Source organism: Lentilactobacillus kisonensis DSM 19906 = JCM 15041, assembly GCF_001434135.1.
Taxonomy (GTDB): Bacteria; Bacillota; Bacilli; order Lactobacillales; family Lactobacillaceae; genus Lentilactobacillus; species Lentilactobacillus kisonensis.
The window spans coordinates 57,672-115,342 of record NZ_AZEB01000006.1; the positions used below are offsets into that span (position 1 = coordinate 57,672).

Consider the following 57,671-nt stretch of genomic DNA (forward strand, 5'->3'; position numbering starts at 1 on the left):
GAATTTTCTGGATAAATTCGATAAAGGCGGTTTCTTCGATTCGGGATTTGAATGGGTCGTCAAACATTAAACTCCCCTTAATTGTCGACAGGGGCTTATCAAGCCAGCTCTGAAGATGAGTAGATAAGGTCGAAATGGTTTGGCCAATTTGGTCATCAGGGTCACTATCGCTCACGCTGATAAGTTCAGAATTACTTTTGGTGATCTGATGATTCTTATTGGAAACGTTGAATGAGATTTTACCAATGAATTCACCGCGGGAGCCGGGTTGGATGATTGGAACGTTAAATAAACGACTGGCAATCTTTCGATGTTGGTGACCAGAGATAAAAGCATCAATGCCGTCAACGTGCTGGAGAATATCATAGCCCCGGTTTTCACCCGGATTAATATCGTTCCAATTACCGGTATGGTCACGTTCAAAGCCGCCGTGATAGACGACGACAACAATATCAGCTTTTTTGCGTAATTCGGGAATGTAGCGTTTGCACGCATCGAGTTCTGAAATGAGATTAAAATCGTTGAGATCGTTGACGTTTTTCCACTTTTTTGTACTGGTCGTCGTGAGTCCCAAAAAGCCAACCTTAATGCCAGCCACATCAGTAATTGTATAGGGATCGGCAAGCAAAGGCTCATTGTCGTTGTTGACGATGTTTGCACAAACAAACTGGCGATTTGAATGCTGCATCACGAAGTTCAAATAGTTTAAGCCATAATCAAATTCATGATTACCAATTGTCCCAATTTGATAACCGACTTGATTATAAGCAGAGATAAAAGATTCCTGATCTTTTTGATCGGCCATTTTGGCGACATAGTAGGCCATAGGCGATCCTTCAAGAAAGTCACCATTGTCAATTATGATTGTTTTTTCATCGGGATGTTTCTGAATGTATGTGTTAATGGCCGTGCAATCTCGTTGTAATCCAAAGGGCTTGTCAGAGCCAGAATCAACGTAATTAGTTGGTTCAATAAACCCATGAGTATCACTGGTCGTAAGTAGTGTTATTTTCATTTTTTCACCTACAAAATCAAGTATAACGTCAAGTATAGTCAATTGGTTAAGGGTTTTCAATGTTAGAGTGCGAAAACGAGCGGTTAACTATCGGTATGTAAGTCTCCTCAGTGAGAAATTCCCGGGTTTGGAATTTCTCACTGAGGTGCTTACATGCAGATTGTTGCTCATCTGAGCACGTTTTAAAACAGAGTGCGAAACCAAGCGGTTAGAGACTGGAGCCTAAGTTTTCTCCGTCGAAAATCCCGGGCTTGGATTTTTGGCGGAGAAGGCTTAGGCTCCAGTCTCTGCTTGGTGTAGCACGTTTTCGTTATGTTGCCTGGGGAATAGCGCCTCAAAGAAAAATTTTTCAGTTAGGTGCAGATTGTTACCTATTTGAACACGTTTTAAAACAGCCTGCAAAATCAAGCGAATAGAGACAGAGACTGGGCCCCAGGTTTCTTTGCCGGGAATCCTAGGCCTAGTTTTTCCTCACGCCGTTTTCATATCTGATTGCATGAAGACCATCTGATCAGTTGAGATGCTTTGGTTGAGTTGATCGGAAATGTTACGTGAGATTTTCTCGGCTTTAAAGGAATCGGCAACGTACGTATATTCATACTGAAAGGCTTGTACTAATAGGTGCTCTCTTCGAGCATTGGCCTCATCAGAATTATCAAAGCGCAAATGCCGGAAGTTGTAGCCATTGCGGACAAAGTTGACGGAAGTGGTGTTTGTTTCACTTTCATTGCTGTCCAAATAATTGTTCACCCTTTTAAATGAAGTATCTTCAATCATCAGGCTCATCTGGCGGATTTGTTTGCTCTTTTCCACCATCTGATTAAATTTAGCCGATCCTTGTCCCCGTTGCCGTTGTTGATTGTATTGTTGAATCCTTCTGGCAGCTTCTTTTTTGGAGACCGTTCGCTTTTTAAACCGGTGGGTCTGCAGTCGGAACAAATATTGCAGTCGTTTCCAGAAACCTGATCCCCGGCCGGAAGTTGCAACGATGCGGCGGGAAAAGATATTTGCAAATTGTTGGGAAATTTGTCCCTGACTCAATGCATCAACGACTACCTGGGCTTCAATTTCTTTTGTTCGGTTCATGATTTCCCGGATTTCTTTACGGTTAGTTGCCGGGTTATTTTTTTGGCTATTCAACATATCAATAATATAGTTGCGATCTACCAAAGAGATGGTTGCATCGTTTTTGACCTTTGAAATGGCGTAGTTAACCATTTGACCTTGGTATTTCTTAAACGTGTCTTGATCCTGATCTTTCTTTTTGGGAAGCAGGATTGGTAGGACGATCGTTGGGACTAATAGGCTTAACAGGATCACGACGGTCGCAACAAAGATAAGTTGATTTCGATACGGGAAACTTTTGCCAAACGCGGTGAAGGGAAGCGAAAGTGCCATTGATAGGGTGATAGTGCCATGAACGCCGCCAACCGCGGTTAATAGTGCTTCTTTTAACGTTGCGTCTCGGTGATGATTAGTTTGAACCAGGTTGAACTTCACCCAGAAGAAACGCAGGAGTGCCATGAACAAATAAATAGCTGCGCCAAAACCAACTAGCTCCAAGATGAATATGTCGGAGTACGGCATGATCTGGTTAATAACGGTTGGCAAAGTGACGCCCAATAACACAAACACAATCCCATTTAATAAGTTGGCAATAATCTGCCAAGTTGCGTTGGTAACTAATCGGACGTTGGTGGATGTCAATTTGAGCTGACTCTGGTTGACACCATGCATGATTCCAGCCGAAACGACCGCCAAGATACCAGAGCAACCTAACATCTCGGAGATTAGATAGATTGCAAACGGCGTCATGATACTAAAAGGAACGATCACACTGGTAGTATCCATCGACTGGTTTACTAGAAAGGTTCGCAGCTTAACAAATAAGATGCCAGCAATCAAGCCAACTAGAATGCCACCAAAAAAGCTAACGATGAATTTAGTCAGCCCCGCTGTTAAGGAAAAATTACCCGTGAAAAATGCGGTTACCGCCAGGTTGAAGATCACAATGCCAGAAGCATCGTTAAAGAGCGATTCACTTTCCAAAATATCGTGGACGTTGGCAGGAACCTGAATGCTTTGGGTAATTGATTTAAGGGCGACGGAATCGGTTGGCGTGACGATGGCTGCTAACGCGAAGCACAGCGCTAGAGGGATTGCTGGCATCAAGACGTGAGCCAAGCCACCAATCGCAACCGAGGTTGAGATTGCTAAGTAGACCGCCATGGAAAAAATATGACCGATTGATCGGCGGAATTGATTGGAATCGGTATTTTGCCCATCATTAAACATTAGCGGCGCAATAATTCCAAGCATAAATATCTCTGGAAATAATGAAAAATGATTAAAAATTGGCAACAGTGAGAGAACCAAACCACAACCAATTTGGTAAAAGGTCAGAGGAACTTTTGGAAAAATGGGGTAAATCATATTTGAGATAATAGCGGCAACAATGAGTAGGGCCACAGAATAGAAGACTTCCAAATTAACACCTCAATATACAAGATTATAATAATGATTCCATTATAATGTAACGGGAGAAAAAATGGGCTAAAAATTTTTCACAAAATACTGATAAAAAGTAAGTAAGGGTGTTGACAAAAGGTGTCGTTATGTTAATATGGTTGTTGAAGGATGTTGTTTCAGTTTCACGGTTTCTGTATAGAACGGGGGGATTGCAATGCTAAATTTATACGTTGCGCAAAGTAGTGCTTCAAGTCGGAAGGCCCGCGCATGGTTGAAGAGTCATGACATCGATTTTAAGGAAAGAAATATTAATTCTAACCCGCTGGATGCTGATGAAGTTAAGCAGATCTTACGCTTGACTGAGAATGGCAGTGAAGACATCATTTCTACTAGGTCTAACATCTACAAGAAGTTGAACTTAGATATCGACAATTTATCGGTATCACAGTTAGTTGATCTGGTAGTCAAATATCCTGATTTAATCAAACGACCAATTATTTTTGACGATCATCGTCTAGAGGTTGGCTTTAACGAAGAAGAAATTAGAAGGTTCTTACCACGCAGTGTTCGGGAAGCTGAACTGCGGAAGTTAGAATCGCAAATCAGTTAGTTAATTTAATTACTAAACAGTTATACGGATAAATAAGTTGGTTCGAGCAAAATGACGCTCGAACCGCTTTTTTTGTTTGTGAAAAACGCCGAAAATCATTCGAACAAGTGAATCATTCGCCTTACGGATAACTTATTTAATAATTCCATTTATCCGTAACAATTTCAAAGGAATTTTATTTGAATTCAATGCATCGACTAGCCTACTTGCTCGGCTGTTGTATTCTGCCAATAACTTGCGTAAAATTAATTTTGACAATGTAAAGGAGAGAATACAATTGATTAAAATGGTAGCGCTAGATTTAGATGGCACCTTATTAACAAGTGATAAAACAATTTCGAAGACTAACGAAGCAGTATTAAAACGAATTCATGAAGCAGGCATCAAGGTGGTCCTTTGTACCGGCCGGCCGATTAACGCGATTTGGCGCTTTATTGAACAATTAGGCTTAACAGAAGCTGGTGACTATACAATCACCTTTAATGGGGCATTGGTTGTTCATAATAACGACAAGCAGGAATTGGCTAAGAGTGGGATGAAGAAGGCTGCCCTGGTTCCCCTTCACAATTTTGTTGAGGCACAACAGGCACCGCTTGATGTGTTGGACTTTCAGCAAGTCTACCCATTAACTGATCTAAAGCCCTCGATGTACAAGCAGCAGTTTAAGGGCAATATTGACTTTGTACCCAAGTCCTTTGATGAATTGGCCGTCAGTGACGCTTATTCGAAAGCGGTTGTCTGTGACCAGCCTGAACTACTTGATCAGTATCAGGCTAACATTGACGAACAGTTGAAGCGAGATTATCACATTGTCCGCTCCCAACCGCAAATCATGGAATTTCTGGCGCCTCAAATGGATAAGGTAGTCGGGCTAAAAGCCTTATTAGACCATTTTGACATGGACTTTTCGAATCTGATGGCGTTTGGGGATGCTGAGAATGATTTGGGGATGATTACTCATGCTAAAATTGGCGTGGTCATGGAAAACGGTCAAGAACCAGTCAAGCAAGCCGGTGACGTGGTGACTGGTAATAATGACGAAGATGGCGTGGCACAGTATGTGAGGGAGTATTTTAAAGGGTAAGTGAGCGAAGCAAAGCGGTTAGAAAGCGGAGCCTAAGTTGCTCCTGCCGAAAGCCATGGGTTTGGGCTTTTGGCAGGAGTAGCTTAGGTGCAGCTTTCTGCTTTGCGGAGCGGTCCTAGTCTATATGAGATAGGACGACAACGAGGTTGCCAAGAATTATTAATCTCTGGGCTTGGAATTTTTGCTGGTGCTTACGCGCAGCTTTCTGCTTTGCGGAGGCTCTTTCCATGATTCAGCGATTATTGATGCTTCATTCAAGCAACAATTGTTTGCTTTTCAAAGCACGGTCAAGAACATATCAAAGTGATTGTTCTTTTTATTACTTTGTAAATCAAGACATCGCTAATTTATGGAAAGAGCCTTTGCGAGCTGTCCTAATCTATATGAAATAGGACGACAACGGGGCGGCCAAGGAGTCGGGAATCCCCGATTTTTAGTGATTACGCTTAATGTATAGCTCCCTGCATTACGCAGTTGTCCTATTCTATGGATCAATTGAACGAATACCACGAGACTTTTTCACGGGTGTTTCCAATATTAAGGAAGCGTTCAATTTCGTTAAATGCTTTAAATTGTGATAGTTTAATATCAAAGTGAGGTTGGTAGTATGAAGAAATTTTGGGGTATCTTATTAACCATTACGATACTTGCTGTAGTGGGGATGTCGAAAGTCGCTGTGTCCGCAAAGGCTTCATGGATAACGGGAACGAAGACCCTATGGACGCTGGTCGACTCAAATGGTGATGTGAATCAACCAAGTTTGTATTCAACAAATATCACGCCTGGTAAGAATGCATATATTTGGAATTATCGTCATACGAAGCGAATTCATAATTTGAAAAATTATCCAAATACGACGTGGTATGCCGTTCGAGGAATTTCAAAGAATCGCCATTTTTACTATCGAATCGGTAATTACAATAAGACGATTAAGGGATTGGTTTGGTCTGGCTACGTCAAAAAATACGTACAAAAAGCACCACGCGAATTTAAGACAGCTGCTCAATTCACGCATTACATTCAAACAGATCCTTCTCAGAAATTAACTCGAGCTGTTTTGAAGAAATTTCCAAATGTTCCAGTGAGTTTTGCGCTATCAAAATATGCGGGGCAGCGGTTTGATCTGTTTCCGACTAGCATTGATGGGTTTACGGATATTGTGCCAATCAGCACGCTAAAATTACCAGCGGCGGATTTTACTGCTATCCCAAATTATTATTCATCTGTTTACACGAAATCGTTTAGCCAGCAACTTCAGTGGTACTGGGCGCTAACACTTGGTCAACCGGTTGGACCACGAGCTGATAAAGTAGTGGAAGCAATGCAATTCAATGGGATCGATCCGGCTCAATTTGATGATGCAACCGCTAATTGGAAAATTGGGGTTAATTTAAATGATGGGAGTTCGTTTTCAACCTTCATTTTGGCAAAGCAGACAGATTAATTAGGGTGATTGATAGCGCAACTTAAGACACAAGCAAGTCATTAAAAGTTTAAAATGGGGGACATTTTTTGTTTAAAGCAGATCGAATTCGAGCGATGAGTGATGGGATGTTCGCAATCCTGATTACCATCTTAGTGTTGGATTTCAAGCTACCAGAATATCGAGTCGGCCACTTATTAGCCGCTATTTTGCAACAATGGCCGATTTTGCTGGCATACGTGGTTTCATTTGCTTATATTGGAACGTTATGGTTATTTCACCATGATTTTTTCAGTACCATTAGCCAGATTACACCGGCACTCAATATCATTAACTTGCTAGTGCTGTTTAGCATTACCTTAATCAATTATGCAACCAGCTTGATTTCAGCGACGCTTTCCACGCTAAACGTGGCGGACTTGCGGACGGCAATCATTATTTACGATATTTGTGCGCTATTAATCAGTTTCACGTTTGAATTGATGTATCGTTATGTGTATCGACATCCGGAATTGAAGGAACATCAACGGAATGCTAATGAAGAAGCATATTTCATTAAGAGTGATCCAATTATTAGCGTGGGCATCTATTTTGCCTCAATTATCATTTCCTTCTTCTCAGTAATTATCGGTGGCGCTTTCTTGCTTGCAGGCATTATTTGGCACGCAACAGCGTATGTTCGCCTGAGTAACAAAGTTCGGCGAAGGGCATAGGTATTTGAATATGGTAGCTCAAGGTAAACTTGTTTCTGGATAGTTGACAATTCGAATATAATATTTTGGTAAGCAAAAGCTCCCGGTAATGGCCGAAAATGGTCATTGCTGGGAGCTTTATTGTTGGGCAGTTAATTTGGTCCTGGTTGATACTTTGATTTGAGATGAATGAAAGTCGCAAATTGAGGTCTATTAGGTTACTGCTCGCTGAATATCCGGATAAGCACCTCTGACAAAAATCTCCAAGGACCAAGGATTAATAGTTCTTGGCAACATAGATTAGGACAGCTGCACAAAGCAGAAAGCGGAGTCTAAGTTACTCCTGCCAAAAGCCGAAACCCATGGCTTTTGGCAGGAGTAACTTAGACTCCGCTTTCTAACCGCTTTGCTCCGCTCACTGTTTTTTAAATAACTTCGTCAAATGATCCATGAATGATTTCAAATAAGCATCGACATCAGCGTTGACGGCTACTTTGACATTTGTATTTGGATCATCTAAGCGAGCTGGGTCACCAGTCGTTCGGCCGTAATACTTCTCGTCAGTCGTGACATACATATTCAATCCAATCGTCTGGACAAAGTCAGGATTGATTGCAACCCCAACCGCAAATGGATCGTGCAATGCACAGCCATGTAAGTCTGGACTGGTTACCTCATAAGCCTTAATGTAGTAATCCACGATATCCGCAAATGCTTCGCCGGACTTGGTGTGTAGATCACGCCACTGCTGGGTTTCTTTTTTAGTTAATAAGGTTCTTAAGGTGACATCCAAGCCAACTTGGGTGAGGGGAACTTTTCTAAAGACGTTGTTAGCAGCAGAAGCGTCTTGTTGAATATTGGCCTCGGCGACGTTTGTAACGTTACCAGGAACGGTCACGGCGCCGCCCATAATTGTGACGTTGCCGATTTTGGTGGCAATTTCCGGCGCTTTTTTGATTGCTGCGTCCAAATTGGTTAATGGGCCAGTTGGTACTAAGATAAGATCTTTACCGTATTTTTTTACGGCATCGATGAAGAAGTCGATTGCATCCCCGGTTTCTGGTTGGCGTTTCGGATCGGGTAATTGCACTTCACCAATCCCATTTTCGCCGTGGATTTGCGCGCTAACCGGCATTCTGTCGAAATGATCGGATTCTGATGAATGAGCTAATCCTTGGTAGACGGGTACGTCAGTTGCTCCTAGAAGTTCCAAAATTTTAAGGGAGTTTTGAACACCATCTTCAACGTAAACATTACCATATGAACCAATAATCCCAATTAGATCAACGTCAGGATCAGCAACAGCGTAAGCAATTGCCATTGCGTCATCGATACCAGTATCAAGGTCAAGAATCATTTTTTTCTGGGCCATTAAAACTACCTCCGTTCGTGTATTAACAAGGATGAAAACCCTTTACCTAATCATACTCGAATTTTAACCAGAACTCAATTGCCCTTCAAATCTTGAAACCGATTAATTTGTAAGTTACGCTTAATAGTATCAATCATAGGAGTGCGTTATGAAAAAAATTGGAAGAAACTTTTTTTCATTAGTTTGGACGGGTGTCCGTCGGAATTATGATAATTTGGATGATAATATTGCCAAGCATTTGGGCGAAACGGATGCCGATAATCCAGTGGAAATTCATCTGTCGCGAATGTTTTCGGAAGTCTTTAAACGTCACAGCAAGGACGAGGCGGACCGGCTGTTCATTGTCGGTACTAGGAGCACGACGCCAAGCTTGCGGAAGGTTTCCAGCCGGCCCGTTAAGCCGTGGTTCTTTTCACGGGTGTTTACCGTTTTAGCGGTTAGCTTTATCATGTTAATCCTGTTGCTATTTCTCTTCAAAAGTAACAAGGCAATTCCCGGGTTAATTTTTATCGGTTCGTTAGCTGTGCCATTCTCATTGTTAATGATGTTTTTTGAAATCAACGTCTACCAAAATATTTCAGTTTTGCAATTATTGACGACCTTTTTGGTGGGAGGGATTTTATCACTACTGGTGACGATGACTTTTTATATGATGCTGCCAATTCGCAGTGAGGTTAGTATTGAATCCGCGCTAATTGTCGGAATTACTGAAGAATTAGCAAAGTGTGTCGTGATTATCTTTTTTATTAATCTGTATAAATTGAACTACATTTTTAATGGTGTTTTAATTGGGGCTGCGATTGGCGCTGGCTTTTCGGTCTTTGAAAGTTCCGGTTATGTGAGTGAATACGGATTAGCGACCATTTTTACCAGAAGTTTTCAGGCAATTGGCACCCATACTATCTGGGCGGCAATTATCGGTGGGGCAATTATCCTGGGTAAGCAGCGTAAACATCCGTTTACCATCCGGGACTTCTTTACGAAGCCACGATTCTTCGTGTTTTTTTTAATTGCGGTTTGTTTGCACACTTTTTGGGACTGGGATATTCCCTATACCGGAATTGAGATATCATTGTTACAGGAATTCGTTGATGTCATTATTGGTTGGTTTTTGATTTTTGTCATGATTGATGCGGGCTTACGAGAGGTTAAAACGCTTCAGGGCCAACAAATTGTCATTCATCGGACAAAAAGAAAGCCGCTTGTTAAAAAGGGTTAGGAGGAATTTCATGGCAACAAAAGAGGCAGTTTACGATATAACAATTATTGGCGGCGGCCCGGCCGGGATGTTCGCTGGTTTTTACGCGGGGCTGCGGGATGCCAAAACGCAGATTATTGAAAGCTTGTCCGAATTAGGTGGACAGGTGAGTGCATTGTATCCAGAAAAGACAATATTAGACGTTGGGGGCTATCCAAACATCAAGGCTAAAAACTTGGTCACGGAGTTGGAAAAGCAGCTTAGAGGCACTGATACGGCCATTAAGCTCAATCAAACGGTTACCGATATCGATAAAGTAGCCGAGGGCTACCAAGTGACAACTAACAAGGGAACAACACTGACCAAAGCGATCATTATTGCAACGGGGGTTGGCGCGTTTAACCCTCGTAAACTGGCCGTTGATAACGGTGATCAATTTGAAGGTAAACAGTTATTTTATAGTGTTAAGGATTTAGAACATTTCCGTGACCGGGACGTGTTAGTTGCTGGTGGTGGTGATGCGGCAATTGATGAAGCATTACTACTTAATTCAGTTGCCAAGAAGGTCTATTTGCTACACCGCCGTGATAAATTTCGGGCGATGGAGCATAGCGTCACTCAACTTATTCAGTCGTCAATTGAGTTGGTCACTCCGTACTTAATTCAAGGGTTAACCCAGCAGGCTGACGGTAAGGTTAAGGTGTCTGCTAAGAAAATGAAGACTGAGGATATTAAGAATCTGGTGGTTGACGATATCGTGGTTAACTATGGTTTCATTGCCCAGGATGATGCGTTAAATGGTTGGACGGTTCACCCAGAGACAGACCGTGGCACAATCAAGGTAGCCAGCAATGCGTTAACGAGTATTGACAATGTTTTTGCAATCGGCGATGTGTCGAAGTATGAAGGCAAACAGCCACTAATTGCAACGGCATTTGGTGAGGCACCGATTGCGGTGAATGCGGTAATGAAAAGTATTTACCCAGAAAGACGAGGACCGGTGCATAGTACGTCATTAAAGAAGTGAGCGGAGCAAAGCGGTTAGAAACTGGAACATAAGTCTCCTATAACAGAAATTCCCGGGTTTGGAATTTTTGTTATAGGTGCTTATGTGGAAGTTTCTGCTTTGAGGAGCTGTCCTAAAGAAAGTGAGCGGAGCAAAGCGGTTAGGGATCGGAGTGTAAGTCTCCGCTACTGGAAATCCCTGGTTCTGGGATTTTTAGTAGCGGTGCTTACGCGCAGATCCCTGCTTTGCGCAGCTATCCTAGAAATGCTCACAGTCCGCCAACCCACACATAACTAATAATTGCAACCACCGAACTAAGGGAGGTAACTATGTTTGAACACGGTGCCATCGAAGTACATGATGCCCATCAAAATAATTTAAAACACGTCGATTTAAAAATACCGAAGTACCAAATTACCGTTTTTGCGGGTTTGTCTGGTTCTGGTAAGTCATCGCTTGTCTTTGACACGATCGCAGCCGCATCTCGCCGGGAACTCAACGAAACGTTTCCGAGCTTTACCCAGCAATACTTACCAAAGTATGGTCAGCCCCAGGTTGGCCGGATTGAACACTTACCAGTTGCAATTGTCATTGAACAGAAACGAATCGGCAAAAATGCCCGCTCAACGTTGGCAACTTATACGGGAATTTATTCTCTAATTAGATTATTATTTTCGCGGGCAGGTAAGCCGTTTGTCGGGTATTCCGATACGTTTTCATTTAACTTGCCACAAGGGATGTGCCCAACCTGTCAGGGGCTGGGTTACGTGGACGATATTGATGCAAATGCATTGATTGATCCCAGCAAGTCCTTGAATCAGGGGGCGATCACGTTTGTCAGCTTTGGCCCCAATACTTGGCGATGGCGTCGTTACGCTAATAGCGGCCTCTTTGATAACGATAAGCCGCTTAAAGATTATACTGATCATGAAATGGATATGCTGCTAAACGCGCCGCAGCAGCAGTTGAAGGGCGCTCCCAGTGAGTGGCCACATACGGCATTATATGAGGGCGTTATCCCACGGATTCGTCGGTCAATCATTGGCAAAAAAGAAGCTGAACATCACAAAGAGGCCCTTGCCAAAATTGTGACCCGAAAGCCATGTCCAGACTGTCACGGAACCCGATTGCGACCTGAAGTATTGACATGTAAAATTGATAATACCAATATCGCGGATGTCTTGGCGATGGATCTCGTTCACGCATTAAAATTCCTGCAAGAAATTAACGTACCGCTAGTGGCTGATGTGATTCGTGAAGTGGCCACTAAGATTCAATCATTGATTGATATTGGCCTTGGTTATTTGACGCTTGACCGGAGTACGGAGACGCTTTCTGGTGGGGAGACTCAGCGAATCAAGATTGCGAAGTTTTTGACTAGTGCCTTGGTCGACATGGTTTATATCCTGGATGAACCTAGTGTGGGCCTTCATCCCCATGATATTCAGCTCATTAAAAATGCCTTGATTAATTTAAAGAAGAAGGGCAATACGATTCTGGTAGTGGAGCACAACCCAGAACTCATTCCAATTGCTGATTACGTGGTTGAAATTGGTCCTAAGGCTGGTAAGGGTGGCGGTCAAGTGACGTTTACCGGCACCTATGATCAGCTGCTTCACTCGCATACGATGACGGGTCAGTATTTAAAACGGCCGTTGCGTTATCGAACGCCTCGGCAATTTAGTGAGTCAATTTCCCTTCAGCACGTTAAGACTCATAATTTAAAGAATGTGAACGTTGATATTCCATTAGGAGTCGAAACGGTGATTTCAGGCGTGGCTGGTTCTGGTAAAAGTTCACTGGTTGATGCATTGCGGCCACGGCTCAAAGAACCATTTATTGATTTGTCCCAGGGCGCGATTGGCACCAATATTCGCTCGACACCGGTTACTTATCTCGATATTTTGGATGACATTCGAAAGCTGTTTGCCAAAGCAAGTGGTGCTTCTACTAGCCTGTTCAGCTACAATGGCAAGGGTGCCTGTCCCCGATGCAAGGGTAAAGGAGTAACAATCACTAACATGGCGTTCATGGATCCGGTTGTTCAAGAATGTGAAATGTGTCATGGCAAGCGGTATAACGATGAGGCGCTCAGCCATTTGTATCATGGTAAAACGATTAGTGATGTTCTTAATATGCCGATTGAAACGGCAATTACGTTCTTTAAGGAAACGTCGGAAATTTATCGAAAGCTCGTTAATATGCAGCGAGTTGGGCTTGATTACCTGACGTTGGGGCAGCCACTGACTACGTTATCTGGTGGTGAACTGCAACGGCTTAAACTGGCAGTTCAATTAAACAAGACCGGAACGATCTACTTGCTGGATGAACCAACAGCTGGACTGCATATGAAGGATGTTGCGAAGTTGATTAAGCTGTTTGATGAGTTAGTAGCGGCTGGCAATACGTTGATCATTGTTGAGCACAACCTTGAAGTAATTAGTAAAGCTGATTGGCTAATTGACGTTGGCCCCGATGCCGGCATTTATGGAGGGCAGATTTTGTATGCGGGGGTGCCCGAACAAGCACAAGCGCAGCCGGAATCCAGAACTGGTGTGGCTTTAAAAGCATACAATGATAGCCGGCGTCACAGCGAGTGAGATAAAATGTTCATTACAATTGAAAATGCAATCTAACTGTTTGTTAGGGCAATAAGTAGATCCCGTAAAGTCAGCGCATGCAATGCTGATTTTACGGGATCTATTTCGTTTTTTTATTTGAGAACTTTTGATTTGAGGTTTGCTGCTTTTGATGGTGATGGCTTAAAGTAATCGCCTTACTTGCTTTGTGTAACTGTTCAGAAAAGTCCTCGGTTACCCAATCCACTATAGCGTTTGTTGGTCACAAAATCCCATCAAATCAAGGGTACTTGTTGGCTGGATGGGCATCATAAAGGCGGTTATTTTTTCTTTGAATGGGTCTTTGAACTGGTTGGTTGTTTGGTTGGCAAGGCCTTTAGCTCTTTTTGAAGTTGGGTTACCTGTTTGGATAACTGGGCCACTTGATGTGAAAGGTGTTTTAGCGTTTGAGTTTGTTCGTCTTGCTTGTCTTCATTGGTGAAGAAATCGGTGATTGTTGAGGTTAATAAACCAAGGAAGCCGATTCCACCAAGCATCAAGATTGATGCAACGATCTTACCGCCGCTAGTTTTGGGTGTGACGTCGCCATAGCCAACGGTGGTTGCGGTGGTGATTGCCCACCAAAGTGAATTTTCAAGTGAATCGTGTTCAAAGGAGGCAAATATGAGGGAACTAAAGATTAAAATAACGAGACTAATTGATAATAGGTAAATAAAGCCGGTATCGTATAGAAAACGGTGAAGGGCTTTGGTGAACTTTCCGGATAAGCCAAACTTCCACAGGAGGTTGTAGTACCTCACAATTGAGTACAACCGGGCGATCCGGAATAAGACGAAGATGGGGTGAGACGGGATCAGGGCAATGAGATCAAATAGGTTAGAAATCAAGAAGTCCTTTTTTGACTTTGCCCTGAAAAAGCGTATGAGGTAATCTGCGAGGAAAAATATCCAAATTAACATGAAGATCAGGCGGTAGGGGCCATTATGCAGGGTGATTGTACCACTGACTGCAAGAATCGCCAGCACGAGGGAAGCCAGTGCTAACACTGCCACCAGGATGTTATAGAGGAGAATATCCAGTTTTTGAATACCACGTTTCACGTGTCTCAGGCCCCCTGTTTAGCGGCTGCTATCATTATTAGTTGCGTCTGGATTGGTAATCTTAATCCGGTTGGTATCACTAGACTTGTGGTGAATTTCGGGCGCATCGGTTACATAGTCACGAGAGGTTGATTTATCGCCGTTCTTTGAGAATAGACTGGTCGATTTCTTGCCACGCTTTTCTTCAAGTCGCTTCTCTTTTTGATAGCCGTCAGCGTAATTGTACTTGCGAGGGTCGATACTTTCAAAGCCCTTGGGATGGTAGAAGCGCAGTAGGTTTTTCTCATTGAGTGAATCAGAAAGCGATAGTTCAGTTTGAACGCGATCCTTGTTTTTCTTAACCTGAGCTGCTTGGCGCTTGGTGAGCTTCATTAACTGACCAGTTTTGTTTGAGTAAATGTCGCCACTGATTGATGTGAAAGTTGGGCTAACCCAATCCTGATTTCTGAAGGCAACGACTTGATCATGCTGCTTAGAGAAAATATCGGTGCCAAATTGAACGTAGCGCTTGGTACTAATTCCTAATAAATGCATTAGGGTTGGCAAAACGTCAATTTCGCCAGCATATTTGTTAGAAACGTAGCCGTGCTTTTCCCCGGGAATATTAATAATTAATGGCACCCGTTGTAGCTGGGCGTTGTCAAAATCATCCCAGTCATCTGGGTTCCGATGAATTGCTTTAGCCAGGTTTTTGTTTTCGGAGTCGGAAATGCCGTAGTGATCGCCATAAAGGAGAATCACTGATTTCTTTAATAGCCCAGTTTTACGAAGGTAATTATAGAATTCATGAACGGATTGATCAAGATAGTGCGCAGTTAGGAAGTAGTTATCAACCACGTCATCACCCGTATTGGTTGTCTTAAAGTTGGTATCTTCCTTATCTAGGTCAAATGGAAAGTGGTTGGTAACCGTTAAATACTTGACGTAGAACGGTTGTTGTAAGTTTTGCAGGTATTTAACCGAATCTCTAAATAGCAACTTATCCTTCAAACCATATCCTAATGACCGGTCACCGGAAGTGTCGTAATAACTGGCGTCGAAGAAGTATTGATAGCCCATGTTCTTATAAACATTGTTGCGGTTCCAAAAACTGGCAATATTGCCATGGAAGACAGCGCTGGAGTAACCGCGGCGTTGCTTCAAGATTGCTGGGGCTGCTTGGAACGTATTGTCACTGCCAAGTTGGGCAAACAGCGAACCTTGTGGTAACCCATAAGTGCTAGTTTCGAGCATATTTTCAGCATCGGACGTTTTGCCTTGGCCGACCTGATGGAAAAAGTTTTTAAACGCATACGACGAATGGCTTCGATACAGCTTATTAAGGAACGGCGTCACTTCCTTGCCATTGACTTTCTGGCCAATTAAAAATTGTTGAAAGCTTTCCAAGTGAATAATAATGACGTTTTTACCCTTAGCAATTCCATAATATTTTTTGTTAGGTTTGGCGTAGTGGGCCTTAGTAAATTTAAGCACGTCATCTAATTCGGATTTTGTGGCGGTTGCTCGTAAGTCGTTATTGTGTTGTGACTTCATGCCATCATAGACGGTAAAGGCATCAAGGCCGAGGTACTTAACGATGTAGGTTCGATCAAAGGTTCTGGTTAACAGCTGCGGTCGGTCCATTTCACCTAACGACAGGTTAATTGTAAAGAGCAGCAGGCAAAATGAAGTGACGGCAAGGCCAATCCGCCGGTTGAGTGGGCGTTGGTCAATCTTGATTTTTTTGAAGACTAGCAGAAGGATGATAACAACGAGATCAAGCCAATAAAAAATATCGTGGATATTGGTGAGGGCTAGTGAACTGCCACTTAGCCCCTGATTGACTTTGGAATAACCGGTCATGGTGCTGACCGTCATAAAGTCAGTGAACTCACGAAAGTAAATGACGTTTAAGTAAAGCAACACGGTGTTCAGGATGGAAATGAGCAGGGCGATGGGATAAAAAAAGCGCGCCCGTTTAAAGTACAGGGCAATTCCAATTAGTAGGCCGGTTGTGGCGATGGGATTAATCAAGACGATTAGAAATTGAAAGGGGTTGGTGATCCCTAATTTGAAGTCAGCGAAATAAGCCAACATGGTCTTGAGCCAGAAACAAATGACTAATAGAACGAGAAATCCTTTACGGGTGCTGCTTTTCTCAAGAATCTGATTAACGAATTTCAAAACTTCTGCTCCTTAATGTTATTGCTTGCTTTATCTTATCAAATAATTTCGGGGAATTAACTAAATAATTAGGATTTTGCCTAAATCTTAAAATGATTTGTTGTAACTTGAATCAAATTTCTTGTTATACTTGAGCTATTAAGGATAAAGGAAGTGTCATGATGAGTAAGTTCACGCTTTATATGGTTCGTCATGGGCAGACGTACTTCAATATTTACAATAAGCTTCAGGGGTGGAGTAATTCGCCACTGACTGATAAGGGAATTCAAAATGCGGTTGATACAGCTGAGAAGCTTAAAAACACGAAATTTGCAGCTGCTTACTGCAGTGATACGACTCGTGCGGAAGAAACGGCTGGCATTATTTTGAAACACAATCTTGTTTCTAATGTCAAGGCACCGGTTACGGCTAAATTTTTTCGGGAAGAGTTCTACGGTTACTTTGAGGGTAACGATATGAACCAAGCCTGGTATTTAGCTGGCGCGCCTCATGGTTTGCCAACTTTTAAGGACATCGTTGAAAAATATTCAATTGGCAAGGCAAAGGATTATCTTAAGGATGCTGATCCCTTCCACCAAGCAGAGAATAATGCGGAATATTGGCAACGATTGGACCAAGGATTTGATTTAATTAAAGCAAACAAAGCGATTCATGATGGCGATAATGTCTTATTAATCAGTCATGGTAACACGTTATTAAGTGTTGTAGAACGATACGGGGAAGGAAAATACGACGTTACTGAGCGGCCAGCCAATGGAAGTTTAACAAAGTTGGTATTTGATGGTGATAACGTCAAGGTTACGGCGTATAATGAAAAGTAGGCGAGAAGGTTGGTGGTTTTTGACATCATCCGGTTTAAGATTCTCGTTTTATTTTTTTGATTGAATCATTGTACGAAGCTTTATTTTGAGGGTCACCCAACCCGCTCACCACATATATTTATAAGTATTTTGCAAAACTAATTCACTAGGTAGGTACATTTTGGACGTTAAAGAAACAGATCAACTTGATAAAACATATAACAATGCCCGACTGATTCGGCGCCATGTATTTGTGGCCGAACAGGGTATCGATGAACATGATGAATTTGATGGAACTGATTCTCAAGCGGTGCACTTTGTGGCTTATGTAAATAGTAAACCGGTGGCAACCGCACGAACAACGGTAACTGATGAGGGAGTTCATATCCAACGGGTGGCAACCGAAAAAAAGTTCCGGCATAGTGGTTATGCCAAACAATTACTACGGTACATCTTGAATGATGATCGATTCTCAAAAGCTTCCCGTTTTTATTTGGGGGCTCAAGAGACGGCAGTTGGCTTTTATAAGACCTTGGGATTTCATACCTATGGCGAACCATTTATGGAAGTCGGTATTAAGCATTGGCAGATGTCAAAATCTGTCTAGAGGTTATGAGCTAATTGTAACCGAAATGCTTATTATCAGCTGGCAGATCATGATTCAAATTTTCAGATCGAAAGGGCGGGACAAAATTAATTGTCTCGCTCTTTTTTGAGCTATATGTGACGATCCATCGGTGGCGGACGTCTTCTAGGGGCACAAGTAAGATAGCTAGCTCATTTGGCGCCAAAGAAAGTGAAGCGTCATCGCCGAAGCAAAGGATAAAAGCCAAGTACCAACGTACACGGTGATGATTCCAAGAACGTCATGTTGGGCTGTTAGTTGCTTCCCAAATGATAGCCAGAGAAGTTGCTGCCAAAAAACGTTTGAAAGGAAGGCCTTGTAAGCAAAGGTTGCCAGATAGTGAACCAGTCGCGTTACTGGCAGGTGGCGATTGAGTTGGTAGGTACCCAGAGTGGCGATCAGTAGAATAATTGCAATATCGTAGATTGCCATGGATGGTTTGTAATAGATAGCGTTGGTTAAGCTGACCGGCCTTGTAAATTGGAACAGTTCGGTATTGATCCAATAATAACTGGCAACTGCGATCACCAAAATTAGTAGCCACCAACGTTGTCCGAACTTATCCAAAAAATGCTGGTACTGCCAAGCAAGTGTGCCACCGACCCCGTAGATGATAAAGCTGAAAAAGAAACGGTCAAGCAGGTACCAAGTGTTCATAAAGGGACCATGAAAAACAAGGATATCATAGAGAAGTAGCCAGCCAAAGTAAAGGATGGTCGTTATCAATAGGACAATAAATCCGCGATAAGTGTTAGTATCACACCACCGGCTTAGCCACCAAAAAAGGGGCATTAAGATAATGAACTGGAGCATCATCGTGTTGTACCAAAGGTGGGGTGCCGCATTACCATTGATAAATTGCCAGAGGAAGCCGCCGATGCTGTGATAGCGTGTCACCTGCTGTACCCAAGGCATTACCAATAAATAGATGCTTGTCCACCAAATTGTTGGGACAAATAAGGCGTGCCATTGGGTTGTGAGGTATTGGTGATAAGTTGGGGTGGGGTGAGCTGTCGTCCTCAGTGTTGTGTATAAAATACCAAAGATGAACGCCGGCGCTGTAAATTTCACTAAGTTGTACGTCATACCAATTCCGACTTGGATTGTGGCGGGTGGCTTGGGGATGCTAGTTAGGGTGGTATTCAAAATGGTTTGTAACATAACCGCGGTGCAGGCAAATAATTTAAGGTAATCGCCAATGTCTGCGGTGCGTGGACTTGTCTTGATTGCTGTAGATTGCATCGTTTATCTCACTTCTGGCGTCTAAATTTTGAATATTAAAAAAGAACCGGAAATTAACTCCCGGTTCTTCAAAGTCTATGTTTATGATAGTTATTGAATTGTTGGGTTACTGCTAACTACTAATCGAGGTCAGCTACATGAGCTGAACCAACGTAATCCCACCAAGGGGCTTTGACAGCTTCAGTAATCACACCACGGTTTTGAGCATCGATCATTTTGCCATTACCGATGTACAAACCAACGTGAGAAATTGCTGATGCGTTCCAACCAAAGAATACGAGGTCACCCTTTTGAAGATTACTGTATGAAACTTTTTGGCCAGCGTTATATTGTGCTTGAGCAGTTCGGGGAATGGTAATGTTAGCACCCTTCTTGTAAACGTAGCTGGTAAAGCCTGAACAATCAAATGCTGAAGGACCAGTGGCACCATATGAGTAAGGCTTACCAAGGTTCTGCTTAGCAACTGAATAAACTTGTGAGTAAGAAGCATCCGTATCAGCCTTTGATGCTGACGCGGTACTAAACCCAGCTGTTAATAATGCAAAAAATGCAACTAAACTTAAAATGATTTGTTTATGTAATTTCATATCTCTTCAACAACTCCTATCAATGTACAGTGAATACTTTAACAATAGTTTGTTGCAATCGTGTAACAAACTATTTGCAATGCAGTTAAAAGAGATTAACGGAATGAAACATTTGGGGTTGTTGCTGGAATTATCAGTTATAAATCCTGTTATGGTGCCCTTTTCGAGTCAGACACAAAAAAACATCCGTAATATAACGGATGTTTACTTTATAGAAAGGTGAGCATGATCCATCGTGCAAATGATCGCATGATGGCCTCACTAATCATAATAATGCTAAATTTTTCACTTGTTTTTTAACATATTCTTTTTACTTGGTAACGTAACGGAGAGCTTCCCGAGGGATGAAACGATCAACGGCAGAACGAAGTAATAAACGCAAACCGTATAAATAACGATCAAGGCAATTTCGATTAAGGCATAAGAAGCACCAAAGGTTAAGGCAATCGCTAACGCCACCACCACTAACAGAATATACCTGACGATCTTACCGTAGCTTGCCATGGTTGGTCGAATCCAATCTAGCAGCGAGAGCTCGGTGTACCTAAAGGAAAGTCCAAGTGCAATGATTTGCCAAGCAGCAATTGCTGTTAGGGCAGATACCGCAATCAATGGGACTTGCCAATCAAATTGGGTTACGTTGGCAACAAATTGCATCGTCATATAAGTAAGCTGGAAACCAGTAATCGCGGACATGATAAACGCAATTGTCCAATATAGTGGTTGTAGAATTGCACGGCTGACGATGAATACTGCTAAGAGGACGCCAATGATGACGATTGCCAGCAATGACGCAAAGTGATGACCTAACTTCGACTGGTTAATTGACTGAGTCACGGGTTCGCCAGTAATTGCAACTTTTGCGTGTGAAAGCGGGGTCCCTCGTAATTGCAAATTAATTTGGTTTTCAAGCCGATTAACCTGCTTAGTGTTTGATTGACTCGAAGGGGCGTCCTTCATGACGACTTGAAGCGTGGTAATTTTTTTGTTGGCACTTGTATAATTTAACATCGTTTGTAAGAAATCTGTATCGGCAAGCTGTGCCTTGGTAATGTAATAAATATTAGCAGCACCAGATTGCTGTAAACCACTTAAGTAATCATAAATACCATTTAGTTGATCAGTTGAGGAATGAACTTGACCACTGACCTTCTTCAGTTGTTTTTGAACCTGATTAATCTGTTGACTGTAATTTTGAAGATTGTTGTAACTATTTTGACCATAGGTTTGAATCACCTGACCTTCAGCGCTTAATTGACTAAGACCTGATGAAACGGCTTGGAGCGACTGATTTAGTTGATTGATTTTTGATTGGTAGGCCCGAACCTTACGTGAAGCATTCCTACGAACCGAGATACCGGAATTAGCACCTGCCTGGCTGACTTGAGCTGCTAAGTTCCGACTGTCACTGATAATCTGGTTACTTTTTTTGACCAGCGTTGACATGTCCTTAACCTGTTGTTTAAGTGACGACAAGTTAAGGTTGCTGTTACTGGCTTGAATACCGCTAGAGGCCTGAGACAATTGACCAGTTGCTTCCTTGGCATTTAGGCCGATGGACTGGAGTTGATTCGAAACGTAATACTTCTCAATTGGCATGCCACCTGGCTGTGTTAGTGAGTAAACGGCACTGACGCCTTGGGTGTGTTGGAGTTTATTGGTTAGGGCGTCGATATGCTGTAAGTATTTTTCGTTATCTAACGGCTTGTCATTCTTGAGATAAATGGTGATGGGGGTTGGCTTGCCTTCAGAGAAATGGGCTTGGAGCAGATGGGCCCCTTTAACTGCTTGATTTGTTTGGGTTAAATTGGTCATTGGTGAAAACGTGAGACTACTATGGTAGAAGTAGATAAATGGTAAGGTGATGTAGAGTACCACAAGGAAGCTCGCAATTGGCTGCCAGAGTGAGAAGTCAGTTGCCCGGGACCAGAAGTGAGATTTCATGGATGATAGTGGCGCGTTTGACGGCCAGAACAGACTTTCACCTAGAGCCGCCATAAAGACTGCGTTCAGTGTAATGGTTGCCAGCATCAAAACGAGGTAGCCAACGCCAAGTGTCCAGAGTGCCTGAATTTGGTCGTAATTAACAAATCCACAAGCAAAGAAGATGATTGCTAGGGCACCGCCGACAATGGTAATGGGAAATCTTAAGTCCGCAATTGTTTGCTTAGTAGCGTACATTCCCTCGCGTTGAAGGGCTAAAATACTACGGAACTTTCGGTAAATGTAGATATTCCAAATTGTTCCGACGATTAACGTGGCAATGCCAATTTCAAGTGGGACGTACTGAGAAAATGGTAAATGGAAGATTTTTGATAAATTTAATGAACCACTGTAAGACGTGACAAATGCCGAGAAGAGCGTAATGAACGAAATTAGGGCCGCAAAGACTGATCGAAAATAGATCCCGACGATTAAAAGCGACACAATAAATAAGGCCACTAAGACAAGCTGGGTGACTTGCGAATTCTTCTGGTTATTAACGTCACGAATAATTTCGGGGCTGGTTACGTAAGAATTAAGCCCGCTCACCTTTACTTGACTCAACAATTCGTTTGTCAAAACGCGCAGGGTGTTGCCCTTGGCGTCAATGTCTAAAGTAACCATTTGGGTTGAGCCATCCTTTGACAGCATTTGGTTTTTGCCAGCAACGTTTGTGCTGGGCGTGACGATTTTTTTGATACTATAATAGGACTTGTGCTGTTTCAGTTTGTTAATGGCGGTATCGATTTTTGTCTGCTGAGCATCGGAAATCTTTCCCTTGGCATTTTCATAGACAACGTTCACTGAAGTTGTGTTCCCAAGCTGATAGCCCCACTGTTGACGAAGGTGGTTCGCTTTAGCAGGTTGAGAACTCGCACTAAAGCTAGGCTGGCTGTATGATTGAAGAGTATTTGTAATATTTGGTGCGGAAATAATTGCAATAAAAACGATAATCAGCCATACTAACAGCGTAAATAGCCGATTTTTGTGTAGTTTTAGAATTGTGTCTTTCATGAAGTCGTCCCCTAAATATGTATGTGTGAAAAGGCTCATATAGTAAGAGTTTACCATTTTATAACGCCGAGCGCGATACGTTTTCAGGCAATTCATGATAGAAACTCATAATATTTTTTGAAATAGGTGACATTATTTTTAGAAGTGGAGGGGAAGCCATTGTGTACAAGTGTTTTTCAAATTGGGCAGGTTGATGGTGCTCATGTTATTGCAAGAACGATGGACTGGCCCCGGCTTGGCGCCCGGCCGCTTTTTTGTCCACGGAATTTTGAGTGGCATTCGGTTTATGATGACCATCGGTATGTGTCTAAGTACGCGTTGATGGGATCGGGGAGTGCGCATGACAAGGAAATTGATGTTTCAGATGGTGTTAACGAACATGGTTTAGCGGTCCAGAAGCTCACGTTCACTAATGGCAGTAAACTCGTTGAGGAGCCAGAAGATGGGAAAGTTCATTTAGCCCCGTTCGAGTTATCATTTTATTTGTTATCAACTTATCGGTCTGTTCAAGAAATCATTGATCATATTGACCAAATCGAATTGATGGCTGATAAACATAGTCTGAGAAAGTATGGTCATTCTGAATTACATTTTGTGGCTTGCGACCGGACTGGGCGAATCATCGTCGTGGAACCAGTGACTTCGCCAATTGAAATCATTGAAAACCCCTTGGGCATTTTAACTAACAGTAATCATTTTGACCGTCAGATTGCTCGCTTAGATAAGTATTTGGACTTTACACCGGCCTTTTTGAGGCACACCGTTCCGCTAAATACGCCACGGGTAACAACTGGCAATGTTTCAGGAAAGGCAATCCCACCTGGTTCGTACTCACCAAGTTCGCGGTTTATCCGCGCTGCTTATCTTAAGGAAAGAATTGATTTACCTAATAATGAAGCAGAAGCAGTAGATAATTGCTGGCATATTTTGGATTCGGTCAACGTCCCTAAAAGCACGGCCCATCAGCCGACCTATTCGGTATATCGAGCAGCTGTGTGTTGTGAAAGCCGCCATTATTACTATCAGCCATATCACGCCAAATCAGTTGTGCGAATTACCCTAACGGATGATTTAATTCGCAAAAACCAGTTGAAATTTTTTGATGTTGAGGATACAATTCAGTTCGCTGATACAGAGTGAATGGGGATGAGCCACCTCGTAATTGGTAGAAATTAGTTAAATGGAGAATTGCATTGCAGAAAAAAAGTTGGCACGTCATTTTTATAATTTTGATCACGACTATAGTGATTGGAACCGGAATTGTGGTTCGAAATGCGATAAATCAACGATCACAGTCGACTCGAAACATTCCAACACTTACGGAAAAACCAGCTCAGCAGTTTTCTAAGAAGCAAAAGAATCACTTTATTGATCAAATCGCAACGCCAGCCATGCAGTTGTACCAAAAGAACCGCGAAATCCTGCCGAGTGTCGTGATTGCACAGGCCATTTTGGAATCTCAATTTGGCACCTCATTGTTGTATAAGACTGCCAATAACCTGTTTGGCGTAAAGGGAACGTATCAAGGCCAGTCAGTCACGTTTTATACCAGAGAAGTGGAAAACGGGAAGTCAATTAAGGTACAGGCACAGTTCAGAAAGTATCCGAGTCTAAGAGCGGCTTTGATTGATCATAATCAATTGGTAGCGAGAAAATTTATCAAGCATAAAAATATCATGAGTTATCGCACGTCAACGAGCCTGTTACAAGAAAACGGCTACGCAACGGATCCCCATTACGCTAGCAAATTAGATCATTTAATTGTAAAATATCATTTGAGCCAATATGATTTGAGGGCGATAAATGAGTAAGAGTGCGAAACCAAGCGGTTAGAGACTGGAGCCTAAGCCTTCTCCGCCAGAAATCCCGGGCTTGGATTTTTGGCGGAGAAGGCTTAGGTGCAAGTCTCTGCTTGGCTTCGCACGTTTCCACTATGCTGCCTAGAACTATGGGATTTTTGTTAGAGGTGCTTATGTGGAAGTTTCTGCTTTGCGGAGCGGTCCTAGTCCAGGCGAGATAAAATAACCATCACCTTAAAATGACCATTTTGGCACAAGAGCCCAAAGCCTACTTTATGTTATACAAGTCAGTTATGCACTACAAAAAATCAATTAATCATACATAATCATAATCGGAGGAATGCTAAATTGTTGGATTGGGTTTCGAATCTGTACGGCCCGTTTTTTGATGCACATAATTGGTCAACCGTCATTACCAGTGGGGACGATTGGTTGATTATTCTGTCGCTGGTAACAATTGAATGTTTGCTATCAGTTGATAATGCCGTTGTCCTCGCTGCTCAGACGCAAGCGCTTCCAACAAAAGTTCAACGTGAAAAATCATTATTTTATGGCCTGTGGGGCGCCTACCTTTTTCGTTTCCTGATTATTGGTGTTGGAACGTTTATGATTCATTTTTGGGAAATCAAGGTCGTTGGTTCCCTTTATTTATTTTATCTGGTATATACATTTTTCCGAAAGACCAGGGTTGTCCGGACACACAAATTAGCTAGCAAATCTAAAACTGGGCTATCGCTATTTTGGTCGGTTGTTTTACAAATTGAATTCATGGATGTTGTTTTTTCGATTGATTCAGTATTGGCATCGTTGGCAATTTCGTCTAACCCAGTTATTGTGTTGATTGGGGGGATGATCGGAATCTTGGCAATGCGTGGCGTGGCTGAGGTCATTATGAAGTTGATGGCGATTATTCCAGAACTGCAGCCAATGGCTTATATTTTAATTGGGATTATTGCGCTTAAGCTATTTTTATCGATCCCGATTATTGGAATTGAAATTCCGGCAGCGCTGTTTGGTGTTATTGTAATTTTAGCGGTTATTGTGACATTGGTTATTCACTATGTACGGAAAGGGCGGCAAAAAGAACATGAGCGTTCAAATAACTCCTGAAAATCTAGAAGCTGAAACAAATAATTTGATTACCGTTATTGATTTTTGGGCACCTTGGTGTGGCCCTTGCAAAATATTAGATCCAATTCTTGCAGACTTAGAAAAGACGTATGGTGACCGGATTAAGTTTGCTAAAATGAACGTTGATGGTCATCAGGAAATTGCTGAAAAGTACCACGTGTTAAGCGTTCCCAGCTTAGTTGTTTTCAAAAATGGCAAAGCAGCAGAAAAGGTCACTGGTGTTTACCCTAAAGAAAAGCTGGCGGCTTACTTTGATAAAAAAATAGCCGAGGTTCAAGCTATCTAAAGGGTTTGACCCCTTGTTGGGCAGCTTGCTTGGCTAATTTGTTGTTTAAGATGTCTAATCCCTGCAATGGAAAATTGAATAGTGGGGCGATGAAGTTTGCCTTTTGGGGATCTGGAACGACTTGGCTTTCCTTTAAATTGGGAAGTAGTTTAGCTAAATCTGTTTGGGTTAGCTGTAATTGGCGGGCGTAGTAGATAACTTTTTGGAAAACTAAATTTTTAAACCACAGGTAATAAATAATCCCCGCAACTGCCACGTACCAAAATACGGTCCAGGTAATGCCGATTTTTGCCGGTGATAAAAAGCCGGTGAAGAATGTCAAAATCACGAAGAGACAATATGTTAAGATACTAATAATGGTCAATTTGGATTTGGTAGCCATAGTTTGCCAACTTTCTAATTGGAATTTAGATGATCGTTCAGCTACAATTATACCAATAACCATACAAAAGATAGATAGTGAGATGAAATTTTGAAATTTTCAGTAGAGACAATTAATCGAAACGATTATGCGGCTATTCGCGGAATTATTGCCGATAGTTACAAGAATGATGCGCCTAACACTGATGGTGACGAGGTGGATATGGTTGATCGGCTCCGGTCGTACACAAAGTATCAATCTAATTTCGAAATCGTAGCAAAGGGATCGGACCACCGAATCGTTGGTCATGCGTTAATGATTCCCGTTCAGGTAAGCTCTTCTCGTCATTCATTTGACGTTGCTTCAATTGTTGAAATTAGTGTTGGGTCTCATTATCAAAATCAAGGAATTGGTCAGGCGATGGTGAGTGAATTGGAGAATCGGGCGCAGTTAGCAGGATATCCAGCGGTCAGCGCAATTGATAATTCTGATTTTTTCTATAAGAATAACTACGTTGCTGCTGATAACTTTGATATTTTTTCAACGCTATCAATTGATATGAATGCCAACTTAATTAAACCGTTAACGGATGGTAGCCTCTTCAATAAGGGTGGTAAGATTTACTATCCAGAAGAATTTTTTGGGGTTCGAAATACTGAGGTTTAATATTCTCAGTTAAATTATTGGGTTTGGATAATGTGGTTAAATAGCAAAACTATCTGGGTGTCAGAAAGTCGGTGGCTGATGCGAACCGATCAGGATGATTTTGTGAAATACTTGAAAGTTAATTTCCGGATAACACTAGAACCGATATCATCTGGTGAGAAGTCTTTTTGACTTGAAATTGGGTGGTACCACGGTAAAGCGTCCCTGTCGTAATTGTAATTGCGGCGGGGGCTTTTTTTGTGCAGTGAGCGGAACAAAGCGGTTAGAAAGCGGAGCCTAAGTGACTCCGTTCAGAAATCCTGGGCTTGGATTTTTGAACGGAGTGGCTTAGGTGCAGCTTTCTGCTTTGAGGAGCGGTCCTAATCAATGTAAAAAGAGAACAATCACTAAATAACTTCTACAATTGTGTTCCAGAAGGTTCTTACATGAAGCTTTTTTGCTTTGTAGTGCAATCCCAATTTATATGGTCATGCAGCACGTTTCACCATATTGCCAACAATCGGAAATCCCTTTTTTGGGGGGAAAAAAATAGGGTAGCTCATGAGCAAATTGCTGGTTTTCTACTAAGATGCCAGGAACAAAGCACCAGATTCCACGTAGAAGATAATACTTACCAAAAAAATAAAGGAGAATCAATCATGAATTCAGATCAGGGTAGAAATAGAATTGGCTTAACTGAGGGCATTATCGTGTTGTTGGTGATGCTGTTCGTAATGGGGATTAGTGTGATTAAGTTGCAAATTTCCCCAGAAATGCCAATTCTCTTTGTTATTTTATTATTAATCGCATGGGCAAAGGCGCGTGGCTTTTCATGGGATTCGATTAATCAGGGGATTATCAATGGCATTACAACTGGCATTATTCCAATGTTTATCTTTATTTTAATTGGAGCGTTAATTAGTTCCTGGATTGCGGCTGGCGTCATTCCTTCATTGATGGTGTTTGGATTCCATATGATTAGTGCAACGTGGTTTTTACCATCGGTTTTTCTAGTTTGTACAATTGTGGGAACCGCGATTGGGAGTGCTTTTACCGTTATTTCGACGATTGGCATTGCTTTTTTAGGAATGGGGCTCACATTGGGGATTAACCCAGCGATGATTGCCGGGGCAGTAATCTCTGGTGCCATTTTTGGGGATAAAACGTCGCCGTTATCCGATTCAACGAACCTGGCATCAGCGGTTGTTGGGGCCGATTTATTTAGCCATATTCGTAACTTAATGTGGTCGACTATTCCCGCCCTGCTCACGTCACTAATTGTCTTTTTCTTTATTGGCCGCTCAAACGCTCATCTAAATGCATCGTCAATTGACCAAACGATTCAGGTTTTAAGTCGTCATTTTAGCATCACTGCCTGGGCGTTTCTTCCTATTGTCTTAATGTTTTTGTGTGCCTGGCGAAAAATTCCGGCAATTCCAACGTTGTTTATTAACATCGTGGTTGCCGTGGGGATGATCTATGTTGACAAGCCAACAACTAAGATTCAATCAATCGTGGATATTCTAACAAATGGCTTTGTGTCTCGAACCGGTAACAAGGGCGTCGATAATTTATTGACCCGTGGGGGAATCATGAGCATGATGGCAACCATCGCTTTGATTATTTCTGCCCTAGCACTAGGGGGATTATTAATGGAATTTGGGGTGATTGACGCGGTAATGCAGCCGCTATCGAAGAAGTTGCGGTCAAATGGGTCATTAATTGTGGCAGTGATATTGAGTGGGATTGGCGTTAATCTTTTTGTGGGCGAACAATATCTGTCGGTTATTTTACCTGGGAATGCGTTTAAATCAACATTCAGCAAGGCTGGATTAGCACCAGTTTCGTTGAGCCGAGCACTTGAAGATGGTGGGACGGTGATTAATTACCTGATTCCATGGGGGGTTGCTGGTGTTTTTGCAGCAAATACACTGGGTGTTTCTACCATCCATTACCTGCCATTTGCGATTTTTAGCTTGTCATCACCAGTATTTTCAATATTAAGTGGCTTTACTGGAATTGGTTTGAAATATTTGAATAAATCGACTAAACGTGAATAAAGTGAGGCGAACAACGTTGGAAACGCTTTGCAAAAACGGTTTAACTTAGCGACTTTGACAAACGTTACCTTACCATTACATTAATTACACAGCACCCTATTTTTTTAACACTGTCGATATTGCATAGTAACAACGTAACTATACACTATGTATTGTTGATCGATGAGGTCGACAAAAAATCTAGACACAGAACACAGATATAGGAGTGTGTAATTTTGAAAAAAGTACTATCTATGATTCTCGCAACTTCAGCCGCAGCTATTGGTTTATTCTTCGCAGGTTCAGCTTATGCATCAGCATCCACAATAGTTACAGTTAAGTCCGGCGATACCGTTTGGGGTATTTCACAACAATACAATACCTCCGTCAATGCAATCGAAAACGCCAACAACCTTTCGAATGCGAATGTCATTACAGTTGGTCAACAGTTGACTATTCCAGGTGCAAATGATTCAGCAGCCGCAACAACATCCACTACGCAAAGCAACAATCAGGCTGCTACAACCACACAAGCACAAACTACTTACAGCCAACCACAAACATCAACTACTCAAGCATCAAGTAACAACACAACTTCAAATTACTCATCAGCTGCTTCAAACGGCGGCAGTGCGAAAGCTTGGATTGCCAACAAAGAATCAGGCGGTTCATACTCAGCACGAAATGGTCAGTATGTAGGTAAGTATCAATTGTCAGCATCATACCTTCATGGTGATTACTCAGCAGCAAACCAGGAAAAGGTTGCTAACCAATACGTAGCAAGTCGTTACGGTTCATGGTCAGCCGCACAATCATTCTGGCAAGCAAATGGCTGGTATTAAGATAGAGCGCGACGAGACCCGGGTGGTCCTGGTGCGTAACTAGAAAAATGGATTGATGAACGTTCTTTGTTCATCGATCTATTTTTTTAGTTACGTGTAAGGACCGGGGTCGTCGGAGCGCCTTTCCACTATATAGAGGAGAAACTACCGGACGTACAATAAGGATTAAAATCCTGGTTTGAATTTTGATTGGGGCCCCTTTATTCAGTTAGCATCAGTTAGTCGGAGCGCGTTTCACTATATGAGGGAGAAATCACTGAATGCATAATGGGAATTTAAATCCTGTGTTTTCTCTATTTTCTCATCATACAAGCAGAAAAGCGGACAGCAACGGTAACTATTTTGGGTTGTCGCTGCTGTTCTTACTTTATTCAAAAGAAGTTAGCGGCTTGCCATCACTGAGCCGAATTCCGAGCAGCCAATGTAAAATATCAGGCAAAACCTGCTGCCAATATAGCCAGTCGTGGTTGCCGGTTTTAGTAACATAGGCTACGTTTAAACCTAACTCGTTTTGAAGGTAATCAACAAAGCGGTCATTATCGTGTTTCATGAAATCCTGATCACCGATGCAATCATAGATTCGAAGTCGGTGGAGAGCGGCTTGCGGCGCATTTTTAGCCAGTTCTTCTAAATAGCGTTTCGGTGCTGGTCCTGCAAAAATATTGTCGTAATCTGGCATTAATTTTGGAAGAACTGTTAAATTAACCACGGATGAAATTGAGATGACGGCGCTAAACCAATCGGGATGTGTGAAAGCTAATTTGAATGCCCCAAACCCACCCATTGATACGCCACTAACAAAGTTATTTCGAGGATCACTAGATAGTGGCAAGAGCTTACGCATTTCGGGAATTACTTCCCTGGTTAAATAATCCCAGTAAGGGAGGCCATTTGCCATGTTAGTGTAAAAGCTCCGATTCATTTCTGGGGTTACAATTGCCAGGTTGGTGTATTTATCGAGAACTTCTAGGTTGGTCTTTCGCAACCAACCGCTGCCGTTGTCGCCGAGTCCGTGCAGTAGCCACAATACTTGCAGCTTATGGTTAGCAGGAATCTCATTCGGTAGGATCACGTTGATGGTTGTTTGTTCTTGAAGTGATGACCAGGCACGGGTAAAACTTAGAATTGACATTGTTAAGACATTCCTTTCAGTTACAACAAAAGCCCTGAGACTATCACGCGTTCTACATGATAGTCTCAGGACTTTTTAAAATAGTCAACTAGTTACGCGACAACTTAATCACCATTAAAAATTGAATTCTTAAGTACGACGTAATCAACTTTTGTAATATCGTTCAATTTGCGACCACCGGCATATGAAATGGATGACTGCAAATCTTGTTCCATTTCGTCAAGGGTATCGGCAATGTGGCCCCGGTATGGGACCAACATTTGCCGGCCTTCAACGTTACGGTAAGCGCCTTTTTGGCGTTCGGAAGCCGAACCCCAATATTGCTTGTATTTTTTACCATCAATACTGATCAAATTACCTGGGGTTTCCTCATGACCGGCCAACAGTGACCCAATCATAACCATGGAAGCGCCAAAGCGAATTGATTTGGCAATATCGCCATTATAACGAATACCACCATCAGCGATCATTGGTTTTCTTGCGGCCTTTGAGCACAAACGTAGGGCGGCTAATTGCCAGCCACCAGTACCAAAGCCGGTCTTGAGCTTAGTGATACATGCTTTACCAGGGCCGATACCAATCTTGGTAGCGTCAGCACCCGCGTTTTCAATTTCTCGAACAGCTTCTGGTGTACCAAGATTTCCGGCAATCAAGAAACTATCTGGAAGTTGTTCCTTGATATAATGAATCATTTGAATGACGTAATCAGAATGGCCGTGGGCAACATCAATCGTGATGTACTCAGGCTTTTGGTTGTCAGCAACCAGCTGATCGATAAATTCATATTCTGCAGGCTTGATACCAACACTAATTGATGCGTAAAGATTCAGTGAATGCATTTTCTTAATAAATGGTTCTCGTTTTTCAGGTTGGAAGCGATGCATCACATAGAAGTAGTCGTTTTGAGCTAACCAGATTGCAAGGTCGTCGTTAATCACGGTTTCCATATTTGCAGGTACAACGGGGATCTTGAATGTCTTCGGACCAAATTTAACTGAAGTGTCAGCGTCGCTTCTGCTCTTAATGATGTTCTTGTTAGGGATAAGTTGAATGTCTTCGTAATCAAATACTTCCATGATTTACCTCCGAGGTTTTAGGACAGTTCCGCAAAGCAAGGGTCTGCGTATAGGCACTGGGTTACGTAGATTAATGGTGCTCCGCAAAGCAGGAATCTGCGCGTAAGCACCTCTAACAAAAATTCCAGACCCGGGAATTTCCGTTAGAGGAGACTTACGTTCCGATCCCTAAGCGCTTTGCTCCGCACACTATTGCTTTTTACCACACTTTTTCAACAACGTTAGTTTGCTCTCTGTCAGGACCAACTGAGAAAGTTGCGTAAGGGACACCGACTGCTTTTTGAACGTGATTGAGATAATTTTGCGCATTGGTTGGTAGTTCATCAAATGTTTTGCACTTGGTAATATCTTCAGTCCAGCCAGGAAGCTCTTCGTAAACCGGCTTGCATTGATCGAGTTCCCTTAAAGTTGCTGGGTAGTGATCGATCTTCTTGCCGTTTAATTCATAAGCAACACAGACCTTCAAAGTTTTAATGCCAGTTAAAATGTCTAAACAGTTAAGGGCTAAGTGGGTATAGCCGCTTACTCGGGCGGAGTGGCGGAGAACAACGCTATCAAACCAACCAATTCGGCGGGGCCGTTTTGTGACGACGCCGTATTCATGGCCGACTTCTCGGATGTGATCACCAATTTCGTCCTTCAATTCAGTTGGGAAGGGACCTTCACCGACTCTAGAAGTGTAAGCCTTGCAAACACCGATAACGTTATCGATCCGATTAGGGCCGACACCAGTCCCAACGGCTGCACCACCAGCACTGGGGTTAGAGGAGGTGACAAACGGATAGGTTCCGTGGTCAACGTCCAACATAACTCCTTGAGCGCCTTCAAATAAAACGTTCTTGTTGTTATCCAATGCGTTATTTATAATGTAGGAAGCATCAATGACGTATGGCCGAATTCGGTCAGCGTATTCGTTGTATTCATTGAAGATTGTTTCAAAATCCAACGGCTTCGTATCGTAAATCTTTTCTAGTAGTTCATTCTTTAGTTTGAGGTTACTGCGGAGTTTTTCTTCAAATGAGTCTTTGTCGATCAAATCCGCGATTCGAATGCCGATTCGTTCGTATTTATCCATGTAAGCTGGACCGATTCCCTTATTGGTTGTGCCAATTTTGGAATCTTTCTTCTGCTCCTGAAGGCCGTCGAATAGGACGTGATAGGGCATAATAACCTGAGCCCGGTTGGAGATCCGGAGGTTGTCGGTGCTAATCCCGTCTTTTTTCAAACTATCCATTTCGTTGATCAAAGATTTGGGGTTAACAACCACGCCGTTGCCAATGACACTATACTTCTCCTGGTCGAAAATGCCTGACGGGATTAGCTGTAAGTGGTAACTATGGCCATTAAATACAATGGTGTGGCCGGCATTATCGCCGCCTTGATAGCGTGCAATAATATCTGCACTTTGGCCGAAGAAATCAGTAATTTTACCCTTTCCTTCGTCGCCCCATTGACTTCCAACAATCACAATAGATGACATATGAACACCTCTACATTTTATTGCTAGGCTCCTAACCCAGCATTTTTAATTTTACCAACATGGAGACTATTAATCAACTAAAAGGTTAATAATTTCGTTGGTTAAAACGTTTAAAGTTCGACTTTAAAACCGGACACGAACATAATATGAAGATTACTTCCATAATATGGTCAAAACATGAACTATATGCTATCATTATGATGTTAATATTTAGGACAGCTGCATCAGGTAAAACCTATGTGTAAGCACCTCTGAGAAAAATTCCAGAATAGGGAATTTTTCTCAGAGGAGACTTGCACTCCGGTTTCTAACCGCCTGATTTCGCTCACTATTTTGAGGACAGCTGCGCAAAGCAGGGATCTGCGCGTAAGCACCTCTAACAAAAATCCCAAAACCGGGGATTTCCGTTAGAGGAGACTTACACTCCGATCCCTAACCGCTTTGCTCCGCTCACTTATTTTTAGAAAGGAAACAACATGATAGATAGATATTCGTTACCAGAAATGAGTAAGATTTGGTCACTACACAATCAATATGACTCATGGCTTAAAGTTGAAATTGCCATCGATGAGGCCTGGGCTAAGCTGGGAAAGATTCCAGCAGCCGACGTTGAAAAGATTAAAAAGAACGCAACGTTTGACGTGGATGGCATTGCTGAAATTGAGGCGGTTACCCATCATGATATCGTTGCGTTTACCCGTGACGTTTCTAAGTCACTTGGCCCTGAAAAGAAATGGGTCCACTATGGCGTCACCAGTACGGACGTCGTTGATACGGCTTATGGTGTTCGGATTAAGCAAGCTAATAAAATCATTAAAGAAGATATTGATCACTTTATCGATGTGATTGCTAAACAAGCTAAGAAATACAAGGATACGGTGATGATTGGCCGAACCCATGGCGTTCAAGCCGAACCAACGACTTTTGGTTTGAAGCTGGCCCGCTGGTATTCCGAAATGAACCGGAACAAGCGGCGATTTGAAACGGCCTCAAAAGAATTAGAGGCAGGCCAAATTTCTGGTGCGGTGGGAACTTTTGCTAACGTGCCACCGTTTGTTGAGCAGTACGTTTGTGACTCTCTAGGATTGCATGCCCAAGAGATCACCAGCCAGATTCTCCCGCGTGATTTACATGCGGATTACATTTCGACCTTAGCATTAATTGCAACTAGTTTAGAAGAATTTGCGACTGAAATTCGCGGCTTACAGCGTTCTGAGATTCATGAGGTGGAAGAATACTTCGATGCTGGCCAAAAAGGGTCGTCAGCAATGCCTCATAAGCGCAACCCGATTGGTTCGGAAAACATTTGTGGCTTAGCCCGAGTGGTTCGTGGCCATATGATTACAGCGTATGAAGATGTACCGCTGTGGCATGAACGGGATATTTCCCATTCTTCTGCTGAACGGATCATTATTCCGGATACGTTGATTCTGTTGGACTACATGTTGCATCGTTTCTCCAGAATTGTGGAACGACTGACGGTATTCCCAGACCGAATGAAGAAGAATATGGGCTTAACCTATGGCTTGATTTACAGTCAAAGAGTAATGCTAAAGCTGATCGACTCAGGAATGACCAGGGAACAAGCGTACGACCTCGTGCAGCCATTGACAAAAAAGTCGTGGGATGAGGGCGTCCAGTTCCGCGATTTAGTTGAAGCCGATAAGAAAATTACAGACGCATTGTCTGAAGACCAAATTGCAGATGCGTTTGATTATCATTATCATATTCGCCATGTGGATGAAATATTTGCTAGGGTGGGACTGGAATAGTGAGCGTAGTAAAGCGTTTAGGGATCGGAACATAAGTCTCCCTAACCAGAAATCCCTGGGCTTTGGGGATTTCTGGTTAGGGTGCTTATGTTCCGATCCCTGCTTTACGGAGCGGTCCTACTCTATATGACAATAGGACGATTGTTAAAATAGCCCAAAATTTAGCAGGCGTGACTTAGGTGCAGCTTTCTGCTTTACGGAGCGGTCCTACTCTGTGTAAGAAGGGGACAATCACTAAGTAACTCGAACTTTGATGTGCTTATGTGCAGATCCCTGCTTTATGGAGCGGTCCGACTCTATACAACATAGGACAATCACTAACTTGCAAAAGCACCTAATTACACAACTAAATGAACTAACTCTAAACCGGTGTCTAAGACAAACTTCCAGCTTTGTCTCGGGCACCTTTTCTGATATATTGGGCTTATTACCTCACAACAAGTACTGACACAAGTTGACCACTGACGCTTAATAATTAACCACTTATGCAAAAAGGATTTATTCAGTTTTCGGCTTGTGGTTTACTTAAAGATGAACTGAGGGAGGAGGTGTGGTTGGTGAGAGTTCGGGTTGAAATCGATGAAAAGATATCTGATAAGGAAATCGTAATTAAAGCACCAAAGTATGATGCTGAGGTTGCGCAACTGTATGATTCAATTCAAAGGCGGTCGGCAAAGGTTCAGCAATTGGTTTTTTATAAAGGGACCAGTGAATATTATCTAAGCCTTGACGATATTCTGTTCTTTGATACTGTTGACCGTCAAGTTCATGCCCACACGATAGACGATGAGTACGTGATTCATCACCGATTATATGAACTAGAAACGCTGTTAACCGGTCAATTTGCCCGTGTTTCTAAATCAGCCATTATTAACCTAAGTAACATTTTCTCCCTGACCCGCTCGCTCTCAAGCGTGGTGGTGAAATTCAAGAATTCAAATAAACAGGTCTACGTCTCTCGGCGGTACTACAAGCCGCTTAAGGATAGGTTGGAAAGAAGAGGTCATTGAGATGAGTCGAATAAATAAGCATCAACTGATTGTCGGCATTGCGTTTTTAGCTGGCGCCATTAGCTGGCTAGGCGTTAGTATGGGTTGGTTGAACTTTAAAATTAGCGTTACAACAATTGTGTTAACCATTATTTTGGCAATTGTGCTGTTGTCTTCACTCGTGGATCGCAGTATTGCCGGGACGGTGTTTTCATTAGCCTTCTTGAGCATGCTGTACGCGGGACCATTGGGGATAACGCACTTGGTTCCATGGTCAATTTTGGGAATCGCCTTACTGATCACGATCGGGCTTAGCATCATTTTCCATCCCAAGCGGCGTTGGCATCGTTGGTCTGATTGGATTGATTACGATGGTCGGGATGGTGATTACGCCGAAGTTGACGACGAAATTAATACTGGTAATCAGTCAGATTCAGTGATCGATACGACGATGAGTGATACGGTACGCTACATTGAATCTGATGATTTCAAACAAGTAAGAATTCATGCTTCGATGGGTGGCGTTAAGGCGTACTTTGATAAAGCGGTCATCATTGGTGACAGTGCCAAAATTCAAGTTGAAGGGTATATGTGTGACATTAAACTCTTTGTTCCTAAAGACTGGGAGATTATCAATCATATTAATCCCAACATGAGTGGTGTTGAAATTATTAATAATAATCAGCCTCACGAGGGACCCAAAGTCTATTTGACGGGTAAGCTAAACCTGGGAAACTTGCAGGTTTACTATATATAGTTGTGGTTGGCGTCATGAATTTTCAATATGTGAATTCATGATGCCTTTTTTATTTGGCGTCTTTTTGAAAATTGGATTGCTTAAAAAAGAAGTGTTGACAAATTGAATGAAAAGGCTTACATTAATTACGCAATCGTTTGCGTAATCTAAATAATTCTAAAGGGAATGATGTTCTTTGAGCAATTGGTGGAAAAAAGCAGTTATTTATCAGGTCTACCCTGCAAGTTTTCAGGATAGTGACAATGACGGGATTGGTGATTTAAAAGGGATCACTAGCAGATTAGATTATATCAAGAAGCTCGGGGTTGATATTGTTTGGCTCAGCCCCATTTACAAATCACCACAGGTCGACAACGGTTACGATATTTCAGATTATCAAGCTATTAATCCAACTTTTGGTGATATGGCGGCTTTTGATGAGTTGCTTCACAAAGCTCATACTTTAGGCCTGAAAGTCATGATGGATCTTGTTGTTAACCATACGTCTGATGAGCACAAATGGTTCCAAGAATCACGAAAGGGAAAGGACAATCCGTACCGTGATTATTACATTTGGCGGGATGGGCGAAATGGGGAAGATCCTAACAACTGGGGATCTTTCTTCATGGGACCTGCTTGGAAATATGACGAAGAAAGCGATCAATATTACCTTCACTTATTCGCGCCGCAACAACCCGACTTGAATTGGGAGAATCCAAATGTTCGCCACTCAGTTTATGACATGATGAACTGGTGGGCTGATAAAGGCGTTGACGGGTTCCGAATGGATGTTATTAACTACATCTCCAAACCAGACGGCTTACCAGATGGTGAAAAGGGCCCTCATGAGAAGTACGCGAACCCTGAACCATTAGTCGCTAATGGTCACCGGATTCATGAGTTTTTACAAGAAATGCACCAAAATGTCATGGCAAAGCATGATTTAGTCACAGTTGGTGAAACCCCGGGCGTCAATATTTCAGAAGCTCAAAAGTACGCGAATTTTGACGGCAAAGAGCTTAACATGGTCTTTCAGTTTGAACATATGGGATTAGATGGCAGCGATAATCCGACACTTGGTCGTTGGGGTGACCGCAAAGCATCTTTAAAGGGTTTACGAGCTAATCTTACTAAGTGGCAAAAGGCGTTAGCCGGCAAAGCTTGGAATTCGCTTTATTGGGATAACCACGATCAGCCACGGGTAGTGTCACGTTTTGGTGATGATTCAACTGAGCAAAATCGGGTTTTGAGTGCCAAAATGTTAGCAACGATGCTTCATATGCAACAGGGAACGCCTTATGTCTTTGAAGGTGAAGAAATCGGTATGACGAACGCCTACTTCCCGTCAATTGATGACTATGTTGATATTGATGCGATTAATGCTTATCACCAGTTTGTAGAAGAAATGCACTTGGTTGACAGTAAGGATATGATTAAATACCTGGGCCTTCATAGCCGTGACAATGCTCGGACGCCGATGCAATGGAATGACCAGAAAAATGCTGGCTTTTCACAACATCAGCCATGGGAGCATATGAATCCAAACTATCGATCCGTCAACGTTGAACAGGCATTGGCCGGTCCAAATTCAGTCTTTTATTATTATCAGAAATTAATTGACCTTCGCCATACTTTGCCAGTTATTACTGACGGCGTTTATAACCTTGTTGCTGATAATGAAAATGATGACAAAGTCTATGCATTTACCCGAAAAAATGCCGACACTACTTTGCTTGTTGTTCTGAACTACACAGCTGAAAAACTTGAGCGCCATTATCAAATTCCGGTGGACGCCAAATTATTAATTAGCAATTATACCGATGATATGGGTGATAGTCTTCGCCCGTATGAAGCAAAAGTTTATCAATATTAAATTAGGACAGCTGCACAAAGCAGAACTCTGCGCATAAGCACCACCAACAAAAATTCCAAGCTCAGGAATTTTTGTTGGCGGAGACTTATGTTCCAAGTTCTAATCTCTTTTCTTCGCTCACTTTTATAGGACAGCTGCGCAAAGCAGAAATCTGTACGTAAGCACCTGTAACAAAAATTCCAGAACCGGGGATTTCCGTTACAGGAGACTTACGCTCTGATTCCTAACCGCTTTGCTTCGCTCACTTTTCCTTAGGGGGGAAATTATATGTCAAAAACTACCACTACCTCACCGCAAGAGGCTAATCAAGCAACCGAACAAATTGCGGCCGATCATTCAATGCCAACGTTGCCGTTGAGAACAATCTTTGCCATGACGTTTGGCTGTATCGGGGTTAACATGGCGTTTACGTTGCAGGGTTCGCAAATGAGCCGGATTACGCAAACTATCGGGGTTAATCCCAATAGTTTGGGCTTCTTCTTTTTGCTACCACCGTTATTAGGGATGATTGTTCAGCCGCTATTGGGGAAATACTCTGACAAAACCTGGACTCGTTGGGGGCGACGGATTCCGTACTTGCTTTATGGGACGCCCATTGCCGTTATCGTTATGATTATGCTGCCGTTCACAGGATCGTTTGGATTTGGTTACGGGTCAATATTGGCACTGTCATACGCCGCCATTGCCATTGCATTGATGGATTTATTTAGTAACATTTGTTTGGCCCCGTACCGGATGCTCGCAGGGGATATGGTTAATAACGATCAGAAGAATTTAGTTTGGTCCTGGCAACAAATTTTCAGTTACGCTGGCGGCATCCTCGCCGCACTATTACCATACATCCTAACAATGCTTGGGATGTCAAATACCGCTTCTAAGGGTAAGGTGCCTAACACGGTTATTTGGGCTTATCTGATTGGCGCCGCCGTTTTGTTGGTAACGAGTTTTGTGACTATTTTCAACGTGAAGGAATATGATCCCGAAACGTTTGCAAAGTATCATGGCATTGATTTACAGAAACAAGCTGCAAAAACACCCAGTCTTTGGAGCTTAGTTAAGACTGCACCCCGATCTTTCTGGGAACTGGCCGTTGTTCAATTGTTTAGTTGGATTGGCATTATGTATACGTGGACATACGCAACTGGTGCAATGGCTAACAATATTTGGCATACCACTGATCCAGCATCCGCAGGGTTCCAAGCAGCCGGAAATTGGTATGGTGTGATGACTGCCTTTTATAGCGTTGCCGCCTTACTTTGGGGATTTGTTTATGCTAAAACTAAGCCAAACCAACGGAAATTCTGGTATTCATTTGGCTTGTTCGCCGATGCCATTAGCATTATCATTACGGCAACGACCGGTAACAAATGGGTTGCCCTCGCAGCGTTTGCTCTATATGGCATCGGTAATTTTACCATTAATACGTTACCGTTCACGCTTTTGACTTCCTCACTAGATGGTCAAAATGAAGGGGCCTATCTTGGATTATTTAACATTGCTATTTGTTTGCCACAAATCTTTGGCTCGCTTTTAAGCTTCTTGATTTTCCCAATGCTTGGAAACAGTCAGTCAATGATGATGGTTATTGGATTTATTTCAATGGTGATTGGTGGCTTCTCTGTCCTAATTGTTCATGAAGGGAAATAAGTCTTTGCCCATTTGAAGATAATTAATGATTTTTTTATGAGTATCGGGTTAAAATTAAGATTAGATTGACGATGAAGGAGGCCGGCGAATGACTGCAACAATTAAAGACATTGCTCGTAAGATTGGGGTTGCACCATCAACGGTGTCCCGGGTTCTCTCCAACAAGCCTGGCGTTGGTCCAGCGATGACGGCAAAGATTCAAAAAGTTGCTAAGGAATTAGGTTATCAAAAGAACCGGGCCGCAGTGGAATTGGTTAAACAGCGTAGTAACGTGATTGCGGCGGTGGTTAGCTCCGTTAAAACTAGTTTCGCTGGTCAAATCATCGAGGGAATTCAAACGGAAGCCGAAAAAAATGGCTTAAACTTGATTATTGTCTACTCGCATAGTGCCGATCCAATCGAACAGAGAAAGGCTTTGTCAACGGTTATAGAAAGACCGCTTAGGGGAATTTTATTACTATCGATTGCATTGTCATCTGACAACCTGGTCTTACTTCAGAATTCACAAATTCCGTTTTGCTTTTTGTCAATTAGCCTTGATAAGAAGACGGTTCCCTTTATTAGCTCTAATGACTGGCAAATTGGCTATCAATCGACCCAGTTTCTTTTGAAGAAAGGCCACCAACACATTGGTTTAGCAGCAATTGATAAGTATCCTTATACCGGGCGACTGCGATTAGCTGGTTATCAGCAAGCACTCAAGGAAGCTGATATAACGCCACGGGATAGCTGGGTTCAATTGGGAGATTATAGTTATGCCGCTGGAAAAGCGGCGATGCTGCATTATGGTGCTGACACAGACTTAACCGCCGTTATTGCAGGAAGTGACGCAGCGGGTGTTGGTGTGCTGAATCAAGCTCGTATTTTAGGGTTAAAAGTTCCTTCAGACCTTTCAATTCTAAGCATTGATGGCACTGATATATGTGAAATGGTTCAACCGCAGTTGACAAGCATTTCACAGGACTTTTACTCGATGGGGATTGAGGGGGTTAAGTACCTTCAATTACTTGGTGGGCAGTCAGCGAAACCGATGATTGAACAGAAATACACGGCAACGCAAATTGTCGAACGAGAGAGTATTTGTGATCTAGGCAAAAGTAGGTAAGAAACGCATTATAATTCCATAGAAAGCCCCTGATTCCTGTTTGCTTGGGATCAGGGGCTTTCTATGGAATTATGATTATTAAATATCGCCATGTCTACCAGTGTCCAAAAAGCGAACGGTTTCGCCAACAACTTCGTAGATTAGTAGCCAGTTGCCCTTAATAAAAAGGGCACGTTGAGGTTTACGACTTTTAATGACGTGGTCATCGTATTTTTCATCAATGGGGTGGCCGGCTAATAGTTGGTCTTTTATTTTACTAAAATCATCCTTACTATAGCGATTTGCCCGGATCATATTTTGATAATGTTTTTTAAATCGGGATTGATATTTTGGCTTATAGGGCATTATGGGCTCACTTCCTTGGCTGTTAATTATAGGGGAAATGACTAGAGGTTGCTAGTGAGTGGAGAATGAATATGTGTCTTTGAGGGATTATGGGGTTAGCTGGGATGAGGGTGGTTTTATGTAGTGCAATAGTGCTCAGAGCAACTGATGGTAAACATATATGGTGGTCCCAATTAAAATCCAAGCCCATTCAGTTATTACTCTGCTACATAGATTAGGACAGCTCCGCAAAGCAGAAGCCTGCACCTGAGCCGTCCCGCTCAAAACTCCCAAGCCCGGGGATTTGGTCCCTTACATAGTGGAATTGTGCTCCGAAAAGCTGACGTTTAATGTATAAGGTAAGGAAACCCAAAATCCCTAAAACCAGGATTTCGGGTGTGGTGTTGTAATTTCTCCTTTATGTAGTGGAATTGTGCTCAGAGCAACTGACGCTAAACATATAAGGTGGTTCCAACTAAAATCCAAGCCCATTCAGTTATTGCTCTGCTACATAGATTAGGACAGCTCCGCAAAGCAGAAGCCTGCACCTAAGCCGTCCCGCTCAAAAATCCCAAGCCCAGGGATTTTTGAGCGGGACAACTTAGGCTCCGGCTTCTAACCGCTTTGCTCCGCTCACTCGACAAAAAAAGATAAGGCGGGGGAGGCCTTATCTTTATAGTATCAATATTCTGAGGGGAATATGAATATGAAAAGCAACAAATTAATGGGGGGATTAATTTATCACTCGTTATTGGGGGGTGAGAAGAAACAAACTTTGTTTATCTCTTTCCATGCTTTTAATATACAGGACAAATATTACTAAAAAATGGCGAAAATATGATTTTTTTGTGAACTGACAAAAAGATAGTATGTAACTTTTAGCGGATGGATTAAAAAAGAACCATGGCAAAGATTATTGTCACAGTTCTTCCAAAAATATTCTTTATCTTGTCTAGGACAGCTGCGTCAGGCAGAAACTTCTTGGTCAAAAATTCCAGTTTCTAAGCGCCTGACTCCGCTCATCTTTGTATTGGGGGAGAGACAAAATAAGTTCAAGTAGAAAAAAGGATAAGACACGGGGATGTCTTATCTCAAGATACCTATATTCTAGGGGAAGAATATGAATATAAAAGTAATAAATTAAAGGGGGATTTAATTTGTTACTAACATGAGCTATTAGTAAACTCACATTTCAAATACAACTATAATTGACGAATGTTGCTAAAAAATGAATAAATTGTGAAGAAAGTGTGAACTTTGCAAAAAATGTCAATCACTTCATTTCGTCAGCGAATGTAGTAATCTTAAGTAAAGGGGGCGGTTGGATGAGTTTCATGGCTAGACGGCTGACGAAGCAGTTTAAAACCCAGAACTATAAGCAAACCGTTGCGCACAGTTTTTTACACCCAAATCAAAAAGTTAATATCTTCAAGAACAATCCAGACATTGGGTTGATTCACCACCTCAATTCAGGCCAGCTGGTAACGATTGACACCAGTACTGCCCCAAAAAGCCAAATTCTTTATTTTCATGGCGGGGCGTTTCGGGTTCCGATGAATGATGACCAACTGCAGATGATCAGATCAATTGCCACTCAAACAGAAAGTCGATTACAGATTGCTGACTTTCCATTACTACCAACGTATTCAAGTGCTGACATGCTTAATTTTGCTACTTCAGCATTGCAGGCGGTCGTAGCTAACGGGCTACCCACTTTTCTAGTGGCGGATTCTGCTGGCGCGGCGCTTGCTGTTCAGCTACTGTTTCGGTATCCGGATAAAATTGCCGGCACCTCGCTTATTTCACCCTGGCTGGATTTCGAGTTAACCGATGCCCAGGTTGTTAGCAGGGCTACAAATGATGTGATGTTAGATATTGATGTTCTTAGGCAAATTGCGGCCGAATTTACTGATGGCCTTTCTAACGGGCAGTGGCTGGACGTATTTTCGCCAAGTGACTCGTTAACCGGGTCCCTCCAGCTTTTTTATGGTGAAAATGAGCTTCTTGCCCCAAATGACAAAAAATTTGCCACTACCTTAACGGCAACGACAAATATGACCATTGATGTCATAAGTTTTCGGGATGCGTTTCACGATTATATTCTCTGGGATAAGTTACCGGAAACTAAGAAGACTAAGAAACAAATTGTGACGTTTACTAGAGATCAACGTGGTGCTTAAGCTTTGGAAAGGCGTGCGTGTCTGACCATTTCATCATCGCACCTTGGAAAATCAGGGCAAAAGCCGTTCCAAAGCCGATTGCATATACTTTGCCAGTCGCGAAGTAGGCAATCGTAATGATGATGACCGGTGGGATGTAGCTGAGCCATTGTGATAGAATCGCGCTGCCATGAATGAATTTAAAACGGATGATGTAAGCGAGATCGTCATTGGGATGCATGATGAGGTTAGCCCGTGAATACATCGAAACGGCGACGGCCACACCAAATAGGCCGATGATGTCTAGAATGACCCGCGCCCAGAAGTCCATGGTGGGAACGCCCAGAGAATCGAAAATGAACTGAGCAAATTGTACTAAGTAACTGAATGGCAGGGTAAACAACAGGTTCGAGAAAAACCGCCGGCGATCAAATGAGCCAATCAGTAGTTGGTTGGCGATGGTGACGATGATTCCGTAAATGAATAAAGTGTTGCCCAGTGGGATGTTAACCCATTTGGAAAGGTTAACGGCAGAGCCAGTCCAAACTGCGCTACCAAGGTTGCTTGAGATAGCCAGTGCGTTGCCAGCCGCGTTAATAATTATTGATAGGCAGAGGTAATAGAAGCGTTGATTAAAATCCTGTAGTTTAGCCATTATGTAGTCGATTTCTCCTTAAGGTTACAATGAACTTCATTGTATAATATTTCGGTAGCTTTGAAAACGCTTAGGGTCAAATTCATGCTTATATGAGGCGAGTCGTGTTAATATCATAGGTAGAGGGGGCGGTCTTGTGCAACAACAAACAGCTTATTCGGAAGTTGAAGCCGAAAAAAACGTTGAAAATAATCGTCTATTGTTTAATTGCTTTCGGACGACCCGCTCATTTCAAAAGTTAAGTAAGCCAGAAAAGGCGGCTGCTTTTTATATTACCCAAGCATTTGTTGGCTTGGCCTATAAATATCAATTACGTAGTCTGAGGCGATATTCTGCAAAATCAGTAAAAGAAGTTGTGTTAACATTATTTCCCAAAAAAATTGCGGCCACTAATGTTTTCTTTACGTCGGTGATCCCAGTGATGAGACGCTACTTTGTTTTCCTTGGTGTCCAGCATAAAATAAGTAACGCCGAAACATTGGTGCGGGCATTGGACTCAATCAAAGTTGGTGACTTATTAACGGGTCATAAAGATGCGTCAAAGTGGGATTCCCATAAACGCGTTGGCATGAAATACCTGATGGGCTATACCAGAGAAGTTGACCCAAAGCGAGTAAGGGCTTATGAGGAAGATTACAACATGGGTGTCCCGTTGAGATTCTGTTTTGACTTCAGTGTCAACCGAGTTCCAAAGAATATGATTATGCTGACGGAAAGCCTTAGGGAGAAGTTTGAGCAGATATTGTATGAAAAGAATAAGTGAGCGTAGCAAAGCGGTTAATAACCGGAGTGTAAGTCTCCTTTGAGAGAAATTCCCGGGCCTGGAATTTTTCTCAAAGGTGCTTACACGCAGGTTATTGCTTTGCGGAGCGGTCCTAATCTATGAGGCTTAAAGAAATTAGACCTAAACATATGAGAAATGCATCCTGGGCTTGGATTTTTGAACGGAGTGGCTTAGGTGCAGCTTTCTGCTTGGTGGAGCACGTTTCTGCTAGGGTGCCAAGAGAGCAGTATAGTAAGCTTAATCTCCAAACCTGTGCTTAACCTAGGCGCAGACTTATGCTTTGCGGAGCGGTCCTAATCTGTGTAAGTTTAGTCACGTCACAGCACATTATCACTGTGTAACCAGGGAAGTTGATTACGAAGACTTTATATGTAGTAAGCTAAGTATTGAGCTGTTTCAGCCCTGCGTTACTACACAATCACGTTAAAGTACATCTATCATATGTAAATATGTAATAAAAGAATAGCGCCACAGCCACAAACGACCATCAGACAAAAATTGTGTCTAGTGGTCGTTTTAGTTTGCCATAGAAACGAAGGTGAGAAGTCTCCATAAGAGGCTGAGACATTAGTTATCTTCCCATTTGTAATGACAACTTTGGGCACCCCTTATAGTGATTAAGCAGTGGGCAGGTTCCTGCCAGTTAACAAAGAAGGGCCATTATCCCAGCCAGGAATAATAGCCCTTCTTTACTAATTTCTGGGATCTAAACACCAATGTCCTAGTTCTAAATAATTGCTAACCTAAAGATCAGTCACTGTATCTAATTGAGCACGTTTACCTTACGAATGTCGTCAAGTTTGATGACCATCACGCCCTTGGCTGGACGCTTTATGAATGCTTGATCATCGTTAACCGCGGCGACTCCGCCGGTAATTGTGCCATCGGGAATTTGAATTGAGACCAGCTTACCTGCTTTGTAAGCAGCCATCAACTCACTTGAAAATTCTTTAGCTGCGATAGTCATCAACATCACCTCTGTATGATAGACTTAAGTATAGTTCACCAAAGCGCGGAATGTAAACATTTTTTGCTGGTTAGCTAAAATATGAAAAGTTTTGGTAACACTTTTTCCAAATTAGCGCTAAAGTGTATATATAAGGTAATTGAAAGGGGTATTAAAATGACTGAACGCCAATTGATTCAAGAAATTTTAAATACCGTTGATGTTATTTACGATTTTGTAAACACCGACGACGATAAGAAGGAATACGAGATCACAATTAACCGCCAGGACGGGGATCATCGACCACTTGAAAATGTTAATAAAGAAATTAAGCATTACTTTACGGATGCTGATTTTAGTTATGATGAAGAACTAAATGATAATGGTGACGATATTCACGTCCAAGTTAAGCGATAATTGGTCTAGTTGATTTATTGTTCACGATCATTGATTGAATAGCAAATTGAAATAAACGGTACATTATGGTATAGTTCATAATGTGCTTTTTTAGTATAAAAATAAATCAACGAAGTTATAAAAATTGCATTGGATGAAAATAACTTTGTATAATAGGACATGTATTTTCATCGATTGGAGTGAACGTCATGCTAACAGATCAACCTAAATATATTTTATCAATCGACCAAGGGACGACAAGCACCCGGGCCATGATTTTTGATCATAATGGTCGGAAAGTTATTGAAGCATACAAACCAGTTAAACAAATTATTCCGCATACGGGTTGGATTGAAACTGACCCAAACGAAATCTGGACTTCAGTGTTAAGCACTATTTCTTCAGCCTTTATCGATGCCGGCATTCACCCGGAAGATATTTCTGGGATTGGCATTGTTAACCAGCGGGAATCAACAATTATTTGGGATAAAGAGACCGGCGATCCCATTTATAATGCGATTGGCTGGCAATCTAAGCAGACGGCGCCCTTAGCCCGGAAATTAAAGGATGAGGGTTATGCCAATCTGATTCATAAGAAAACGGGCTTAATCATTGATTCATATTTTTCGGCTACCAAGGTGCGATGGATTTTAGATCACGTTGAAGGGGCTCAGGAACGCGCTGAGAAGGGCGAATTGCTTTTCGGAACCGTTGATAGCTGGCTGGTTTGGAAATTATCTGGCGGCGAATATCACGTGACCGACTTTTCCAATGCGAGTCGAACCATGCTATTTAATATTCATGCGCTTCGGTGGGACGATGATATTTTGAAATTGTTAAATATCCCCCGCCGAATTTTACCAATCGTTAAAACCTCAAGCGAGCTATATGGGACAACTAAGAATTACCAATTTTACGGGATTGAAGTGCCGATTGCCGGGATTGCTGGTGACCAGTCAGCTGCGTTGATTGGCCAACTGGCGTTTGAACCGGGGATGATCAAAAATACGTACGGTGATGGGGCCTTCATCATGATGAATACGGGGTCGAAGCCGGAATTATCTGATGACAACCTACTGACTACAATTGCTTATAATATTGGCGGTCAGGTAACCTATGCCCTCGAAGGCTCAATTTTTGCGGCTGGGACGGCCCTGACGTGGTTGAGTGACCAAATGGGCTTGATTGATAACGTTGCTGAAACCAGGGATGCGGCGATGCGGTCGACCGATGACGATGAAATATACGTTGTGCCAGCCTTTAACGGCTTAGGCGCACCCTATTGGGAACAAGAAGTTCGTGGGGCGGTGTTTGGCCTAACCCGCGGGACAACCAAGGACGACTTTGTTAAAGCAACCCTCCAATCGATTGCATACGGCACTAAGGATATAATCCGAACGATGGAGCGGGATACGGACATGTATATTCCGGCATTGAGAGCCGATGGTGGGGCATCCCGAAATCGCTACTTGATGCAATTTCAAGCAGATATGTTAGACATTCCAATCGAACGGGCTGCCGATGAGAACACCACTGCCTTTGGGGCGGCCATCTTAGCTGGCTTAGCCGTTGGGTACTGGAAAGATATTGATGAGGTGAAGGGATTGGCCGCTGAGGGCCGCACTTTCACCCCCGAAATGGATAAGGCAAAACGCAAACGGCTATATCGTGGCTGGAAGGCTGCGGTTAATGCGGCAAGGGCGTTTAAGCCAGATGATGACGATGAAGAATAGATAATCACAAAAAGTAGTTGCCTTCTTGGAATTGAATTTCCAAGGGGACAACTACTTTTTGTTTTGATAATTCGTATTGAAATCTATTTTTATTTCAAATTTCTGTCGATAAACGGGATACGACATATTTTTTTATAGGTCGTGTCTTGTTTTTTTGCTTTTGAAATTTTGAAATTGTGATTATTTTTTTTGTTTTAAATTAGAGTCGGTTTGTAAAACGGAAATTTGTGTATATCGATTACTTAGGGTGTGGAGATTGCTTTTTTGGGCAACATAGCGGAAACGTGCTACACCAAGCAGGAAGCTGCACCTAAGCTACTCCGTTCAAAAATCCAAAACCAGGATTTCTGAACAACCTAACTTAGGCTCCGCTTTCTAACTGCTTTGCCAGACTCACTACATATTAGGACCGCTCCGCAAAGCAGGAATCGGAGTGTAAGCACCTGTTGAAAAAATTCCAAACCCGGGAATCCTTTCAACAGGAGACTTACACTCCGATTCCTAACCGCTTTGCTCCGCTCACTGTTTGTCTTCTGGTTCTCGCCAATATTTAAAATTGATGAGGAGCTCTTTTGACCGTTGATCTGCAGGCACAAATCCTAAATTAAACAGATGCTTGAAGTACATCATGTTATAGATGAACAGCCATAAAATTCCTAACCCATATGAAGCAAATGTCCAGGTAAGTTGTAGCGGCTCGCTCATCTGCATTGACAAGCCCATTGCGACAATTAGCTGAATGGCTGTCATACAAAGGAAATTATACCAATCTGATCGAAACACCGGCACCAGAATACTGAACCACAGTGCTGTCCAGGAAAGGCCAACTTTGGCAATTCTAATCTGACCGTTTTCCTTATTCACCACCGTCGCGAAGTTTGGTGGGATTGGCAATAAATTGTTTTGATCATCATTATTATCGTCGTTATTTCCATTACCAAATGGATTTTGCATTGTCTGCCTCCTCGTTCAGTCTATTTCTTTTTGAACTTAACCACACATTCGCACCTAGCCGTTTGTGGAATTAAATCAACTGATTGGATATATTCAACGTTATACTTCTGGGTTAATTTTACTAGATCTCGAGCTAAAGTCGATGGGTTACATGAAATATAAACGAATTTTTTTGGAACGATCTCTAAAATTGTGTCAATTAATGAATCAGCGAGGCCCGTACGCGGTGGATCAACGATTAGTGCGTTTGGCCGCCAGCCGTCTTCAATCCAAAGCGGTAACAGCTTTTCAGCTTCGCCCACTTCGTAGAGGGTATTGATAATCCCGTTTCGAACCGAATTAGCATTTGCGTCATCCACGGCGTCCTTAATCGTATCCATTCCCCGGACTTCTCGAACTTGATTCGCAACCGAGAGTCCAATGGTCCCAACACCAGAATAGGCATCGACTAATTTTTCGTTTCCTTTGAGGTCTAATGCCTTGAATGCTTCTTTATATAAGACCGATGTCATCGTGGGGTTAACCTGTAAAAATGCCCGGGCAGACAAATCAAATTTGAGACCGTTTAGGATTTCAGTGATTGTTTCCTTGCCGTCAACATGAACAGTTTCATCGCCCCAGATTAGTGACGTTTTGCCTGGATTCACATTTTGCATGATTGAAACGACTTCAGGCAGCTCGGTGTGAATCCGTTCAACCAATTGATGCTTTTTAAGTAATTTCTTGCTTTGGGTGATGAAGGTGACTTGCACCTCGTTGGTGGCCACCGCAGCTCTGACGACAACTGTTTTGATGATCCCGGCATTCTTTTCTTCATTATAAACGGGAATCTTCAAGTCTTGAATCATCGTTACAATTGCCCGCATGACTTTCATCGTCAAGGGGTATTGCAGTGCGGATGTTTTTAAATCAACAACTTCATGGCTCCGAGTCTTGTACAGGCCGGCGATCACGTTGCCATTGCGGTCTTCGCGGATTTGAAAGGTCGCTTTATTTCTATAACCGGTGGGATCGTCCATCCCAATCGTTGGTAGTAATTTAAATTTTCGGTAACCAGTTGGTTGATATTTTTCGAGAGAATCGTGAATGATATCACGTTTAAAGGCTAATTGAGCTGGGTAAGCGAGATTTTCAAGCTCAAAGCCACCAACTTTATTGGCATAACTGTCAACTGGGTCCACCCGATCCTTGCTTTTTACCACAACGTTGACTAGGGTTGCCCGAATAAAATTCTTCAGGTCCTCAACAACTTCGACAAGCACTTTTTCGGTTGGCAGTGCACCGGGAACGAAAACCAGTTTCCGTTCGTAGTACCCGATCCCTTCGCCGTTGATACCGAGGCGCTTAATTTGAATTGTAAATTGTTCACCAAAATTTACGTGAACTTCTGTTTTATTGTTATCCATTGAACCGTCCTTATTATTGTAGTTATTAAGTATGATAGCACAGAAAGAAGAGTGAGCGTAGCAAAGCGGTTAGAAGTCGGAGCCTAAGTTAACTCATTCAAAAATCCCTGGGCTTGGGATTTTTGAATGAGTTAGCTTAGGTGCAGACTTCTGCTTTGCGGAGCGGTCCTAATCTATGTAAAAGTAGAGTCTCAGAAATTACTAGATTTAAAACAACCTTGAGCATCCAAAAAGGCCTCCACCGCAATAAATATAACTAATCGTTCATATTGACTCGGGGGGGGCACCATAATACAATTGAGTTATGGAAACGGTGACATAATGATCAGGGGATTAGTTATTACAGATGGGACTGTTTTCAAAAATAGTTTTGAGGGGGATTCATAAATGAAAAAGAAGAAAATATTACCACTTTTATTTGCTGGGGCTTTAGCTTTCACTGCGGCAGGAGTTGCCGTTACAATCAATACTAATATGCCAAGTGGTATGATGGTGGCTCATGCTGCTGAAACGTCATTTGATTTAAGCAACAAGAGCGCAGGAAAATGGGCGTTAGATTTTTGGGGTTCCACTCCAGGAGTTTCTTACACTCTTTATAAGGATACGAACTTCTACGAAAAGCCTAATTCATTAACCCAGCCAACTCCCATTCCAGAGAGTATTCAATTAACGGCTGATACGGCTGAAGATCCTTCTCTCGTTGGACAAACTCTAACTGTTAGTAGCGTTGGGCTGTTTGACGGTGCTGATAACGATCCGGTTTATGGTAGTCAATGGCCATACAGTATTGCTGCAACGACGACAGCTCAGGAGTACGATCCCAACGGCCAACAGGTTCCAAATGATCAATTAAAAATTGCAACGGATAATAATAGCGCCGTTTCTGGAATTTCAACTGTTAAACCTGGGGATGTCGTTGTTGTAAAGATCGTTCCTGCTGCAAATCGACCTGCAGATCTAACTAAGTTAACTGGCGCATTTTATGCTTTCTTCAACAATGATGGAAAGTATACCCCGAACATCAGCTATTCATATGCATTTGATTCAGCAGCGAAATCAACTGACATTACTGACACGACTAGTCCGAGTTCAATAACCGCTCCTTCGGGGGCTAAGACACTCCAATTGAGTCAAAACGGTTATATTGATCCAACGTGGACTGGTGGTGATGCGAACGTTACTATTGACGCTAACGGAAAAATAACCGGTCTTGATAATCCTGCCGAAGCCGGCAAGACCTTGACATTCACGCTAACAAGTGGTGTTGATTCAACCATTACTCATACCTTTAATGTAACGATTCCAGCTAAAAACAATCCAGATAATGGGGGCGGTAATGGTGGTAATTCCGGTACTGTGATTGTCCCATCTAACAATGGTAATAACGCGTCTACCACGAACAGCGTTCCAACGGTATCTTCGAGCAGTTCAACTGCCACGGCTACTGAGCCGGCAACGCAAGCTACCTCGAAGAGATCAAGTAATAGTTCAATTACTACCAAAGGGGCTATTGTATACGCCGCCAAGGGCATCTACATGTACAAGAACGCTAATTTCAAGAAATCACAACGGATCGCTAAATATCCAAAGGCCAAGCGGGTTAACCGACCAATGTTTGTCGTAACTGGTTATGCCCGTTCCAACAATGGCACGTTGAGATACAAAGTTCGCGACGTCAACCACGGCAAGAAGACCGCTAACAAGGTGGGCTATATTACCGCAAGCCGCAAGTACGTTGTAAATGTTTACTACCAGACAACGCCGAAGAACAAGAAGATTACCGTCATTAACAAGAAGGGTATCAATGCTTATAAAAATGCTAACTTAACTAAGAAAGTTAAGAATTATAAGAAGGGTACTCGATTGACAGTTAAGAAGATTGTTAAGCATAATTTGACTAGTCGTTATCAATTGAGTAATGGTGATTATGTTACGGCGAATAAGAAGCTAATTATTCAGGGTAATTACTAAAAATTAAGCATATTATATTTTAAGTTTAATTAAAGAGTTTCGGGAAGACAAAACTTTCTCGGAACTTTTTTTGATTTTACTGACTGGGAACAGAAATTATGAAAAATAACAGATACTCTCATAATTGATTGTTTATATTGACGTAATAAGTACACCCGCTGTACGATTAGGTTGTCAGGCAAGCTACATACCTGAATGATTATAATCAGAAGAATTTGTGTTGATTCAAAAAATACAGAGGGGTGTATTTATGAGAAATATAGTAAAGTTACGCAAGGCATTCTTGTCAATTTTACTAACAGCGTTTGGGTTGCTGCTAGTATTTGGCATGCAGCCGAATAAAGTTAATGCTGCGGACGAGTCACCATTTTATAATGGAACTGTCAATAATTTGAGCCCAAACAGTGATACCATTACTGCGAACGGGCTTGAACACTATGTTTGGATGACGGCTGATAACGGCAATGGGACTGAGGCACAGTCAAATTATGGGACTGTTCAACCGGGGATTGCTCATAACTTTTTGATAAAAAATGGTAATTATCAAAATTTACAGTTACATTTGAAGCTAACTAATCCATCAAAAACTGACACGGTAACAATAATGAATGAATGTTTAGACCTACCGGATGCTCCTGATCTTAAGGACGCAGCTAGTAGCCAGGTTGCTTATTCAGGCTCAGGTCCAGTTATGCCAGATACTAAGGTTACATCTAATCCATCCAGCGTACACCTTTGGTATGATTTTACTAACCACGATGGTACAGATACCAATGCGCCAGATCTAGACTGGAGTAAGTTATATCGAGTTTCAGTTACGAGCGGTAATAAACTGGCCCCCGGTCAATCTATTCAGATTAACGTTCCGCTCACGGTGACACCGGATAAAAATGGCAATACGAGTGATTTTACATTCGCCGATCTTTCATACAAGGTTAATGTACCAACATATATTCAGAACTGGGCTCGAGTTGCTTCCCCAATTCCATTGCCTTATCGCCAAGCGGGCTACGAAGGCTACATTACAGCTGGCCAATGGCAATATAGTGACCGGAAGATTCACTTTGCAAGTGATGTGCAACAGTATATGCCCAAGATAGCTGATTCACTTAATGCAATTGGGTATGATAACACAAACTCTGCTGATGACGGGGCACCAGACGATACGGTTCTGTATACCGGCGGGAACGTCATGGTTCATTTGGATAAGCTCCGTTCTGCAAACGGAACCGAGAGTTTAGCTGACGAATTGCACCAGAACGGTTATTCGCTTTTAATTTACGACAAAGACAGTGGTGATAAAGCTGGGCAAGAACTTAACACTTATGTCTTTCATACCACTGGTGGGGCATCGACGAATCCACTATTGCCTAATGGATTCCCAGCTATGGGGACAAAGTACAACGGTAAATTATTAGGCCCCGTTGAAGTGACCATTCAACAGTTAGTGGCGGCATCTAATAAGACCATTCCGGTAACCAAAGATGGTACTTGGAATCCTTACGACGGCGTTACCTTCTACGGAACCGATCAAAAGCCACTTGCGACTGTTCCTGACAGTGCAAGCTACGTGGTTAAGAAGGTTGATGTTAACAACAATGAATCCGCTGTTGCTAATAATAAGGTCGATACCACTAAAGATGGTGTTTACCATGTTACCTATACTTACGTGGTAAATAAGTATATCACTGTCAAGAAGACGGTTACGATCACAGTTGGTAAGGGAAATCCAACCCCAACACCGACTCCAACGCCAAACAATGGTGGTGGATCAAATAACACGAATAACGGTTCAAGCACCAGTCCTGTTAATAACAGTACTGGAAACTCAACCACTACAACTACCAATGAGCCAGCAGTACCTAATTACGCCGCTGTTAAAGGTTCTGTAGTTTATGCTACTAAAGGGATGTATCTGTACAAGAATGCCAACTTCAGGAAATCACAACGCATCGCCAAATACTCAAAGGCCAAGAGAGTTAACCGACCAATGTTTGTCGTAACTGGGTATGTGCGTTCTAACAATGGCACATTGAGATATAAAGTTCGCGATGTCAATCACGGTAAGAAGACGGCTAACAAAGTTGGTTACATTACCGCCAGCCGTAAGTATGTTGTAAATGTTTATTACAAGACAATGCCGAAGAATAAAAAAATCACCGTCATTTCCAAGAAGGGTGTTCATGCATACAAGAACGCTAATTTAACTGGTAAGGCTAAAACTTACAAGAATGGCAAGCATCTTCGCGTTAGGAGGATTGTTAAGCACAATTTGACCACTCGTTATCAATTGAGTAATGGTGATTATGTCACAGCGAATAAGAAGCTAATTATTCAGGGTAATTACTAAAAAATTAAGCATATTATATTTTAGGTTTAATAAAAGAGTTTCGGGAAGGCAAAACTTTCTCGAAACTTTTTTGATTTTACTGATAGGAAATCTAATTATGAAAAATAACAAATGCTCTCATAATCAATTGTTTATATTGACTGAGTTTTTTATCCAGATTACAATTATTTATAACAACAGTATTAATAATTTGGTAGCTGGTTAACTAATACTGAAAATTAAATAATTATTTAGGGAGAGATTTCATTGGGAAATAAAATGCATAACGTAGTCATATGGGTACTGGGTATTGTGACGGCTGTGGCTATATTTGCCTTGATTGGTGTGACATCTTGGGACAGTCAAAAAGTTTCTGCAAACGTTGTTAATCAAGTACATACATCGATTTGGCTAACTGCTAAGAATCATCCAGACGAATTTGCTAGAACAAATTCATATGACACTAAGGATAATTCGTCTTTCAATCTTGATATGGATAAATACCAAGATGTGACGGTTCATTATCAAGTAACCAATCAGACAGACAAACCAGTGCAGCTGGAAGCAATCTTTGCAAATCCTACCGCATACTCGCCGTCTCCATTAGTTTATGACAGTAGTCGGGCTTCAGAAGTTACAGCGGAGCAATCTGATAAGACCGCGCCAAAGTTTTCCGTTGCTTATTATTATCCTAAAGATGATGGGAATCCAACGTTCTTTCCGGATAAAAAATTACTACAAACATACATGGGTGGACCTTTCCCAAGCTATCAAACTTTAGAAGCGGGTGAGTCGTTATCAATGGCGGTGCCACTAACCGTTGCTGAAGGCTATAATTTCAATATGCCTGTTGCTAGCACTTCCAAGGATACAGTGATACTTAAACAAGCAACCGAAGCAGTTTACCAAAACGCAATTACATTAAATGCCCTTACTTTCCGGAGTATCGTGTTGAGTGATAGCCCAGTTAAAGCGGCAAGCTACAATGATTTAATCACTAATCATGAATATGATGGTATTAGTAGCTTATTTGATGCCAATGGACTTCCGGTAACCGGAAATGATCATGCGAAGGCTGCTGTTGAGCCAACCAACACTCCCGGTGAATATAAAATTACCTATACGTTTAATGGTGTTACCAAGTCGGTTACAGCTACTACTGATGATAAATCTTACGTTAATGCCAAGGACTTTACCGTTGCTTATGGCAGTAACTGGGATTCAGAAAAATTGAATGGTATTACTGGATTAACTGATGCAAATGGGAATAAAGTAACCCCGCCGGCAGATACTACGGTAACTTCAATTAAAGATGCAAAAGGTCAAACGGTTGAAAAAGTTGATACCAGCAAAGCCGGTGCAGTTTATTCGGTAACGTACACTTATGGGAAAGCCAGTCAAACTGTTAAAGTAACCGTTGGTGCCCAAAATAACACACCAAGTAATGGCGGAACTACCAACGACTCTACGAATACTAACAATTCAAATACGTCCAACAATCTTTGGAACCCAACAACCTCACTACGACAACAAGTCAGGGAGCTACCCCAGAATACGCAACCGTTAAAGGATCTGTCGTCTACGCCACCAAAGGCATTTATATGTACAAGAATGCTAACTTCAAGAAATCACAACAGATTACTAAATATCCAAAGGCCAAGCGGGTTAACCGACCAATGTTTGTGGTCACTGGGTATGCGCGTTCCAACAGTGGCACGTTGAGATATAAAGTCCGCGACGTCAACCATGGTAAGAAGACCGCTAACAAAGTTGGTTACATTACCGCAAGTCGCAAGTATGTTGTGAACGTCTATTACAAGACAATGCCGAAGAATAAGAAGATCACTGTCATTAACAAGAAAGGTGTCAACACTTATAAGAATGCCAACTTAACCAAGAAAGTTAAGAATTATAAGAAGGGCACTCACTTGAGAGTCAAGAAGATCGTTAAGCATCATTTGACCACTCGTTATCAATTGAGTAACGGCACTTACCTGACAGCTAACAAAAAGCTGGTCATTCAAGGTAATTATTAATTGACTCAGATTTAGCAACTTATCAATCATTTAAAATGAAATCCAGTTTGGGACTGAAATTAATCAGTTTCAAGCTGGATTTTGTTTTGTCCTCAGATTAATT

General features: G+C 42.2%; 47 protein-coding genes (1 of these 47 only partly in view). 30 read left to right on the forward strand and 17 right to left on the reverse strand.

Features of this window, described 5'->3' with window-relative positions:
• Positions 1-1,015: the 5' portion of a bifunctional metallophosphatase/5'-nucleotidase gene (locus tag FC98_RS04495; RefSeq protein ID WP_040472012.1), read on the reverse strand. The gene continues 539 nt to the left of window position 1, outside the view; only the first 1,015 of its 1,554 coding nucleotides appear in the window; its start codon is at positions 1,013-1,015; the stop codon falls past the left edge of the window.
• A gap of 471 nt (positions 1,016-1,486) precedes the next feature.
• Positions 1,487-3,502 carry a cation:proton antiporter gene (locus FC98_RS04500; protein ID WP_040472010.1) on the reverse strand — a complete coding sequence of 672 codons (2,016 nt, stop codon included), beginning with the start codon at positions 3,500-3,502 and terminating at the stop codon, positions 1,487-1,489.
• A 196-nt stretch (positions 3,503-3,698) separates the two neighbouring features.
• Between FC98_RS04500 and spx the strand changes: the two genes are divergently transcribed.
• The 4 genes from spx to FC98_RS04520 all read left to right on the forward strand — a co-directional run bounded on the left by spx (position 3,699) and on the right by FC98_RS04520 (position 7,314).
• Entirely contained in the window at positions 3,699-4,094 is a 396-nt protein-coding gene (gene spx / locus FC98_RS04505) for a transcriptional regulator Spx (RefSeq protein ID WP_008858322.1), read from the forward strand.
• Between the two features lie 286 nt (positions 4,095-4,380).
• Positions 4,381-5,178 (forward strand): Cof-type HAD-IIB family hydrolase, encoded by a 798-nt coding sequence (locus tag FC98_RS04510; protein ID WP_040472066.1) that lies wholly within the window; start codon positions 4,381-4,383, stop codon positions 5,176-5,178.
• Between the two features lie 607 nt (positions 5,179-5,785).
• Positions 5,786-6,622, forward strand: coding sequence for a hypothetical protein (locus tag FC98_RS04515; protein WP_056949253.1), 837 nt, complete (start codon positions 5,786-5,788; stop codon positions 6,620-6,622).
• 68 nt (positions 6,623-6,690) lie between these two features.
• Positions 6,691-7,314, forward strand: a complete 624-nt coding sequence (locus tag FC98_RS04520) for a TMEM175 family protein (protein ID WP_235803581.1) — start codon at positions 6,691-6,693, stop codon at positions 7,312-7,314.
• Between the two features lie 394 nt (positions 7,315-7,708).
• On the opposite strand, the gene FC98_RS04525 is transcribed toward FC98_RS04520, so the two are convergent.
• A complete protein-coding gene (locus FC98_RS04525) occupies positions 7,709-8,665 on the reverse strand; it encodes a nucleoside hydrolase (protein WP_056949254.1) in 957 nt (318 codons plus the stop codon).
• Between the two features lie 148 nt (positions 8,666-8,813).
• On the opposite strand from FC98_RS04525, the gene FC98_RS04530 reads away from it, so the two are divergent.
• From FC98_RS04530 to FC98_RS04540, 3 genes are all read left to right on the forward strand, one after another.
• A complete protein-coding gene (locus tag FC98_RS04530; RefSeq protein ID WP_056949255.1) occupies positions 8,814-9,884 on the forward strand; it encodes a PrsW family intramembrane metalloprotease in 1,071 nt (356 codons plus the stop codon).
• Between the two features lie 10 nt (positions 9,885-9,894).
• Positions 9,895-10,890 carry an NAD(P)/FAD-dependent oxidoreductase gene (locus tag FC98_RS04535; RefSeq protein ID WP_054654825.1) on the forward strand — a complete coding sequence of 332 codons (996 nt, stop codon included), beginning with the start codon at positions 9,895-9,897 and terminating at the stop codon, positions 10,888-10,890.
• 308 nt (positions 10,891-11,198) lie between these two features.
• Positions 11,199-13,469 carry an ATP-binding cassette domain-containing protein gene (locus FC98_RS04540; protein WP_056949256.1) on the forward strand — a complete coding sequence of 757 codons (2,271 nt, stop codon included), beginning with the start codon at positions 11,199-11,201 and terminating at the stop codon, positions 13,467-13,469.
• Positions 13,470-13,768: 299 nt separating this feature from the next.
• On the opposite strand, the gene FC98_RS04545 is transcribed toward FC98_RS04540, so the two are convergent.
• Positions 13,769-14,548 (reverse strand): potassium channel family protein, encoded by a 780-nt coding sequence (locus FC98_RS04545; protein ID WP_056949257.1) that lies wholly within the window; start codon positions 14,546-14,548, stop codon positions 13,769-13,771.
• An 18-nt stretch (positions 14,549-14,566) separates the two neighbouring features.
• Positions 14,567-16,711, reverse strand: a complete 2,145-nt coding sequence (locus FC98_RS04550) for an LTA synthase family protein (RefSeq protein ID WP_008858311.1) — start codon at positions 16,709-16,711, stop codon at positions 14,567-14,569.
• A 161-nt stretch (positions 16,712-16,872) separates the two neighbouring features.
• Here FC98_RS04550 and FC98_RS04555 point away from each other — a divergent pair, with 161 nt between their 5' ends.
• Together FC98_RS04555 and FC98_RS04560 are read left to right on the forward strand one after the other, a co-directional pair.
• A complete protein-coding gene (locus FC98_RS04555; protein ID WP_056949258.1) occupies positions 16,873-17,532 on the forward strand; it encodes a histidine phosphatase family protein in 660 nt (219 codons plus the stop codon).
• 160 nt (positions 17,533-17,692) lie between these two features.
• On the forward strand, positions 17,693-18,118 hold the full coding sequence (locus FC98_RS04560; RefSeq protein ID WP_082602767.1) for a GNAT family N-acetyltransferase: 426 nt from the start codon (positions 17,693-17,695) through the stop codon (positions 18,116-18,118).
• Positions 18,119-18,283: 165 nt separating this feature from the next.
• Here FC98_RS04560 and FC98_RS04565 read toward each other — a convergent pair whose 3' ends face one another.
• The 3 genes from FC98_RS04565 to FC98_RS04575 form a co-directional block, all read right to left on the reverse strand.
• Positions 18,284-19,378, reverse strand: coding sequence for an acyltransferase family protein (locus FC98_RS04565; RefSeq protein ID WP_056949260.1), 1,095 nt, complete (start codon positions 19,376-19,378; stop codon positions 18,284-18,286).
• Positions 19,379-19,497: 119 nt separating this feature from the next.
• A complete protein-coding gene (locus FC98_RS04570) occupies positions 19,498-19,965 on the reverse strand; it encodes a C40 family peptidase (RefSeq protein ID WP_008858315.1) in 468 nt (155 codons plus the stop codon).
• 285 nt (positions 19,966-20,250) lie between these two features.
• Positions 20,251-22,962 (reverse strand): MMPL family transporter, encoded by a 2,712-nt coding sequence (locus FC98_RS04575; RefSeq protein WP_040472008.1) that lies wholly within the window; start codon positions 22,960-22,962, stop codon positions 20,251-20,253.
• Between the two features lie 159 nt (positions 22,963-23,121).
• On the opposite strand from FC98_RS04575, the gene FC98_RS04580 reads away from it, so the two are divergent.
• The 4 genes from FC98_RS04580 to trxA all read left to right on the forward strand — a co-directional run bounded on the left by FC98_RS04580 (position 23,122) and on the right by trxA (position 26,178).
• Positions 23,122-24,102 (forward strand): linear amide C-N hydrolase, encoded by a 981-nt coding sequence (locus tag FC98_RS04580; protein WP_056949261.1) that lies wholly within the window; start codon positions 23,122-23,124, stop codon positions 24,100-24,102.
• A gap of 53 nt (positions 24,103-24,155) precedes the next feature.
• The gene (locus FC98_RS04585; RefSeq protein WP_008858320.1) at positions 24,156-24,773 is read left to right on the forward strand and encodes a glycoside hydrolase family 73 protein; all 618 of its coding nucleotides are present in this window, start codon (positions 24,156-24,158) and stop codon (positions 24,771-24,773) included.
• A 339-nt stretch (positions 24,774-25,112) separates the two neighbouring features.
• Complete coding sequence (locus FC98_RS04590) at positions 25,113-25,871, forward strand: TerC family protein (protein WP_008856007.1); 759 nt, start codon at positions 25,113-25,115, stop codon at positions 25,869-25,871.
• Positions 25,849-26,178 carry a thioredoxin gene (trxA, locus tag FC98_RS04595; protein ID WP_008856008.1) on the forward strand — a complete coding sequence of 110 codons (330 nt, stop codon included), beginning with the start codon at positions 25,849-25,851 and terminating at the stop codon, positions 26,176-26,178. The genes FC98_RS04590 and trxA overlap by 23 nt, the downstream gene beginning before the upstream one ends.
• Here the strand turns inward: trxA and FC98_RS04600 are convergent.
• Entirely contained in the window at positions 26,171-26,560 is a 390-nt protein-coding gene (locus tag FC98_RS04600) for a hypothetical protein (RefSeq protein WP_040471098.1), read from the reverse strand. The two genes, trxA and FC98_RS04600, sit on opposite strands and share 8 nt — an antisense overlap.
• Before the next feature lie 90 nt (positions 26,561-26,650).
• On the opposite strand from FC98_RS04600, the gene FC98_RS04605 reads away from it, so the two are divergent.
• The 3 genes from FC98_RS04605 to apf all read left to right on the forward strand — a co-directional run bounded on the left by FC98_RS04605 (position 26,651) and on the right by apf (position 30,065).
• Positions 26,651-27,205: a GNAT family N-acetyltransferase gene (locus FC98_RS04605; RefSeq protein WP_008856011.1), complete on the forward strand. Its 555-nt coding sequence runs from the start codon at positions 26,651-26,653 to the stop codon at positions 27,203-27,205.
• A 638-nt stretch (positions 27,206-27,843) separates the two neighbouring features.
• Positions 27,844-29,244, forward strand: coding sequence for a Na+/H+ antiporter NhaC (gene nhaC / locus FC98_RS04610; RefSeq protein WP_008856013.1), 1,401 nt, complete (start codon positions 27,844-27,846; stop codon positions 29,242-29,244).
• A 215-nt stretch (positions 29,245-29,459) separates the two neighbouring features.
• Entirely contained in the window at positions 29,460-30,065 is a 606-nt protein-coding gene (apf, locus tag FC98_RS04615) for an aggregation-promoting factor (protein WP_476703323.1), read from the forward strand.
• 367 nt (positions 30,066-30,432) lie between these two features.
• Here apf and FC98_RS04620 read toward each other — a convergent pair whose 3' ends face one another.
• From FC98_RS04620 to FC98_RS04630, 3 genes are all read right to left on the reverse strand, one after another.
• Positions 30,433-31,197, reverse strand: coding sequence for an alpha/beta hydrolase (locus tag FC98_RS04620; protein ID WP_054654829.1), 765 nt, complete (start codon positions 31,195-31,197; stop codon positions 30,433-30,435).
• A 104-nt stretch (positions 31,198-31,301) separates the two neighbouring features.
• Positions 31,302-32,273 (reverse strand): GMP reductase, encoded by a 972-nt coding sequence (locus FC98_RS04625; protein ID WP_008856016.1) that lies wholly within the window; start codon positions 32,271-32,273, stop codon positions 31,302-31,304.
• Positions 32,274-32,472: 199 nt separating this feature from the next.
• On the reverse strand, positions 32,473-33,753 hold the full coding sequence (locus FC98_RS04630; RefSeq protein WP_008856017.1) for an adenylosuccinate synthase: 1,281 nt from the start codon (positions 33,751-33,753) through the stop codon (positions 32,473-32,475).
• Between the two features lie 476 nt (positions 33,754-34,229).
• Here FC98_RS04630 and purB point away from each other — a divergent pair, with 476 nt between their 5' ends.
• The 6 genes from purB to FC98_RS04660 all read left to right on the forward strand — a co-directional run bounded on the left by purB (position 34,230) and on the right by FC98_RS04660 (position 41,875).
• Complete coding sequence (gene purB, locus FC98_RS04635; RefSeq protein ID WP_008856019.1) at positions 34,230-35,525, forward strand: adenylosuccinate lyase; 1,296 nt, start codon at positions 34,230-34,232, stop codon at positions 35,523-35,525.
• A gap of 557 nt (positions 35,526-36,082) precedes the next feature.
• On the forward strand, positions 36,083-36,535 hold the full coding sequence (locus FC98_RS04640; RefSeq protein WP_040471100.1) for a LytTR family DNA-binding domain-containing protein: 453 nt from the start codon (positions 36,083-36,085) through the stop codon (positions 36,533-36,535).
• Between the two features lies 1 nt (position 36,536).
• Positions 36,537-37,271, forward strand: coding sequence for a LiaF transmembrane domain-containing protein (locus tag FC98_RS04645; RefSeq protein WP_008856021.1), 735 nt, complete (start codon positions 36,537-36,539; stop codon positions 37,269-37,271).
• Positions 37,272-37,446: 175 nt separating this feature from the next.
• Positions 37,447-39,123: an alpha-glucosidase gene (locus tag FC98_RS04650; protein ID WP_056949262.1), complete on the forward strand. Its 1,677-nt coding sequence runs from the start codon at positions 37,447-37,449 to the stop codon at positions 39,121-39,123.
• Between the two features lie 339 nt (positions 39,124-39,462).
• Complete coding sequence (locus tag FC98_RS04655) at positions 39,463-40,770, forward strand: SLC45 family MFS transporter (RefSeq protein WP_235803583.1); 1,308 nt, start codon at positions 39,463-39,465, stop codon at positions 40,768-40,770.
• 88 nt (positions 40,771-40,858) lie between these two features.
• Positions 40,859-41,875: a LacI family DNA-binding transcriptional regulator gene (locus FC98_RS04660; protein ID WP_008856024.1), complete on the forward strand. Its 1,017-nt coding sequence runs from the start codon at positions 40,859-40,861 to the stop codon at positions 41,873-41,875.
• Positions 41,876-41,953: 78 nt separating this feature from the next.
• Here the strand turns inward: FC98_RS04660 and FC98_RS04665 are convergent, their stop codons facing one another.
• Positions 41,954-42,220, reverse strand: a complete 267-nt coding sequence (locus FC98_RS04665) for a type II toxin-antitoxin system YafQ family toxin (protein WP_008856025.1) — start codon at positions 42,218-42,220, stop codon at positions 41,954-41,956.
• 1,304 nt (positions 42,221-43,524) lie between these two features.
• Here FC98_RS04665 and FC98_RS04670 point away from each other — a divergent pair.
• Positions 43,525-44,379, forward strand: coding sequence for an alpha/beta hydrolase (locus tag FC98_RS04670; protein WP_040471101.1), 855 nt, complete (start codon positions 43,525-43,527; stop codon positions 44,377-44,379).
• Here FC98_RS04670 and FC98_RS04675 read toward each other — a convergent pair.
• Positions 44,357-45,013 (reverse strand): YczE/YyaS/YitT family protein, encoded by a 657-nt coding sequence (locus FC98_RS04675; protein ID WP_008856028.1) that lies wholly within the window; start codon positions 45,011-45,013, stop codon positions 44,357-44,359. The two genes, FC98_RS04670 and FC98_RS04675, sit on opposite strands and share 23 nt — an antisense overlap.
• A gap of 136 nt (positions 45,014-45,149) precedes the next feature.
• Between FC98_RS04675 and FC98_RS04680 the strand changes: the two genes are divergently transcribed.
• On the forward strand, positions 45,150-45,776 hold the full coding sequence (locus FC98_RS04680) for a hypothetical protein (protein WP_056949263.1): 627 nt from the start codon (positions 45,150-45,152) through the stop codon (positions 45,774-45,776).
• Positions 45,777-46,560: 784 nt separating this feature from the next.
• Here the strand turns inward: FC98_RS04680 and FC98_RS04685 are convergent.
• A complete protein-coding gene (locus tag FC98_RS04685; protein WP_155805071.1) occupies positions 46,561-46,764 on the reverse strand; it encodes a hypothetical protein in 204 nt (67 codons plus the stop codon).
• Between the two features lie 156 nt (positions 46,765-46,920).
• Between FC98_RS04685 and FC98_RS04690 the strand changes: the two genes are divergently transcribed.
• Together FC98_RS04690 and glpK are read left to right on the forward strand one after the other, a co-directional pair.
• Positions 46,921-47,160: a hypothetical protein gene (locus FC98_RS04690; RefSeq protein WP_054655647.1), complete on the forward strand. Its 240-nt coding sequence runs from the start codon at positions 46,921-46,923 to the stop codon at positions 47,158-47,160.
• A gap of 188 nt (positions 47,161-47,348) precedes the next feature.
• On the forward strand, positions 47,349-48,872 hold the full coding sequence (glpK, locus tag FC98_RS04695; RefSeq protein WP_054655649.1) for a glycerol kinase GlpK: 1,524 nt from the start codon (positions 47,349-47,351) through the stop codon (positions 48,870-48,872).
• Positions 48,873-49,391: 519 nt separating this feature from the next.
• Here the strand turns inward: glpK and FC98_RS04700 are convergent.
• Both FC98_RS04700 and rlmD read right to left on the reverse strand, forming a co-directional pair.
• Positions 49,392-49,826, reverse strand: coding sequence for a hypothetical protein (locus FC98_RS04700; protein ID WP_008855983.1), 435 nt, complete (start codon positions 49,824-49,826; stop codon positions 49,392-49,394).
• Between the two features lie 20 nt (positions 49,827-49,846).
• Positions 49,847-51,232 (reverse strand): 23S rRNA (uracil(1939)-C(5))-methyltransferase RlmD, encoded by a 1,386-nt coding sequence (gene rlmD / locus FC98_RS04705; RefSeq protein WP_008855982.1) that lies wholly within the window; start codon positions 51,230-51,232, stop codon positions 49,847-49,849.
• A gap of 387 nt (positions 51,233-51,619) precedes the next feature.
• Here rlmD and FC98_RS15115 point away from each other — a divergent pair, with 387 nt between their 5' ends.
• The 4 genes from FC98_RS15115 to FC98_RS14635 all read left to right on the forward strand — a co-directional run bounded on the left by FC98_RS15115 (position 51,620) and on the right by FC98_RS14635 (position 57,568).
• A complete protein-coding gene (locus FC98_RS15115; RefSeq protein ID WP_008855984.1) occupies positions 51,620-53,203 on the forward strand; it encodes a DUF5776 domain-containing protein in 1,584 nt (527 codons plus the stop codon).
• A 250-nt stretch (positions 53,204-53,453) separates the two neighbouring features.
• The gene (locus FC98_RS15120) at positions 53,454-55,553 is read left to right on the forward strand and encodes a DUF5776 domain-containing protein (protein ID WP_056949264.1); all 2,100 of its coding nucleotides are present in this window, start codon (positions 53,454-53,456) and stop codon (positions 55,551-55,553) included.
• Between the two features lie 246 nt (positions 55,554-55,799).
• On the forward strand, positions 55,800-57,254 hold the full coding sequence (locus FC98_RS15055; RefSeq protein WP_056949265.1) for a bacterial Ig-like domain-containing protein: 1,455 nt from the start codon (positions 55,800-55,802) through the stop codon (positions 57,252-57,254).
• On the forward strand, positions 57,209-57,568 hold the full coding sequence (locus tag FC98_RS14635; protein ID WP_054655659.1) for a DUF5776 domain-containing protein: 360 nt from the start codon (positions 57,209-57,211) through the stop codon (positions 57,566-57,568). Before FC98_RS15055 ends, FC98_RS14635 begins: the two co-directional genes overlap by 46 nt.
• The last annotated feature ends 103 nt before the right edge of the window (positions 57,569-57,671 follow it).

Excerpts from the sequence above, each read along its gene's own strand:
- spx (WP_008858322.1), top strand. The coding sequence starts at position 3,699 with ATGCTAAATTTATACGTTGCGCAAAGTAGTGCTTCAAGTCGGAAGGCC.
- FC98_RS04510 (WP_040472066.1), top strand. The coding sequence starts at position 4,381 with ATGGTAGCGCTAGATTTAGATGGCACCTTATTAACAAGTGATAAAACA.
- FC98_RS04515 (WP_056949253.1), top strand. The coding sequence starts at position 5,786 with ATGAAGAAATTTTGGGGTATCTTATTAACCATTACGATACTTGCTGTA.
- FC98_RS04525 (WP_056949254.1), bottom strand. The coding sequence starts at position 8,665 with ATGGCCCAGAAAAAAATGATTCTTGACCTTGATACTGGTATCGATGAC.
- FC98_RS04530 (WP_056949255.1), top strand. The coding sequence starts at position 8,814 with ATGAAAAAAATTGGAAGAAACTTTTTTTCATTAGTTTGGACGGGTGTC.
- FC98_RS04535 (WP_054654825.1), top strand. The coding sequence starts at position 9,895 with ATGGCAACAAAAGAGGCAGTTTACGATATAACAATTATTGGCGGCGGC.
- FC98_RS04540 (WP_056949256.1), top strand. The coding sequence starts at position 11,199 with ATGTTTGAACACGGTGCCATCGAAGTACATGATGCCCATCAAAATAAT.
- FC98_RS04555 (WP_056949258.1), top strand. The coding sequence starts at position 16,873 with ATGAGTAAGTTCACGCTTTATATGGTTCGTCATGGGCAGACGTACTTC.
- FC98_RS04565 (WP_056949260.1), bottom strand. The coding sequence starts at position 19,378 with ATGCAATCTACAGCAATCAAGACAAGTCCACGCACCGCAGACATTGGC.
- FC98_RS04570 (WP_008858315.1), bottom strand. The coding sequence starts at position 19,965 with ATGAAATTACATAAACAAATCATTTTAAGTTTAGTTGCATTTTTTGCA.
- FC98_RS04575 (WP_040472008.1), bottom strand. The coding sequence starts at position 22,962 with ATGAAAGACACAATTCTAAAACTACACAAAAATCGGCTATTTACGCTG.
- trxA (WP_008856008.1), top strand. The coding sequence starts at position 25,849 with ATGAGCGTTCAAATAACTCCTGAAAATCTAGAAGCTGAAACAAATAAT.
- FC98_RS04600 (WP_040471098.1), bottom strand. The coding sequence starts at position 26,560 with ATGGCTACCAAATCCAAATTGACCATTATTAGTATCTTAACATATTGT.
- nhaC (WP_008856013.1), top strand. The coding sequence starts at position 27,844 with ATGAATTCAGATCAGGGTAGAAATAGAATTGGCTTAACTGAGGGCATT.
- FC98_RS04620 (WP_054654829.1), bottom strand. The coding sequence starts at position 31,197 with ATGTCAATTCTAAGTTTTACCCGTGCCTGGTCATCACTTCAAGAACAA.
- FC98_RS04625 (WP_008856016.1), bottom strand. The coding sequence starts at position 32,273 with ATGGAAGTATTTGATTACGAAGACATTCAACTTATCCCTAACAAGAAC.
- FC98_RS04630 (WP_008856017.1), bottom strand. The coding sequence starts at position 33,753 with ATGTCATCTATTGTGATTGTTGGAAGTCAATGGGGCGACGAAGGAAAG.
- purB (WP_008856019.1), top strand. The coding sequence starts at position 34,230 with ATGATAGATAGATATTCGTTACCAGAAATGAGTAAGATTTGGTCACTA.
- FC98_RS04645 (WP_008856021.1), top strand. The coding sequence starts at position 36,537 with ATGAGTCGAATAAATAAGCATCAACTGATTGTCGGCATTGCGTTTTTA.
- FC98_RS04655 (WP_235803583.1), top strand. The coding sequence starts at position 39,463 with ATGCCAACGTTGCCGTTGAGAACAATCTTTGCCATGACGTTTGGCTGT.
- FC98_RS04660 (WP_008856024.1), top strand. The coding sequence starts at position 40,859 with ATGACTGCAACAATTAAAGACATTGCTCGTAAGATTGGGGTTGCACCA.
- FC98_RS04665 (WP_008856025.1), bottom strand. The coding sequence starts at position 42,220 with ATGCCCTATAAGCCAAAATATCAATCCCGATTTAAAAAACATTATCAA.
- FC98_RS04670 (WP_040471101.1), top strand. The coding sequence starts at position 43,525 with ATGAGTTTCATGGCTAGACGGCTGACGAAGCAGTTTAAAACCCAGAAC.
- FC98_RS04675 (WP_008856028.1), bottom strand. The coding sequence starts at position 45,013 with ATGGCTAAACTACAGGATTTTAATCAACGCTTCTATTACCTCTGCCTA.
- FC98_RS04685 (WP_155805071.1), bottom strand. The coding sequence starts at position 46,764 with ATGACTATCGCAGCTAAAGAATTTTCAAGTGAGTTGATGGCTGCTTAC.
- FC98_RS04690 (WP_054655647.1), top strand. The coding sequence starts at position 46,921 with ATGACTGAACGCCAATTGATTCAAGAAATTTTAAATACCGTTGATGTT.
- glpK (WP_054655649.1), top strand. The coding sequence starts at position 47,349 with ATGCTAACAGATCAACCTAAATATATTTTATCAATCGACCAAGGGACG.
- FC98_RS04700 (WP_008855983.1), bottom strand. The coding sequence starts at position 49,826 with ATGCAAAATCCATTTGGTAATGGAAATAACGACGATAATAATGATGAT.
- rlmD (WP_008855982.1), bottom strand. The coding sequence starts at position 51,232 with ATGGATAACAATAAAACAGAAGTTCACGTAAATTTTGGTGAACAATTT.
- FC98_RS15115 (WP_008855984.1), top strand. The coding sequence starts at position 51,620 with ATGAAAAAGAAGAAAATATTACCACTTTTATTTGCTGGGGCTTTAGCT.
- FC98_RS15120 (WP_056949264.1), top strand. The coding sequence starts at position 53,454 with ATGAGAAATATAGTAAAGTTACGCAAGGCATTCTTGTCAATTTTACTA.
- FC98_RS14635 (WP_054655659.1), top strand. The coding sequence starts at position 57,209 with ATGTTTGTGGTCACTGGGTATGCGCGTTCCAACAGTGGCACGTTGAGA.